The sequence below is a fragment of the Phenylobacterium sp. genome (assembly GCF_041919955.1).
Taxonomy (GTDB): domain Bacteria; phylum Pseudomonadota; class Alphaproteobacteria; order Caulobacterales; family Caulobacteraceae; genus Phenylobacterium.
The window spans coordinates 1-54,022 of sequence record NZ_JAYRSU010000010.1; the positions used below are offsets into that span (position 1 = coordinate 1).

55 protein-coding genes and 2 pseudogenes (1 of these 57 cut by a window edge) are annotated in these 54,022 nt (G+C 69.1%); 30 read left to right on the forward strand and 27 right to left on the reverse strand.

Annotated features, from left to right (window positions below; translation table 11 throughout):
- The 8 genes from infB to pnp form a co-directional block, all read left to right on the forward strand.
- Nucleotides 1–2,593 (forward strand): translation initiation factor IF-2 (infB, locus tag ACE3T2_RS10175; protein WP_374657017.1); only part of this gene is annotated, 2,593 nt, incomplete at its 5' end.
- A 74-nt stretch (nt 2,594–2,667) separates the two neighbouring features.
- Nucleotides 2,668–3,210 (forward strand): lipocalin family protein, encoded by a 543-nt coding sequence (locus ACE3T2_RS10180; protein WP_374657018.1) that lies wholly within the window; start codon nt 2,668–2,670, stop codon nt 3,208–3,210.
- Nucleotides 3,207–3,719: a DUF2939 domain-containing protein gene (locus tag ACE3T2_RS10185; RefSeq protein WP_374657019.1), complete on the forward strand. Its 513-nt coding sequence runs from the start codon at nt 3,207–3,209 to the stop codon at nt 3,717–3,719. Before ACE3T2_RS10180 ends, ACE3T2_RS10185 begins: the two co-directional genes overlap by 4 nt.
- Before the next feature lie 38 nt (nt 3,720–3,757).
- On the forward strand, nt 3,758–4,555 hold the full coding sequence (locus ACE3T2_RS10190; protein ID WP_374657020.1) for a dienelactone hydrolase family protein: 798 nt from the start codon (nt 3,758–3,760) through the stop codon (nt 4,553–4,555).
- 103 nt (nt 4,556–4,658) lie between these two features.
- Nucleotides 4,659–5,096, forward strand: coding sequence for a 30S ribosome-binding factor RbfA (gene rbfA, locus ACE3T2_RS10195; RefSeq protein WP_374657021.1), 438 nt, complete (start codon nt 4,659–4,661; stop codon nt 5,094–5,096).
- Nucleotides 5,096–6,040 (forward strand): tRNA pseudouridine(55) synthase TruB, encoded by a 945-nt coding sequence (gene truB, locus ACE3T2_RS10200; protein ID WP_374657022.1) that lies wholly within the window; start codon nt 5,096–5,098, stop codon nt 6,038–6,040. The genes rbfA and truB overlap by 1 nt, the downstream gene beginning before the upstream one ends.
- A 3-nt stretch (nt 6,041–6,043) precedes the next feature.
- Nucleotides 6,044–6,313: a 30S ribosomal protein S15 gene (gene rpsO, locus ACE3T2_RS10205; protein ID WP_374657023.1), complete on the forward strand. Its 270-nt coding sequence runs from the start codon at nt 6,044–6,046 to the stop codon at nt 6,311–6,313.
- Between the two features lie 244 nt (nt 6,314–6,557).
- On the forward strand, nt 6,558–8,699 hold the full coding sequence (gene pnp / locus ACE3T2_RS10210) for a polyribonucleotide nucleotidyltransferase (RefSeq protein WP_374657024.1): 2,142 nt from the start codon (nt 6,558–6,560) through the stop codon (nt 8,697–8,699).
- Here the strand turns inward: pnp and ACE3T2_RS10215 are convergent.
- Complete coding sequence (locus tag ACE3T2_RS10215; RefSeq protein ID WP_374657025.1) at nt 8,696–9,061, reverse strand: low affinity iron permease family protein; 366 nt, start codon at nt 9,059–9,061, stop codon at nt 8,696–8,698. The genes pnp and ACE3T2_RS10215 overlap by 4 nt on opposite strands.
- 64 nt (nt 9,062–9,125) lie before the next feature.
- Between ACE3T2_RS10215 and ACE3T2_RS10220 the strand changes: the two genes are divergently transcribed.
- Entirely contained in the window at nt 9,126–9,761 is a 636-nt protein-coding gene (locus ACE3T2_RS10220) for an SOS response-associated peptidase family protein (RefSeq protein WP_374657026.1), read from the forward strand.
- Here ACE3T2_RS10220 and ACE3T2_RS10225 read toward each other — a convergent pair.
- Nucleotides 9,758–12,079 carry a PAS domain-containing protein gene (locus tag ACE3T2_RS10225; protein ID WP_374657027.1) on the reverse strand — a complete coding sequence of 774 codons (2,322 nt, stop codon included), beginning with the start codon at nt 12,077–12,079 and terminating at the stop codon, nt 9,758–9,760. The genes ACE3T2_RS10220 and ACE3T2_RS10225 overlap by 4 nt on opposite strands.
- Nucleotides 12,080–12,187: 108 nt before the next feature.
- The gene (locus ACE3T2_RS10230; protein ID WP_374535248.1) at nt 12,188–12,970 is read right to left on the reverse strand and encodes an SDR family NAD(P)-dependent oxidoreductase; all 783 of its coding nucleotides are present in this window, start codon (nt 12,968–12,970) and stop codon (nt 12,188–12,190) included.
- A gap of 55 nt (nt 12,971–13,025) precedes the next feature.
- Here ACE3T2_RS10230 and ACE3T2_RS10235 point away from each other — a divergent pair, with 55 nt between their 5' ends.
- The gene (locus ACE3T2_RS10235; protein ID WP_374657028.1) at nt 13,026–13,454 is read left to right on the forward strand and encodes a YkvA family protein; all 429 of its coding nucleotides are present in this window, start codon (nt 13,026–13,028) and stop codon (nt 13,452–13,454) included.
- Here ACE3T2_RS10235 and ACE3T2_RS10240 read toward each other — a convergent pair.
- From ACE3T2_RS10240 to ACE3T2_RS10255, 4 genes are all read right to left on the reverse strand, one after another.
- A complete protein-coding gene (locus ACE3T2_RS10240; protein ID WP_374657131.1) occupies nt 13,451–14,323 on the reverse strand; it encodes a DMT family transporter in 873 nt (290 codons plus the stop codon). The two genes, ACE3T2_RS10235 and ACE3T2_RS10240, sit on opposite strands and share 4 nt — an antisense overlap.
- 46 nt (nt 14,324–14,369) lie before the next feature.
- Nucleotides 14,370–15,113 carry a 2OG-Fe(II) oxygenase family protein gene (locus ACE3T2_RS10245; protein WP_374657029.1) on the reverse strand — a complete coding sequence of 248 codons (744 nt, stop codon included), beginning with the start codon at nt 15,111–15,113 and terminating at the stop codon, nt 14,370–14,372.
- The gene (locus ACE3T2_RS10250; protein WP_374657030.1) at nt 15,110–15,961 is read right to left on the reverse strand and encodes an SDR family NAD(P)-dependent oxidoreductase; all 852 of its coding nucleotides are present in this window, start codon (nt 15,959–15,961) and stop codon (nt 15,110–15,112) included. Before ACE3T2_RS10250 ends, ACE3T2_RS10245 begins: the two co-directional genes overlap by 4 nt.
- Nucleotides 15,962–16,130: 169 nt before the next feature.
- Nucleotides 16,131–17,132 carry an NADPH:quinone oxidoreductase family protein gene (locus ACE3T2_RS10255; RefSeq protein WP_374657031.1) on the reverse strand — a complete coding sequence of 334 codons (1,002 nt, stop codon included), beginning with the start codon at nt 17,130–17,132 and terminating at the stop codon, nt 16,131–16,133.
- 238 nt (nt 17,133–17,370) lie between these two features.
- On the opposite strand from ACE3T2_RS10255, the gene rlmN reads away from it, so the two are divergent.
- The 3 genes from rlmN to ACE3T2_RS10270 all read left to right on the forward strand — a co-directional run bounded on the left by rlmN (nt 17,371) and on the right by ACE3T2_RS10270 (nt 19,983).
- The gene (rlmN, locus tag ACE3T2_RS10260; protein WP_374657032.1) at nt 17,371–18,540 is read left to right on the forward strand and encodes a 23S rRNA (adenine(2503)-C(2))-methyltransferase RlmN; all 1,170 of its coding nucleotides are present in this window, start codon (nt 17,371–17,373) and stop codon (nt 18,538–18,540) included.
- A 167-nt stretch (nt 18,541–18,707) separates the two neighbouring features.
- A complete protein-coding gene (locus ACE3T2_RS10265) occupies nt 18,708–19,136 on the forward strand; it encodes a DUF350 domain-containing protein (RefSeq protein ID WP_374657033.1) in 429 nt (142 codons plus the stop codon).
- 13 nt (nt 19,137–19,149) lie between these two features.
- Entirely contained in the window at nt 19,150–19,983 is an 834-nt protein-coding gene (locus ACE3T2_RS10270) for a serine protease (protein ID WP_374657034.1), read from the forward strand.
- Between the two features lie 60 nt (nt 19,984–20,043).
- Here the strand turns inward: ACE3T2_RS10270 and ACE3T2_RS10275 are convergent, their stop codons facing one another.
- Complete coding sequence (locus ACE3T2_RS10275; protein WP_374657035.1) at nt 20,044–20,409, reverse strand: LuxR C-terminal-related transcriptional regulator; 366 nt, start codon at nt 20,407–20,409, stop codon at nt 20,044–20,046.
- A 108-nt stretch (nt 20,410–20,517) separates the two neighbouring features.
- Here ACE3T2_RS10275 and ACE3T2_RS10280 point away from each other — a divergent pair, with 108 nt between their 5' ends.
- From ACE3T2_RS10280 to ACE3T2_RS10290, 3 genes are all read left to right on the forward strand, one after another.
- A complete protein-coding gene (locus ACE3T2_RS10280; RefSeq protein ID WP_374657036.1) occupies nt 20,518–21,627 on the forward strand; it encodes a sensor histidine kinase in 1,110 nt (369 codons plus the stop codon).
- The gene (locus ACE3T2_RS10285; protein ID WP_374657037.1) at nt 21,624–22,400 is read left to right on the forward strand and encodes a LytR/AlgR family response regulator transcription factor; all 777 of its coding nucleotides are present in this window, start codon (nt 21,624–21,626) and stop codon (nt 22,398–22,400) included. The genes ACE3T2_RS10280 and ACE3T2_RS10285 overlap by 4 nt, the downstream gene beginning before the upstream one ends.
- Nucleotides 22,401–22,532: 132 nt before the next feature.
- Complete coding sequence (locus ACE3T2_RS10290) at nt 22,533–23,159, forward strand: PEPxxWA-CTERM sorting domain-containing protein (protein WP_374657038.1); 627 nt, start codon at nt 22,533–22,535, stop codon at nt 23,157–23,159.
- Nucleotides 23,160–23,237: 78 nt separating this feature from the next.
- On the opposite strand, the gene ACE3T2_RS10295 is transcribed toward ACE3T2_RS10290, so the two are convergent.
- From ACE3T2_RS10295 to ACE3T2_RS10305, 3 genes are read right to left on the reverse strand one after another with little or no spacing between them, the layout of a single operon-like run.
- Nucleotides 23,238–24,947, reverse strand: coding sequence for an MFS transporter (locus ACE3T2_RS10295; RefSeq protein ID WP_374657039.1), 1,710 nt, complete (start codon nt 24,945–24,947; stop codon nt 23,238–23,240).
- Between the two features lie 34 nt (nt 24,948–24,981).
- Nucleotides 24,982–26,481, reverse strand: a complete 1,500-nt coding sequence (locus tag ACE3T2_RS10300; protein WP_374657040.1) for a response regulator — start codon at nt 26,479–26,481, stop codon at nt 24,982–24,984.
- 48 nt (nt 26,482–26,529) lie between these two features.
- A complete protein-coding gene (locus ACE3T2_RS10305; protein ID WP_374657041.1) occupies nt 26,530–26,910 on the reverse strand; it encodes a helix-turn-helix domain-containing protein in 381 nt (126 codons plus the stop codon).
- A gap of 102 nt (nt 26,911–27,012) precedes the next feature.
- Here ACE3T2_RS10305 and ACE3T2_RS10310 point away from each other — a divergent pair.
- The 4 genes and pseudogenes from ACE3T2_RS10310 to ACE3T2_RS10325 all read left to right on the forward strand — a co-directional run.
- Nucleotides 27,013–27,201, forward strand: a pseudogene (locus ACE3T2_RS10310) (response regulator transcription factor); the annotation flags it as partial.
- A gap of 124 nt (nt 27,202–27,325) precedes the next feature.
- Nucleotides 27,326–27,703, forward strand: a complete 378-nt coding sequence (locus ACE3T2_RS10315) for a hypothetical protein (RefSeq protein WP_374657042.1) — start codon at nt 27,326–27,328, stop codon at nt 27,701–27,703.
- 196 nt (nt 27,704–27,899) lie between these two features.
- On the forward strand, nt 27,900–28,244 hold the full coding sequence (locus tag ACE3T2_RS10320; RefSeq protein ID WP_374657043.1) for a hypothetical protein: 345 nt from the start codon (nt 27,900–27,902) through the stop codon (nt 28,242–28,244).
- Between the two features lie 73 nt (nt 28,245–28,317).
- Nucleotides 28,318–28,776 (forward strand): hypothetical protein, encoded by a 459-nt coding sequence (locus ACE3T2_RS10325; RefSeq protein ID WP_374657044.1) that lies wholly within the window; start codon nt 28,318–28,320, stop codon nt 28,774–28,776.
- On the opposite strand, the gene ACE3T2_RS10330 is transcribed toward ACE3T2_RS10325, so the two are convergent.
- On the reverse strand, nt 28,743–29,516 hold the full coding sequence (locus tag ACE3T2_RS10330) for an ATP-binding protein (RefSeq protein ID WP_374657045.1): 774 nt from the start codon (nt 29,514–29,516) through the stop codon (nt 28,743–28,745). The genes ACE3T2_RS10325 and ACE3T2_RS10330 overlap by 34 nt on opposite strands.
- On the opposite strand from ACE3T2_RS10330, the pseudogene ACE3T2_RS10335 reads away from it, so the two are divergent.
- Nucleotides 29,486–29,944 (forward strand): annotated as a pseudogene (locus ACE3T2_RS10335) (Tn7 transposase TnsA N-terminal domain-containing protein); the annotation flags it as partial. The gene ACE3T2_RS10330 and the pseudogene ACE3T2_RS10335 overlap by 31 nt on opposite strands.
- A gap of 36 nt (nt 29,945–29,980) precedes the next feature.
- On the opposite strand, the gene ACE3T2_RS10340 reads toward ACE3T2_RS10335, so the two are convergent.
- Complete coding sequence (locus tag ACE3T2_RS10340) at nt 29,981–30,361, reverse strand: multiubiquitin domain-containing protein (protein WP_374657046.1); 381 nt, start codon at nt 30,359–30,361, stop codon at nt 29,981–29,983.
- Nucleotides 30,362–30,503: 142 nt separating this feature from the next.
- Between ACE3T2_RS10340 and ACE3T2_RS10345 the strand changes: the two genes are divergently transcribed.
- Together ACE3T2_RS10345 and ACE3T2_RS10350 are read left to right on the forward strand one after the other, a co-directional pair.
- Nucleotides 30,504–30,890: an antitoxin Xre/MbcA/ParS toxin-binding domain-containing protein gene (locus ACE3T2_RS10345; RefSeq protein ID WP_267232126.1), complete on the forward strand. Its 387-nt coding sequence runs from the start codon at nt 30,504–30,506 to the stop codon at nt 30,888–30,890.
- Nucleotides 30,841–31,593, forward strand: a complete 753-nt coding sequence (locus ACE3T2_RS10350; protein ID WP_374657047.1) for an RES family NAD+ phosphorylase — start codon at nt 30,841–30,843, stop codon at nt 31,591–31,593. Before ACE3T2_RS10345 ends, ACE3T2_RS10350 begins: the two co-directional genes overlap by 50 nt.
- Before the next feature lie 382 nt (nt 31,594–31,975).
- Here ACE3T2_RS10350 and ACE3T2_RS10355 read toward each other — a convergent pair whose 3' ends face one another.
- The 5 genes from ACE3T2_RS10355 to ACE3T2_RS10375 form a co-directional block, all read right to left on the reverse strand.
- Nucleotides 31,976–34,444: a heavy metal translocating P-type ATPase gene (locus tag ACE3T2_RS10355; protein ID WP_374657048.1), complete on the reverse strand. Its 2,469-nt coding sequence runs from the start codon at nt 34,442–34,444 to the stop codon at nt 31,976–31,978.
- 101 nt (nt 34,445–34,545) lie between these two features.
- Nucleotides 34,546–37,767, reverse strand: a complete 3,222-nt coding sequence (locus tag ACE3T2_RS10360; protein ID WP_374657049.1) for an efflux RND transporter permease subunit — start codon at nt 37,765–37,767, stop codon at nt 34,546–34,548.
- Between the two features lie 8 nt (nt 37,768–37,775).
- The gene (locus tag ACE3T2_RS10365) at nt 37,776–38,951 is read right to left on the reverse strand and encodes an efflux RND transporter periplasmic adaptor subunit (protein ID WP_374657050.1); all 1,176 of its coding nucleotides are present in this window, start codon (nt 38,949–38,951) and stop codon (nt 37,776–37,778) included.
- Nucleotides 38,948–40,204, reverse strand: coding sequence for a TolC family protein (locus ACE3T2_RS10370; RefSeq protein ID WP_374657051.1), 1,257 nt, complete (start codon nt 40,202–40,204; stop codon nt 38,948–38,950). Before ACE3T2_RS10370 ends, ACE3T2_RS10365 begins: the two co-directional genes overlap by 4 nt.
- A gap of 48 nt (nt 40,205–40,252) precedes the next feature.
- Nucleotides 40,253–40,618, reverse strand: coding sequence for a hypothetical protein (locus ACE3T2_RS10375; protein ID WP_267232120.1), 366 nt, complete (start codon nt 40,616–40,618; stop codon nt 40,253–40,255).
- 361 nt (nt 40,619–40,979) lie between these two features.
- On the opposite strand from ACE3T2_RS10375, the gene ACE3T2_RS10380 reads away from it, so the two are divergent.
- Together ACE3T2_RS10380 and ACE3T2_RS10385 are read left to right on the forward strand one after the other, a co-directional pair.
- Nucleotides 40,980–41,426 carry a helix-turn-helix domain-containing protein gene (locus tag ACE3T2_RS10380; RefSeq protein WP_267232119.1) on the forward strand — a complete coding sequence of 149 codons (447 nt, stop codon included), beginning with the start codon at nt 40,980–40,982 and terminating at the stop codon, nt 41,424–41,426.
- A gap of 155 nt (nt 41,427–41,581) precedes the next feature.
- The gene (locus tag ACE3T2_RS10385) at nt 41,582–41,887 is read left to right on the forward strand and encodes a hypothetical protein (RefSeq protein WP_374657052.1); all 306 of its coding nucleotides are present in this window, start codon (nt 41,582–41,584) and stop codon (nt 41,885–41,887) included.
- 10 nt (nt 41,888–41,897) lie between these two features.
- Here ACE3T2_RS10385 and ACE3T2_RS10390 read toward each other — a convergent pair whose 3' ends face one another.
- From ACE3T2_RS10390 to rdgB, 7 genes are all read right to left on the reverse strand, one after another.
- Nucleotides 41,898–43,943 (reverse strand): heavy metal translocating P-type ATPase, encoded by a 2,046-nt coding sequence (locus ACE3T2_RS10390; RefSeq protein ID WP_374657053.1) that lies wholly within the window; start codon nt 43,941–43,943, stop codon nt 41,898–41,900.
- Between the two features lie 133 nt (nt 43,944–44,076).
- Nucleotides 44,077–45,024 carry a glutathione synthase gene (gene gshB, locus ACE3T2_RS10395; protein WP_374657054.1) on the reverse strand — a complete coding sequence of 316 codons (948 nt, stop codon included), beginning with the start codon at nt 45,022–45,024 and terminating at the stop codon, nt 44,077–44,079.
- Between the two features lie 73 nt (nt 45,025–45,097).
- Nucleotides 45,098–45,913 carry a transglutaminase family protein gene (locus ACE3T2_RS10400; RefSeq protein WP_374657055.1) on the reverse strand — a complete coding sequence of 272 codons (816 nt, stop codon included), beginning with the start codon at nt 45,911–45,913 and terminating at the stop codon, nt 45,098–45,100.
- A 13-nt stretch (nt 45,914–45,926) separates the two neighbouring features.
- On the reverse strand, nt 45,927–46,301 hold the full coding sequence (locus tag ACE3T2_RS10405; RefSeq protein WP_374657056.1) for a YraN family protein: 375 nt from the start codon (nt 46,299–46,301) through the stop codon (nt 45,927–45,929).
- Nucleotides 46,298–47,164: a 16S rRNA (cytidine(1402)-2'-O)-methyltransferase gene (gene rsmI / locus ACE3T2_RS10410; protein ID WP_374657057.1), complete on the reverse strand. Its 867-nt coding sequence runs from the start codon at nt 47,162–47,164 to the stop codon at nt 46,298–46,300. The genes ACE3T2_RS10405 and rsmI overlap by 4 nt, the downstream gene beginning before the upstream one ends.
- A gap of 24 nt (nt 47,165–47,188) precedes the next feature.
- Nucleotides 47,189–48,343 carry a radical SAM family heme chaperone HemW gene (gene hemW, locus ACE3T2_RS10415; protein ID WP_374657058.1) on the reverse strand — a complete coding sequence of 385 codons (1,155 nt, stop codon included), beginning with the start codon at nt 48,341–48,343 and terminating at the stop codon, nt 47,189–47,191.
- The gene (gene rdgB / locus ACE3T2_RS10420) at nt 48,340–48,939 is read right to left on the reverse strand and encodes an RdgB/HAM1 family non-canonical purine NTP pyrophosphatase (protein WP_374657059.1); all 600 of its coding nucleotides are present in this window, start codon (nt 48,937–48,939) and stop codon (nt 48,340–48,342) included. Before rdgB ends, hemW begins: the two co-directional genes overlap by 4 nt.
- Before the next feature lie 324 nt (nt 48,940–49,263).
- Between rdgB and ACE3T2_RS10425 the strand changes: the two genes are divergently transcribed.
- Both ACE3T2_RS10425 and ACE3T2_RS10430 read left to right on the forward strand, forming a co-directional pair.
- Nucleotides 49,264–49,794: a DUF2975 domain-containing protein gene (locus tag ACE3T2_RS10425; RefSeq protein ID WP_374657132.1), complete on the forward strand. Its 531-nt coding sequence runs from the start codon at nt 49,264–49,266 to the stop codon at nt 49,792–49,794.
- Nucleotides 49,795–49,796: 2 nt separating this feature from the next.
- Entirely contained in the window at nt 49,797–50,033 is a 237-nt protein-coding gene (locus ACE3T2_RS10430) for a helix-turn-helix domain-containing protein (protein ID WP_374657060.1), read from the forward strand.
- A 390-nt stretch (nt 50,034–50,423) separates the two neighbouring features.
- Here ACE3T2_RS10430 and ACE3T2_RS10435 read toward each other — a convergent pair whose 3' ends face one another.
- Nucleotides 50,424–50,933 carry a GNAT family N-acetyltransferase gene (locus ACE3T2_RS10435; RefSeq protein ID WP_374657061.1) on the reverse strand — a complete coding sequence of 170 codons (510 nt, stop codon included), beginning with the start codon at nt 50,931–50,933 and terminating at the stop codon, nt 50,424–50,426.
- A gap of 7 nt (nt 50,934–50,940) precedes the next feature.
- Nucleotides 50,941–51,657: a ribonuclease PH gene (gene rph / locus ACE3T2_RS10440; RefSeq protein WP_374657062.1), complete on the reverse strand. Its 717-nt coding sequence runs from the start codon at nt 51,655–51,657 to the stop codon at nt 50,941–50,943.
- A gap of 103 nt (nt 51,658–51,760) precedes the next feature.
- Here rph and hrcA point away from each other — a divergent pair, with 103 nt between their 5' ends.
- The 3 genes in view from hrcA to ACE3T2_RS10455 are tightly spaced (at most 49 nt apart) and all read left to right on the forward strand, a layout consistent with a single transcriptional unit that may run on beyond the window.
- Entirely contained in the window at nt 51,761–52,828 is a 1,068-nt protein-coding gene (gene hrcA, locus ACE3T2_RS10445) for a heat-inducible transcriptional repressor HrcA (RefSeq protein ID WP_374657063.1), read from the forward strand.
- 14 nt (nt 52,829–52,842) lie between these two features.
- Nucleotides 52,843–53,448 carry a nucleotide exchange factor GrpE gene (gene grpE, locus ACE3T2_RS10450; RefSeq protein WP_374657064.1) on the forward strand — a complete coding sequence of 202 codons (606 nt, stop codon included), beginning with the start codon at nt 52,843–52,845 and terminating at the stop codon, nt 53,446–53,448.
- A 49-nt stretch (nt 53,449–53,497) separates the two neighbouring features.
- Nucleotides 53,498–54,022: the 5' portion of a YoaK family protein gene (locus ACE3T2_RS10455; RefSeq protein WP_374657133.1), read on the forward strand. It continues 99 nt past the right edge of the window; only the first 525 of its 624 coding nucleotides appear in the window; its start codon is at nt 53,498–53,500; the stop codon falls past the right edge of the window.

Consider the following 54,022-nt stretch of genomic DNA (forward strand, 5'->3'; position numbering starts at 1 on the left):
CGCCGCGCCGACGCCCGCCCCGACCCCGGCGGCTCCGCCCCCCGCGCCTGCGCCGACCCCGGCCGCGCCGCGCGCCGAGACCGTGCGTTACGAAGCCCCGCGTCATGAGGCTCCGCGCCACGAGGGCCCGCGTCATGAGGGGCCGCGTCACGACCGCGCGCCGACCGCGCCGGGCCAGACCCGCACCTACGAGCCCTCGCGTGAGCGTCGCGACGACCGCCCGACCACCACCACCTATCGTCCGGACCGCGCCGAGCGCCCGGCCGGCGGCCGCTACGAAAACGTGAACTTCGGTCAGCGCGCCCCGCGCGCCGACGGCCCGCGTCCGCCCCGCGACGATCGCGGCCCGCGTCCGGATCGTCCGCAAGGCGACCGCCCGCAGGGCCAGCGTCCGCAAGGCGGCGACCGTCAGCGTCCCAGCGGCGAACCGGTCCGCTATTCGGCGCTCGCGCCGCGTCCGGCTCCTGGCCGTCCAGGCGACCGTCCCGGCGGCCCGCGCCCGCCGCGCGGCGCTGCGCCCAACGCGCCGCCCGCGACGCCCGAGATCCAGCGCGCCACTCGCCAGGCCCCGCGGCCCGGCGGCGAGAACCGCCGTCCGGACGAGGAAGACGATATCCGCCGCAAGAGCAATGCGGCGAGCAACGCCCCGAACAAGGCGATCAGCCGTGTGAAGGGCGCCGCCCAGCGCCGCGAAGGCCGCCTGACCATTCAGGCGGTGGCCGGTGACGACGAGGGCGCCGTCGAACGGATGCGTTCGCTGGCCTCGGTCCGCCGGGCGCGCGAGCGTGAGCGCGAAAAGCGCAAGGGCGGGGCCCAGGAACAGGCCCGCGCCGCCCGCGAAGTCGTCATTCCCGACGTCATCACCGTGGCGGAACTCGCCAACCGGATGGCCACCCGCGGCGTCGAGATCATCAAGTTCCTGATGCGTCAGGGCGTGATGCTGAAGATCAACGACGTCATCGACAACGACACCGCCGAACTGGTGGCCACGGAATTCGGCCACACCGTGAAGCGCGTCTCGGAGGCCGACGTCGAAGAAGGCTTCATCGGCGAGGAAGACACCGACGAGAACCTGGTCCCGCGTCCGCCGGTCGTGGCGGTCATGGGCCACGTCGACCACGGCAAGACCTCGCTGCTCGACGCGCTGCGCTCGGCCGATGTGGCCGGGGGCGAGCACGGCGGCATCACCCAGCACATCGGCGCCTATCAGGTGCGTCTGGCCAGCGGCCAGGCGGTGACCTTCCTCGACACTCCGGGCCACGCAGCGTTCTCGGCGATGCGCGCCCGCGGCGCCGATGTGACGGACATCGTGGTCCTGGTGGTGGCGGCCGACGACGGCGTCATGCCGCAGACCATCGAGGCCATCCAGCACGCCAAGGCGGCCGGGGCTCCGATCATCGTGGCCATCAACAAGATCGACAAGCCGGACGCCAATCCGCAGCGCGTGATCAACGAGCTGCTGCAGCACGAGATCGTCGTCGAAAGCCTGGGCGGCGACACCCAGGCGATCGAAGTCTCGGCGCTCAAGAAGGAAGGCCTCGAGAACCTGATCGAAGGCATCCTGCTGCAAGCCGAAGTGATGGACCTGCGGGCCAACCCGGACCGCACCGCGGACGGCACGGTCATCGAGGCCAAGCTCGACCGCGGTCGCGGCGCGGTCTCGACCGTGCTGGTCAAGCGCGGCACCCTCAAGCGCGGCGACATCGTCGTGGCCGGGGCCAATTTCGGCCGCGTCCGCGCCCTGCTCAACGAGCGCGACGAACAGCTCGACTCCGCCGGGCCGTCCGTTCCGGTCGAGATCCTCGGGCTGGACGGCACCCCGACCCCTGGCGAAGCCTTCGCCGTGGTCGAGAACGAGGCCCGCGCCCGCGAGCTGACCGAGTACCGGACCCGCCTGAAGCGTGAAAAGGCCGGCTCGCCGGTCGCCGCAGGCGTGACCATGGCCGACTTCATGGCCAAGCTTCAGGACAAGAAGATTTCGGAGCTGCCGGTCATCATCAAGGCGGACGTGCAGGGTTCGGCGGAAGCGATCGTCGGGTCGCTGGACAAGCTGGCCACCGACGAGGTCCGCGCGCGGATCATCCTGTCGGGCGCCGGCGCGATCAGCGAAAGCGACGTCATGCTGGCCAAGGGCTCTGGCGCGCCGATCATCGGCTTCAACGTCCGCGCCTCCAAGCAGGCCCAGACCCTGGCCGAGCGCGAAGGCGTCGAGATTCGCTACTACGCGATCATCTACGACCTGATCGATGACATCAAAGGCGTGCTCTCCGGCATGCTGGCGCCGGAACAACGCGAAACCTTCCTGGGCAACGCGCGCGTCCTGCAGGTGTTCGACATCACCAAGGTCGGCCGGGTGGCCGGTTGCCGGGTCACCGAGGGCGTGGTGCGCCGCGGCGCCCGCGTGCGGATCATCCGCGACGACATCGTCGTCCTCGAACTCGGTACGCTCAAGACGCTCAAGCGCTTCAAGGACGAGGTGGTGGAAGTCACCTCCGGCATGGAGTGCGGGATGTTCTTCGAGGGCTTCCAGGACATCAAGGAAGGCGACGTCATCGAGTGCTTCAACCTCGAAGAGGTCAAGCGCAGCCTTTAAGGCGCCGCGATCCTGTAAGATCGTTCCAGGGCCCCGGGAGACCGGGGCCCTTCTTCGTTCCGGGAGCCTTGCCGATGCGCGTCCTTCCGATCGTCGCCGCCTGCCTCGTCATCGCCGCCTGCGCCGGCGGGCCGGTCGGCAACGACGACGTGCCCGAGCCCGCCAAGGCGGTGGACCTGCAGCGCTACAAGGGGCTCTGGTACGAATATGCGCGCTACGAGAACGGCTTCGAGAAGGACTGCGAGGCGGTGACGGCGGAGTATGCGCTCCGCCCGGACGGCAAGGTCGGCGTTCTCAACAGCTGTCGGCAGTCGTCGGTTCGCGGGCCGCTGAAGTCCTCCAACGGCGTCGCCGTCCCGGCCGGCGACAGGCTGGGCGCGAAGTTCAAGGTCAGCTTCTTCGGCCCCGCAATCCTGACCAACTACTGGGTGCTCGATAGGGCGGACGACTACAGCTGGGCGATCGTCGGCGAAGGCTCGGGGCGCTTCCTGTGGTTGCTCACCCGCCAGCCGCGGCCGCCGGAGGCCGAGCGCCTGCACATCCTCGCCCGGGTCGAACAGCTGGGCTACGACACCGACCTGCTTCGCTACACCCAACATCCAGGAACCGGCCCATGAAGAGACTGATCCCCTTGGCGGCCGCGGTCCTGGCCTTGACCGGCTGCGCCACCGCCCAGCGGTACGATGCGGCCAACGACGTCCACGCCCTGCTGGTCTCGATCCGCGATGACGACCAGGCGGCGTTCGAAGCTCACATCGACCGGCCTGCGCTCAAGCGCCAGATCGAGGCGAGGATGATGGGCGAGGCGCGCAAGGCCGGGGCGAACGACGGCCTGGCCGCGCTGGGCGCGATACTGGCGCCGGCCCTGGCCGACGTCGCCGGCGACGCCTTGCTGCGGCCGCGCGTATTCCGCTCGGTCGCCGCCTATTACGGCTACGACGCCGCCACGCCGCTGCCCAACGCCCTGGTCATCGGCAGCCAGCTCAAGGCGGTTTCGGACGGCCAGGTTTGCGCCACCCGCAAGAAGGACGGCCCCTGCCTGCTGACCTTCACCCAGGACGCAGGGACCTGGCGGCTCTCGGGCTTCGAGGGCGATCTTTCGATGCTGCGCACCAAGTCCCGATAGGCGTAAGCTCCCGCCAAACGCTGTTACGGGAGGGAGCGATGGGGTACGAAGCGGCTCTGGCCGACTACGAGAAGTTCGCGTTCGACGACGGCCGCTGGACGCGCAACGTCTACAAGCGCGGCTCGGGGCCCGCGGTCATCGTCATCCACGAGATGCCGGGCCTGCACCCGCTGGTGATCCGCTTCGCCGACCGGATCGCGCAGGCCGGCATGACCGCCTATTGCCCGCACCTGTTCGGGGAGCCGGGCCGCCCGGCCGACCATCCGCTGGGAGCGCTGACCATGCTGGGCGGCATCTGCATCCGGCGCGAGTTCAACGTTTGGGCCGCCGACAGGTCGAGCCCCATCGTCGATTGGCTGAAGGCCCTCTCGCGCAAGGCGCACGAGGAGTGCGGCGGCAAGGGCGTCGGCGCAGTGGGCATGTGTTTCACCGGCGGCTTCGCCCTGTCGATGATGACCGAACCCTCGGTCGTGGCCCCTGTGCTGTCCCAGCCGTCCCTGCCGCTCGGCGCCAGCAAGCCCGAGCGCGCGGCCGGCATCGGCGCCTCCAAGGCCGAGATCGCCTGCGCCCGCAAGCGGTTCGACGAGGAGCAGCTGTCGATGATCGGCCTTCGGTTCTTCGGCGATCCCTTTGTGCCCGACGCGCGCTTCGACACCTACCGTCGCGAGTTCGGCGACAAGTTCGAGGCCATCGAGATCGACCCCAAGCACGCCCGGCCCGGCGGGCTCAAGCACCCGCACTCGGTGCTGACGGTGAACCTGGCCGAGGACGGGCCCACGAAAGACGCCGAACAGCGGGTCCTGGCCTTCTTCCGGGAGCGAACCGGGGCGGGCTGAGCGCGCTTGCCGGTGGACTTCCGCCGGATCACGCTCTAGAAGCCCGCCCTTCCCCTGAGCCGCCGCGTCCGACCCGCGCGCCAGGTCGTATGAGGCAAGTTCAATGAAACGCACGACGTCCAAGGGCCACGCCGCCGCGGCCGGCCCGACCCAACGCCAGCTTCGCGCCGGCGAACTGATGCGCCACGCACTGGTGGAGATCCTCCGCGAGGAGGATTTCGACGACCCCGACCTCGCCGGCGTCTCGGTGACGGTGACCGAGGTGCGGATGAGTCCCGACCTGAAGCACGCGGTCTGCTTCGTCGAACCGCTCGGCGGCGAGCATGCGCCCGAAGTGGTCAAGGGATTGAACCGGCACGCGAAATTCCTCCGCGGCCGGCTGGGCCGGGCGATCGACATGAAGTTCACGCCGGACCTGAAGTTCCTGCACGACGAGAGCTTCGACGAGGCCGAGCGGATCGGCCGCCTGTTCGACGATCCAAAGGTGCGCCAGGACCTGACCCCGCAGCCGCCTTCCGACTCCTGGAAGGACGAGGACTGATGGCGCGCCGCAAGAAGGGCGAGGCGGTTTCGGGCTGGATCAATCTCGACAAGCCCTACGACTTCGGGTCCACCCAGGCGGTCGGCAAGGTCCGTTGGATCTTCAACGCCCAGAAGGCCGGCCACGCCGGCACGCTCGACCCGCTCGCCACCGGCGTCCTGCCGATCGCGCTGGGCGAGGCGACCAAGACCGTGTCGTTCCTGATGGACGCCGATAAGGCCTACCGCTTCACCATCGAGTGGGGCCGCACCACGGCCAGTTTCGACCGCGAGGGCGCCACGACCGCGACTTCCGACGTGCGCCCGACGCGCGAACAGGTCGAGGCCGTGCTGCCGGACTTCGTCGGCGACATTCAGCAGGTGCCGCCGGCCTTTTCGGCCATCAAGGTGGATGGCGAGCGCGCCTACGACCTGGCCCGCGCCGGCGAAACGGTGGAGCTGAAACCCCGCGAGGTTTCGATCTACGCCGCCCGGGTGGTCGACGCGCCCGACCCCGATCACATCGAGATCGAGGTGGAGTGCGGAAAGGGCACCTATGTACGCGCCATCGTGCGCGACATCGCCGAAAAGCTGGGGGCTTGCGCGCATGTCAGCGCCCTGCGGCGGACCCGCGTCGGGCCGTTCGGCGAGGATTCGGCGATAACGCTGGAATTGTTGGAAGATTTGGGCCATAAGGCCCGCTGCTTGGAGGCATTGCTTCCGGTCGAGACCGCCCTGGACGACATCCCGGAGTTGGCCGTGACCGCCGAAGACGCTTTCAAGCTGAAGCAGGGACGGCCGATCGTTCTCGTTCCCCGACAGGTCGAAGCGCTGAAGGCCCGGCTAACCCCCGGGGCCAGAACCGTTTCAGCCATGGCGGACGGGGTGATGGTGGCGCTCTGCGAGATGCGCGCGGGCAAGCTCGAGCCCTCGCGGGTCTTTCACTTGGAAAAGAGCGGAGACTAACCGATGTCGATTACTCTCGAGCGCAAAGCTGAGCTCATCAAGACCCACGGCCGTTCGGCCGGTGACACCGGAAGCGCCGAAGTGCAGGTGGCGATCTACTCTGAGCGGATCGCGAACCTGACCGAGCACTTCAAGACCCACAAGAAAGACAACCACTCGCGTCGCGGCCTGCTGAAGCTGGTCTCCGCGCGTCGTTCGTTGCTCGATCACCTGAAGAAGTCCGATGAGGGCCGCTACCAGGCTCTGATCGAAAAGCTGGGCCTGCGCCGCTAGGACCGAGAGGTCAGCCCCCGGGAAACCGGGGGCTTTGCGTATCAGGCTGTCGTTATAGCGTCGCTCGTTCCGTAACAGGCCGGAACGGCAAAGCGGCGATCCGGACGGCCCTTGTGGGGCGTCCGCTACACGCCGAGGGTTCCACAGAAATCCTCACCCGCCTGTTTGTCTGGAGAGGATTTCGGAAGTCCGACGCCCTGTCCGCCCCCGTTGGGAATACGCCCGCGGGATAGAAAGAAGCAAAATGTTCGATATCAAACGCAAGACCATCGAGTGGGGCGGCAAGACGCTGACCCTCGAAACCGGCCGCATGGCCCGCCAGGCCGACGGTTCGGTCCTGGCCACTTACGGCGAGACCATGGTGCTGGCCACCGCCGTCTACGCCAAGAGCGCCAAGCCGGGTCAGGACTTCTTCCCCCTGACCGTCAACTATCAGGAAAAATTCTACGCCGCGGGCAAGATCCCCGGCTCCTTCCCCCGTCGCGAAGGCGCGCCGAGCCAGAAGGAAACCCTCACCTCGCGCCTGATCGACCGTCCGATCCGCCCGCTGTTCGTCAAGGGCTTCAAGAACGAAGTCCAGGTCGTCACCACCGTGCTGGCGCATGACCTCGAGAACGATCCGGACATCGTCGCCATGGTCGCCGCCTCGGCCGCCCTGGTGATCTCGGGCGCTCCGTTCATGGGCCCGATCGGCGCCGCGCGCGTCGGCTACATCAACGGCGAGTACGTCCTGAACCCGACGCTCGACGAGATGAAGGAATCGGCCATGGACCTGGTCGTCGCTTCGACCAGCGACGCGGTCATGATGGTCGAGTCCGAGATCCAGGAGCTCAGCGAAGACGAGGTCCTGAAGGGCGTCATGTTCGCCCACAACGGCATTCAGCCGGTGATCGACGCGATCATCGAGCTGGCCGAACACTCGGCCAAGGAACCCTTCGAGTTCACCCCGGACGACACCGACGCCATCAAGGCCGAAGTGAAGAAGCTGATCGGCAAGGACCTGGCCGCGGCCTACAAGATCGTCGCCAAGGGTCCGCGCCACGATGCGGTCTCGGCCGCCAAGGCCAAGGCGACCGAGAAGTTCGCCAAGTCCGATGAGAACCCGGCTGGCGTCGACGCTTCCAAGCTGGGCGGCGTGTTCAAGGAACTGGAAGCCGACGTCGTTCGTCGCAACATTCTGGACACCGGCATCCGCATCGACGGCCGCACCGTCGACAAGGTCCGCCAGATCGTTTCGGAAGTCGGCGTGCTGCCGCGCGCGCACGGTTCTGCCCTGTTCACCCGTGGCGAGACCCAGGCCCTGGTGGTCGCCACCCTGGGCACCGGCGACGACGAGCAGCTGATCGACGCGCTGGAAGGCAAGTACTACGAGAAGTTCATGCTGCACTATAACTTCCCGCCGTTCTCGGTCGGGGAGACGGGCCGCATGGGCGCTCCGGGCCGCCGCGAAGTCGGCCATGGCAAACTGGCCTGGCGCGCGATCCGCCCGATGCTGCCGAAGAACGAGGACTTCCCCTACACGATCCGCCTGGTCTCCGAGATCCTGGAGTCCAACGGCTCGTCGTCGATGGCCTCGGTCTGCGGCTCCTCGCTGGCCCTGATGGACGCCGGCGTCCCGCTGAAGAAGCCGGTCTCCGGCATCGCCATGGGTCTGATTCTGGAATCGGACGGCTTCGCGGTCCTGTCGGACATCCTGGGTGACGAAGATCACCTGGGCGACATGGACTTCAAGGTCGCCGGCACCGAAGACGGCATCACCTCGCTGCAGATGGACATCAAGATCGCCGGCATCACCGAAGCGATCATGAAGCAGGCGCTGGCTCAGGCGAAGGATGGCCGCAAGCACATCCTGGGCGAAATGGCCAAGGCGATGGAAGCCCCGCGCGCCGAGCTGGGCGAGTTCGCGCCGAAGATCGAGACCATGAAGATCGCGGTCGACAAGATCCGCGAAGTCATCGGCTCGGGCGGCAAGGTGATCCGCGAGATCGTCGAGAAGACCGGCGCGAAGGTCGACATCGCCGACGACGGCACCATCAAGATCGCCGCCGCCGAGCAGGCCAAGATCGATGCGGCCCGTGAGTGGATTAAGTCGATCGCCTCGGAACCGGAAATCGGCGCCATCTACACCGGCAAGGTCGTGAAGATCGTCGATTTCGGCGCCTTCGTGAACTTCTTCGGCGCCAAGGACGGCCTGGTTCACGTCTCGCAGATCTCCAACGAGCGCGTCGCCAAGGTTTCGGACGTGCTGCAGGAAGGTCAGGCCGTGAAGGTCAAGCTCCTGGGCTTCGACGATCGCGGCAAGACCCGCCTCTCGATGAAGGTCGTCGACCAGGAGACCGGCGAAGACCTGTCCAAGAAGGAAGAGGCGCCGGCCGAAGAGGCCTAAGCCCCTTCATCCTTGACGTTCTTGACGAGGGCGGTCGCGGCGACGCGGCCGCCCTTCGTTTTTCTGCGCACCGCCTCGATCTCTTCGGTGGGGCGCTCTTCGACTGCGGCCAGCTCGTTGCGCGCCCCCTCGGTCGCTACGATCAGCTCGTCCAGCTTGGCCTGCAGGGCGGCGGTGTCGCGTCGGGCGTTGCGCTCGATGACGACCGCCATGGCCAGGGTGATCAAGGTGGCGACCCCGTGCCAGTCGAGCGTCTCGCGCTCGAACACCGCCCAGGCCGCTACGAAGGCGACCATCGCCAACAGGGCTCCGGGATGGGAGAAGAGCCGGCCGGCGGCGTCGAGGGCGCGATGCAGCGTCATGGCCGTTAAACGGCCGGCGCCGGATGGGCGTTGCACCCGCCCGGCCGCGGGTTAGGCTCGGCCCATGTGCAATGAATTCCAGCGCAACAAGCAGCTCAAGGACGCGATCGAAGAGTTCGACCGCCGGGGTCTGGCGCTGTTCAAGTGGCGGGACGGCCTGGTGTCGAACATGGACGCCCAGCCCTCGGTCCGCATCCGCGACAGCGCCTTCGTGGTGCGGCTGGCCGGCGGGGCGCTGGAAGGGTCGATGACGACCTGGGCGTGGCCCGGCCCCCGCGGCGCGCCGGTGTTCAACTTCCGCTCGGAGGGGCGCGACTTCTCGCGCAGCGACCGCGTGCTGGTCCTGGCCGACGGCTTCTTTGAATACACGGCTCCCAAGTCGGCGGGTGTGAAGCTGAAGGACCGCCATCTGTTCACCATGGCGGGCGAGACCTGGTTCTGGATCGCCGGGATCGTCAAGGAGGGCTGCTTCTCGCTGCTGACCACGGCGCCAGGGCCCGACATCGCGCCCTATCACGACCGCCAGATCGTCACGTTTGCGCCGGAGGCCGGTCTGGACTGGCTGACCCTGTCACGGCCCGAGGCCGATCTCCTGCGGCCCGCCCCTGCCGGCCGCCTCGTCGCCCGCACCTTGCGACGCGACGGGATCGAGGCGGGATCGACGCTTCCGCTCTGGGGCGGCGTCGGCGGCGAGCCCTAGACCGCCGTTTCCCGGCTTCGCTCCAGCGCCTCGCGGACGGCCAGGCCCAGCTGTTCGGCGCGGAACGGCTTGCGCAGCAGCGGCCAGGCCAGATCATCGGCCCCCTGTGACAGCCGCTCGCCGGCGTAGCCGGTGGTCAGCACGATCGGCAGGCGGGCGTCCCGCGCCTGGGCGGCGTGCGCCAGTTCGACCCCGCTCATGCCGCCCGGCATGACGATGTCCGAGATCAGCAGGTCGTAGCGCTCGCCCGCGCGCAGGCGGTCCAGCGCGCTCGGCCCGTCCGCCGCGCCCTCGACCTCGCAGCCGAAGTCGGTCAGCAGGCTCTCCGTGACGGCCCGCACCGCCGCGTCGTCCTCGACCAGCAGCACCCGCGCGCCCTTGCCCCAGGCGTGCGGCTCGCCTGGATGGGCCGGCGCTTCCACGGGCGCTTCCAGCGCAGCGGCCGGCAGGAACAGCCGCACCGTGGTGCCGAAGCCCACCGAGGACTCGATCGTCACCGCCCCGCCGACCTGTTTGACGAAGCCATAGACCTGGGCCAGGCCCAGGCCCGTGCCCTTGCCGATATCCTTGGTGGTGAAGAAGGGCTCGAACGCGTGCTCCAGGGTCGAGGCGCTCATGCCGGCGCCGTTGTCGGAGACGCTGACCACCACATAGGCGCCGGCGGCCGCCCCTGGGGTCTCGCCCTCGGTCAGCACCTGTCGCTCGACCGCGATCTCGATATCGCCGTGGCCCTGCGGCGCGGCGTCGGCGGCGTTGACCACCAGGTTCAGCAGCGCCGCCTCGAACTGGGCCGAGTCCAGGCGGCTCGCGCCCACCGGCTCTGGGCAGCGCACGGTCAGGCTGATGGCCTCGCCGACCGCGCGGCGCACCAGCGGCTCGACCTGCTCGATCAGGGCCTGAACGTCCACCGCCTCCAGCTTCAGCTCCTGGCGGCGGGAGAAGGCGAGCAACTGGCGGGTCAGGCGCTCGCCGCGCCGCCCGGCGCCCAGCGCCGCCTCGGCCAGCCGCACCACCCGCGCGGTGTCTTTCGGATTGGCCAGGATCATGTCCAGCCCGCCGATGACCACGGTCAGCAGGTTGTTGAAGTCGTGGGCGACCCCGCCGGTCAGCCGGCCCACTGTCTCCAGCCGGTGGGCCTGGGCCAGGGCGGCCTCGGCCTCAATGCGCCGCGCGATGCTGCGCTCCAACTCCTGGGTCCGCTCGGCGACCCGCGCTTCCAGGCTGGTTCGGGCCTCGACGATTTCGGTGATGTCGCTGCAGGTGCCGAACCAGCGGCGCACGCGCCCATTGCGGCCGTAGATCGCGGTCGCCCGCGCCTGCACCCAGCGCCAGGCGCCGTCGTTGCGCCGCAGCCGGTATTCGACGTGATAGGGCAGGCCGCCGCTCACCGCCTGGCGCCAGCTCTCGGCCGCGGCGTCCCGGTCTTCCGGATGCACCGCCGCCAGCCAGGCCTCGCCGAAATGCGTCTCGGGCGGCTCGCCGGTGAAGGCGATCCACTGCGGGCTAAGATAATCGACCGTCCCATCCGCCCGGGTCGACCAGATCAGCTGGGGCAGGCTGTCGACCAGCGCTCGGACGCGCGCTTCGCCGGCCCGCAGCGCGTTCGCCGACATCCGTTCCAGCGTCACGTCCCGAAAGGTCACCGCCAGCCCCTCGGGCACCGGAACCGCGCTGGAGCGGAAATAGCGCGGCTGGCCGTCGATCACGCGGCGCACTTCCACGTCGTCGGCCTCACCCCTGCGGAACACCTCGGCAAGGCGTGCGAACATCAGCTCGGCGTGCTCGGCCGGCAGTGACTGGTGGATGGTGTAGCCGGTCAGGCCGGGCGAACTGGCCGGGGCCATCTGCGCGGCCGCCGGGTTGGAATAGGCGCAGCGGAAGTCGACCAGCCGCCCGTTCCGGCGCACCGGCTCGAGGATGACGAAGCCGTCCAGGGCGTGCTCCTGGAAGATCTTGAACCGCGCCTCGGCCTGCGCGCCGCGCAGCACGGCGATGCGGATCGCCCGCCCGACCAGCACGGTGGCCGCGGCGGTGACGACGAAGACGGCGCTATAGATCTCCCAGGCCTGGGTCTGCCACAGGGCGGCGACCAGCGCGGCGCTGACCACGGTGGCCAGCATGCCGCCCCGCGCGCCTGTCAGCAGGCTGGCGAACAGCACCGCCGGATAGAAGGTCATGTAGTTGGGCGGGGGATCGACGAACTGCCCGACGACGACGCGAAGGCCCGCCGCCACGGCGACGGAGCCCAGCACGGCCGCTGCGGCGATGATCGGGCGCTCGATGGCGGTGACGAACCGCTGCGCCCACGATCCCATCATGGCGCGTCAGACCCCCCACGAAAACGGTGGGACTACGGAACGCCTAAAAGGTCGCGAGGTAAAGCGCGACGAGGGGGCCGCGGCCTGCGCGACCCCCGGGCTTGCGCTTTAGCGCGGCGCCATGCGGATTGCGCCGTCGAGGCGCACGTCTTCGCCGTTGAAGTAGCCGTTGGTGATCATCTGCAGCGCCAGCGACGCATAGTCCTCGGCGTTGCCGAGGCGCTTGGGGAACGGCACCGAGGCGGCCAGGGCTTCCTTCACCTGCGGCGGGGCGGCGTTCATCAGCGGGGTGTTGAAGATCCCCGGCAGGATGGTGTTCACGCGAATGCCGTCCCCGGCCAGATCGCGGGCGATCGGCAGGGTCATGCCGACCACGCCGCCCTTGGAGGCCGAATAGGCCGCCTGGCCCATCTGGCCGTCCTCAGCCGCGACCGAGGCGGTGTTGACGATGGCGCCGCGCTCGCCGTCTTCCAGCGGCGGAAGGTCCAGCATGCCCTTCGCCGACTTGGCGATGCAGCGGAAGGTGCCGACCAGGTTGATCTGGATGATCAGGTTGAAGGCGTCGAGCGGGAAGTGCTTGGCTTCGCCGGTCTGCTTGTCGCGGCTGGCGGTCTTGATGGCGTTGCCGGTGCCGGCGCAGTTGACCAGGATGCGCTCCTGGCCGTGGGCGGCGCGGGCCTTGGCGAAGGCCGCGTCCACTTCCTCTTCCGAGGTCACGTTGACCTTGCAGAAGACGCCGCCGACTTCCTTGGCCACGGCCTCGCCCTTGGCTTCGTTCATGTCGAAGATGGCGCACTTCACGCCTTGCGCGGCCAGGGCGCGGACCGTGGCCTCGCCGAGGCCGGAGGCGCCGCCGGTGACGACAGCGGCGATGGAGGAATCGAGTTTCATGGACGCTTGGCTCCCGTTCACGTCTAATGGGTCTTGTTGGTCAAGGCTTAGCCCGATGAGCGCGAACTCAAAAGCGTCACCCCGCGTCAACGCTGAGGCTTTCGATGCGAAGGCGCAGCTGGACCCCTCGCGGGCGATGGTTCCGGCGGTCGCCCGGGTGAACGAACGTCGCGTCGCGCGCGGCTTCTGGCCGAAGATTCGGCGCACCGCCGCGAAGATCCCGTTCGCCAGCGATGCGCTCTCGGTCTGGTTCTGCGCCAAGGATCCGGAGACGCCTGCCCAGGCCAAGGCGCTGATGATGGCGGGGCTGGCCTATTTCGTCTTGCCGGTCGACGCCATTCCCGACGTGCTGGCCGGAATCGGCTTCACCGACGATGCGGCGGTGTTCGCCGCCATGCTGGCGATTGTCGGCCGCCACCTGAAGCCCCGCCACAAGCAGGACGCCCGGCAGGTGCTGGACCGGATGGCGCGCGAAGAGGACTAGCCCGCGGCTTCGTCGCCGACCGTGGCCGTCTTGGCGGCCTTGGCGAGCTGGGCTTCGCGCCAGGTGATGAACAGGGTCGAGCCGACGACCACCCCGGCGCCGGCCACTGTCCAGCCGTTGGGGATCTCGTGGAACAGGGTCAGGCCGACGATCACCGTGAAGACCAGCCGGGTGTAGTCGATCGGCGCCATGGCGGCCGCGTCGCCGATGGCCATGCCCTTGATGTAGCAGCCCTGGGTCACGGTCCCCAGCACCCCCATGGCGCCCAGCAGCACCAGGTCGATGGGTTCAGGCCAGCGCCAGGCCAGGAAGGCGCCAGGCAGGGCCATGACCAGGCCCAGCGTCGCGGCCCAGACCAGCAGCACGGTGGGCGAGTGATCTTTGGTCATCACCTTCATGCCGGTGATGGTCAGGGCGAACAGGAAGGACGAGGCCAGCATGGCCAGGGCCGGCCAGCCGATGGCGAACTCGCCCCCGACCCCCGGCCGCAGCATGATCAGCACGCCGACGAAGCCGACCACCGCCGCGCCGATCCGCAGGGGGCCGACCGTCTCGCGCACCACCAGGGCGGCCAGCGGCACCAGCCACAGGGTGCGGGTGAAGGACAGGGCGTTGGCGTCGGCCAGCGGCATCTTCTGGAAGGCGTAGAACGACAGGATCATCCCCAGCGTGCCGGCCGCCGAGCGGAAGATCAGGATGCCCGGCCTCGTCGTCGCAAAGGCCGCGCCGCGGCGGCGGATGATGATCGGCAGGAGCACGATGAAGCCGGCCAGCTGGCGATAGAAGGTCTGCAGCGAGGCGGAATAATCGTCGCCCAGGAACTTGATCAGGGTGGTCATGGCCGTGAACGCCAGGGCCGAGGCGACCATCCACAGCGCACCTTCGACATTGTGGTCCAGGGGCGGTCGGGCGGGCTTAGGGTCTGCGTTCACGTATCCAGCCGGTGATCGAGAGGCGGGGGCCGGCGGCGAAGCTGGCGACCTGGGTCACCGCGTGCACCTGCGGCACGCGGAAGATGTTGAGGGCGTTGAAGGTCGGCGTATAGGCCTCGGCCACGTGGCCGTCCGCGTCATGGAACGCCAGCAGTCCGCCCCAGTCGGCGCGCCAGGCGGGCGTGAAGTTCATCACATACGCAAAGAGTCGGTTCTTGCCTTCCACATCGTCGTCGTGGGCGGTCAGGAAGTCGCCGGGGCGATAGCGCGTCGCCTGGGCGTCGACATAGGCGGCGCGGGAGTCGCCGGTCAGGGCGCGGATGAAGGCCAGGAACGGCGCACTGTTGAGCAGGTCGTAGACGGCTTCGATCGGGGCCAGCGGCCCGCCCTTGCGCTGGCCGCCCTCGACGACGTCCGACAGCCGCCAGGCGTCGAACTGGTACTGGAAGCCGCTCTTGCCGCCCTCGACGAGAGCCGTGTCGAGCGCCGCGCGCTTGTCGGCGGGCATGGCCGCGAGGACGTCGAGCGGGAAGTCGTAGCTCTTGCCGCCGACATGCATCGACTTGTGCCAGGGGACAGCGCCGGCCAGGGCCGCACCGACGAGTTGAGCGTCGGCAGCGGTGAGGACGCCAGGCAGGTGCAGGCGGCCGTGGCGGGCGAACGTCTCGGCCAGGCGCGCAGGCTCGAGGCCGGTCGCCAGGTAGAGCTCGCCCGCCGGCTGGCTCAAGGCTGGACCGGCGCCAGGTCGCCCAGGATGGTGGCGAACGGCGAGATCATGTTGGCGTCCCAAGAATGGCGCCCGCCGACGGTGATGCCGCCGTCGACCACGATGTGCGTGCCTGAGACGAAGGCCGCCGCGTCGGAAGCCAGGTACAGCGCCGCCTGGGCGATGTCCTCCGGCATGCCGGCCTTCGGCACCGGCTGGGCGCCCGCCGCGTTGTCGGCGACCCGCGCGGCCATCTGGTCGGCCATCTCGCGCGGCAGGCCGAACGAGGCGCCGAAGATCGAGGTGGCGATCAGGCCCGGGCAGATGGCGTTGACGCGGATTTTCTGCGGCGAGAGCTGGGCGGCGGCGACGCGGCTCATGTGGATCACGCCGGCCTTGGCGGTCGAATAGGCGATGGGTCCAAAGCCCGCTTGCAGGCCGGCGATCGAGGCGGTGTTGACGATCGAGCCGCCGCCGCGCTCCAGCATCAGCGGCACGGCGTGCTTCATGCCCAGCGCCGGGCCGCGCACCAGGATGTCGAATATCCAGCTCCAGCCGTCGGCGGTGATCTCGCCGATCGAGGTCATGCGGTCCGAAATGCCGGCGTTGTTGAACAGGATGTCCAGGCCGCCGAACTCGGTCTTGGCCTTTTGCAGCATCGCCTCGATCTCGGCTTCGCTGGTTACGTCGCAGTGGGCGTAGACGACCTTGCCGGGGAAGCGCTTCTCCAGCATCGCGCCCTTTTCGTCCTGGATGTCGGCGGCCACGACCTGCGCGCCCTCGGCGACGAACAGTTCGACCGTTCCCAGCCCGATCCCCGAAACCCCGCCGGTGATCACCGCCACCTTGCCGTCCAGACGCCCCGCCATGTTTCGCTCCCTGCGAGTTATATGATCAGCGATAACTAACGTTCGGCTCACGCGGCGTCGAGACGCGTTTCGACAAACACCAAAACCACACCGACGCCTAGTCCCGCGCGCAGCAAAACGCCCGGCGGCATAAGCGACCGGGCGTCTGTGTTCGTGTCTGGCTCGCCGATCAGTCGACGGTGACGACGACCTTGCCCATGGCCTTGCGGCTGCCCAGGTGGGCGATAGCGTCAGCGCCGCGCTCCAGCGGGAAGCGCTCGGAGACGTGCGGCTTCACCTTGCCCTGGGCGTAGAGCTCCAGCAGCTCGTCGATGCTCTTGGAGAAGGCCTCGGGATTGCGCGCGGCCCAGTTGCCCCAGAACACGCCGACGATCTGGCAGCCTTTCAGCAGCGCCAGGTTCAGCGGGATCTTCGGGATGTCGCCGGCCGCGAAGCCGACCACCAGGTAGCGGCCTTCCCAGGCGATCGAGCGCAGCGCCGGCTCGGCGTAGTCGCCGCCGATGGCGTCGTAGATCACGTCGAAACCATGCTCGCCGCCGGCCTCCTTGAACAGCGCCGCCAGGGCCTTCTGGCCATCGCGGTCGAACGGGCCGCGGCCATAGACCACGCCGGCGTCGGCGCCGTGCTTGATGGCTAGGTCGACCTTCTCCTGGCTGGAGCAGGCGGCCACGACCCGCGCGCCCATCGCCTTGCCCAGCTCGACGGCCGCCAGGCCGACGCCGCCGGCCGCGCCCAGCACCAGCAGGGTCTCGCCGGCCTTGAGGTCGGCGCGGTCCTTCAGCGAGTGCCAGCTGGTGCCGTAGGTGAGGATGAAGGCCGCGGCGATGTCATGCGGCATCGACTCCGGGATGTGCCAGAGGCGGTTGGCCGGCAGCAGCACCTCCTCGGCCATGCCGCCCGAGCCGGTGTTGGCCAGGATGCGGTCGCCGACCTTCACATTGGTCACGCCTTCGCCCACGGCCTTGACCACGCCCGACAGCTCGCCGCCCGGCGAGAACGGGCGCGGCGGCTTGGCCTGGTACTTGTCCTCGATCATCAGCACGTCGGGGAAGTTCACCCCCACCGCCTTGACCGCGACCACCGCGTGGCCGGGCTTGGCCTCCGGCGCGGGAATGTCCTCGACCACCAGGGTTTCCGGCCCGCCGACAACCTTGCTGAGCACCGCCTTCATGTCGCTCTCCCGCGTCTGTAATGGATTTGGCGCGGACGCTAACGCAGGGGAGGGGCCGGCGAAAGGGGCGTTTCGAACATTTGTTTGATCGGTTCAGTCCCACGCCGGGGTCCATTTGCGTCCTTCTACCGCAAGGGGAGAAGGAACAGCACGGTCCGCTGTAAAGGCCGCACCCCGTCCATTTTGAATAAACGCCGCTCTGCCCTATATTCGTGGGCTTCCAGACAGCGAGCATCCCTTGGGCGTCACCCTTGATCTTTCGCGCGGCCCGGCCGCGCCAGCCGTCGTGAAGCCGAACCTTTCGGGCCTCACCCGCAAAGGCCTGGCCGGGGCCCTCGTGGCCGCCGAGGTCGTGCGCCCGGACAAGGCCAAGATGCGCGCCAGCCAGCTCTGGCGCTGGATCCACCACTATGGCGTCACCGACTTCGCGGCCATGACCGACGTCGCCAAGGAAACCCGCGCGGCGTTGGCCGAGGCTTTCAGCCTCGACCGCCCCGAGGTGGTCGAGCGGCAGGTCTCCAAGGATGGCACCCGCAAGTGGCTGATTCGCATGGCCCCGGGCATCGAGGTCGAGACCGTCTACATCCCCGACGTCGGCCGCTCGGGGGCGCTCTGCGTCTCCAGCCAGGTCGGCTGCACGCTGAACTGCACCTTCTGCCATACCGGCACCCAGGCGCTGGTGCGCAACCTGACCGCCGCCGAGATCGTCGCCCAGGTGCAGGTGGCCCGCGACGATCTGGCCGAATGGCCCTCGCCCAAGGAAGACCGCCGGCTCTCGAACATCGTCTTCATGGGCATGGGCGAGCCGCTCTACAATCTCGACAACGTCGCTGACGCCATCGACATCATCGCCGACGGCGAGGGCATCGCCATTTCGCGCCGGCGCATCACCGTCTCGACCTCCGGCGTCGTGCCCGAGCTCAAGGCCCTGGGCGAGCGCACCCAGGCCATGCTGGCCATCTCGCTGCACGCCACCAACGATGATCTGCGCGACGTGCTGGTGCCGCTGAACAAGAAGTACGACATCGCCACGCTGATGGAGGGGATCAGGAATTATCCCGGCCTCTCCAATACCCGCCGCGTGACGTTCGAGTACGTGATGCTCAAGGACGTCAACGACAGCCCGGCCGAGGCCAAGGCCCTGGTCAAGCTGCTCAAGGGCATCCCGGCCAAGATCAACCTGATCCCGTTCAATCCCTGGCCTGGCACGAACTACGGCTGCTCGGACTGGGGCGCCATCGAGAGCTTCGCGGCGATCCTCAATCGCGCCGGCTACGCCTCGCCGATCCGCACCCCCCGCGGCCGCGACATCCTCGCCGCCTGCGGTCAGCTGAAGAGCGAGAGCGAGAAGCTGCGGGCCAGCGCCCGGCGCAAGCAGGCGGCCGAAACCGGCGAGGCCATTGCCTAGGCCGCCGCCGCCCGGCTAACCATTCGGCCCAGAGCCCTTAGCTTTGGGTGGTGACACCCAAAGCGTGAAAAGGGCTCTAGTCTAAAAGTCGGGAGCGTGACGGCCGCCGAAAGCGGCTTCCACTTTCGGCTATCACGCTCCAGTACTTTTTCACCGACGGGACGCCCATGCCGCCAGAGCTGCAGTCGCCGGAGATCCAGGCCTTCGCCAACGGCTTCCCGATCGCCCTCATGCATATCGGCGTGACGGTGGCGATCCTGTTCGCCGGGGTGCTGATCTACATCCTGCTGACGCCGCATCGCGAGATCGCCCTGATCCGCGAGGGCAACTCCGCTGCGGCGCTGTCGCTGGGCGGGGTTCTGGTGGGCCTGGCCATCCCGCTCTCGGCCTCGCTGGCCGGCTCGACCTCGGCGCTGGAGATCGGCATGTGGGGCGCGGCCTGCGTGGCTCTCCAGCTATTGGTCTTCCGGCTGGTCGATCTGCTCTTGCGCGGCCTGCCGCAGCGGATCGCCGAGGGCGAGGTCGCGGCCGCCGCCCTGCTGGTCGGCGCCAAGCTCGCCACCGCCCTGATCATCGCCTCGGCCATGGCCGGCTGACGGCCGGGAGCCGATGCATTTCCCCAAGCTCCCCGACTGGCTGGTCTATGCGGCGGTGGTGCTGGCGCTGCTGATCGCCGCCGTGGGTCGGCAGGAGCGTGCCGACGCACCGCCCCCGCCGCCGCCGGTCGCGGGCGGCGAGGGCCTGCCGCTCGGACCCGCCTCGCCCTTCGATCCCCAGGTAGTGGTCGACGTGCCGGGCAAGGCGGAGCCTGGCGTCGGCACCGCGTTTTCGGTTTCGGACAGCGGCGTGTGGGTGACGGCGCGCCACGTGGTGGACGGCTGCACCCAGACCGCCATCGTCGTGGCCGAGGGCCGCGGGGTCGAAGCCACCGTGCATATCGACCCGCGTGGCGAGGCGGCCGTGTTGGTCACCGAGGGCGGCGCCCCGCCGTTGCCGCTGGGCCTCGACCAGACCTTGCGTCGCGGCGACCGCGCCTTCCATCCGGGCTTCCCCCAGGGCGAGCCGGGGGAGGCGACCTCGCGCCTGCTGGGCCGCGAGAACCTGGAGGTGCGCGGCCGCGGCGCGCGCACCGAGTCCGTCTTGGTCTGGGCCGAAACCGGCCGTACGGACGGGCTTAAGGGCACGCTGGCCGGGCTGTCGGGTTCGCCGGTGCTTGACCGCGCCGGCCGGGTGATCGGGGTGACGGTCGCCGAAAGCCCGCGCCGCGGTCGCATCTACACCGCCGCGCCCGAGACCGTGCTCGGCGCGCTCGCCGCCACTCACCAGCGGGCCGATAAGTTCGCGGTCGGCGAGCCGATCACCACCGACAACTACGGTCGCGTCGCCGACACCCTGCGCCGCGACCTGCGCGTCGCGCAGGTGATCTGCATGAAGACGTCCTAGGCCCTCCCTCGTCGGCCCGTACCGGTACACCGCGGAAGATGACAGCTATGGCGCAGGCGGCTATCGGCTCGGAGAGGCGGGCGTATGCGTCCTGGCCAGCGCAGCCTTGGCGGCCTGGCGCGTAGGCACGTCCAGGGCGCGGAGGATCTGCGAGATGTGGTTCCGGACGGTGAAGTGCGAAATCGCCAGCCGGCGGGCGATCTCCTTGTTCGACATGTCGCCGAGCAGCAGCGGCAGGATCGCCGCCTGGCGCTCGGTCAGCCGCGGCGGGGGCGGCGGCTCGCAGTCGTCCGGCAGGCGCATCCGGCGCAGCGCGCCCGGGGGCAGGATTTTGCGCAGCTTGGCCAGCGTGGCCGCATCGTCGGGATCGAGGACGGCGACGAGCGCCACGCTGGCGTCGGTGCGGACGGGGGAGGCGAGCGACATGATACGGAAACCTAGCGCCTGGCCGGGTCGGCCTTCATCCTGCGATCCTCCCGGCCGTTGCGAGGCGGCGATGAACCGCAGAGGTTTTCGACGAATGGCGATGACGCGATGACGAGCGTTCCGGCGCCGGGTCTTTCCTGGATGGACGAGGCGAGGCCCGCGGATCGGACGTTCCGGCGTCCGACCCTCGTCGCGACCCTGCGGCTGAGCGCGATCTTCTGGCCGGTGATGTTCGCCGGAGACTGCGTCCTCGCCGTGTTGATGCACGCCGATCTCCTCGAAATGATCGGGTCCAAGCTGGCCCTCTACGGGCTGTCGGCCATGATCACGCTCGGCATGTCGCTGCTGCTGTTTCGTGCGCGGAGGCTGTCGTTCATCCAGAAGGCGGCGGCCTGCACCGGCTTGGCGGTCGTCGGCGCGCCGCTGTTTGCGCTGATCGACCTCGCCATGGGCGTCATCTGCCTCTATCCGAAACCGTTCCCCTTCGACCCCGTGAATTTCGGCTACGCGCTGATCTACGGCGGCGCGATCTTCCTGGCGTGGTCGAGCCTGTTCGTGGCGATGCTCTACAGTTTCGAGGTGGTCGACCGCGAGCGGCGCCTGGCGGCCGCGCGCGAAGAGGCTCTGGCCGCGCAGATGCGGGCGTTGCGCTACCAGGTGAACCCGCACTTCCTGTTCAACACGCTCAACTCCATCGGCGCCCTGATCGAGGAGGGAGCCGGCGTGAGGGCCGAGCGGATGGTGCTGTCGCTGTCCACCTTCCTGCGCGCCAGCCTGGCCCTGGACCCGATGCAGGACGTGCCCCTCGCGCAGGAATTGGCGCTGCAGGCGGAGTATCTGGATATCGAGCGCGAACGCTTCAGTGACCGGATGTCGGTGAAGATCGACGTGCCCGAGGCGGTGCGCGATGCGCTGGTGCCCAGCCTGATCCTGCAGCCGCTCGTCGAGAATGCGGTGAAGCACGGGGTGGGCGCGACGGCCGGTCCGGTGGAGATCGTGCTCCGGGCCCGGCGCAAGGCCGAGCGGCTCAGCATTTCGATTGAGAATGACATATGGGCCCATGACGGACGGCCGGCTCGGCCCGGGGCGGGCATCGGTCAACGCAATGTCGCCGAACGGGTGCGTGCGCGCTTCCAGGGGGAGGGGCGGTTCGACGCCGGGCGCATTACGCCGACCCGCTATTGCGCGTCGCTGGAGTTGCCCTTGAGGTTCGCATGAGCGGCCTGTCGGTGCTGGTGGTCGACGACGAACCCCTGGCGCGGCGGCGCATCCTGCGGCTGCTGGCCAAGGAGGAAGGGCTGGGCCGGATCGAGGTTGCGGGCGACCTGGCGGAAGCTTGCCGGGCGGCCGACGTGCTGCGCCCCGACATCGTGCTGCTGGACATCCAGATTCCGGGCGGCGACGGCTTCCAGCTGCTCGATCAGATCGCGCAGACGCCCGCCGCGGTGGTGTTTGTGACCGCCTTCGATCACCACGCCTTGCGGGCGTTCGAGGCCAATGCGGCCGACTATGTGACCAAGCCCATCGAGCCTGGACGCTTCCGGGCGGCGATGGCGCGGGCGCGGCGGCTGGCCGGCCTTCAGGCGCGCGACGAGCGGATCGCCGAGCTTCAGGAGACGGTGACGGCGCTGCGCGGCGCGCTGGGCGAGCAGTCGCGCGCGCCGGTGGATTTCTGGGTCAGGGCGCGCGGCGAGCACCTTCGGGTCGGCGCGGGCGACATCGTGCGGTTTCAGGCGGAGCGCGACTATGTCCGGATCCACGTGGCCGGCGCGAACTACCTCTATCGGGAGAGCCTCGCCTCGCTGGAGCGGCGTTTGGACGCCGAAGCCTTCGTGCGGATCCACCGTGGGGCGATCGTGCGCCGCGGGGCGATCGTGAAGGTGCGGCCAGGGCCCTTCGCGGCGCTGGTGGCGGTGCTGTCGGACGGGAGCGAAGTCAGGGTCGGCCGCACCTACGAGTCCCAGATGCGCGCCCTTGTGGGGCGGACCTGAGCCCGCCGCCGGCGGTGTACCGGTACGCCGCCGCGGCTCGGTGAAGCTTAGCGGGCCGTTAGAATGAAGCCATCTGTCGTAACTGGCGGTCGCCTGCATCCGAGGAGCGGCGCCGCCGAACCGGAGGGGTTCATGTCCAAGTTGCTTACCGGCCTTTCGCTGTCCCTGGCCGTCGGGGCCTTCGCCTTTGGGGCCGGCGCGCCTGCGTCCGCCGCCGTCCTGCTCTCGGAGCCGGGGGTTTCTCAGTTCCGGCCCTCGCCGGGCTCATACAGCTATTTCTTCGACGCCACGGAGGAAGGCGCCGGCACGATCAGCTTCGGTCTCGTGGGACGCGGCACGATCGACGGCCAAGGCGCCGTCTGCGGGGCCAATCTCTGCGACGACACCTTCACCCTGATCCTGAACGGCAATGACCTGTTTCAGGGTCGCTTTCGCATGGGGGGCGAAGGCGTCGATCTGGTGCTTTTCGCACCGAACGGCGCTGCGGTGTCCGCGACCTCGGGCGCGCTCGGCGAAGGGGGGACCGCCTCGCTCTCCCTGCCCGCGATCTTCCGCCAAGGCCAGAACTCCCTGACCTTCGTCTATACCGGGATCGACCAGGGGATGGATGACGAAGCGTGGGCCATTTCCAATCTGCTGGTGCGCGACAACATGGCGGTGGTGCCCGAGCCTGCGACCTGGGCGATGATGATCACCGGGTTCGGCCTGGCGGGCGCGGCGCTGCGCCGTCGATCGGCCCGGCTCGGTCAGTTGGCCTGACCCCGGGTCGAAACGGGCCGACCCGGCGGTGAGGGAGACGCCGCTGCGCGCGCTCCCTCCGTCGGCGTCAGCGCCTCTTCAGATTTCTTTCGGCTGGGGATTCAGCCGCGCCACGGCGAAGGCCAGGGCGATACCGATCAGGCCGATCAGCGCCGAATAGATGAAGAAGGTCACATAGCCGGCGCCCAGGGCCGCGGCGCTGACCCCCGACTTCTCGACCGCGCTGGCGAACGTCTCCGCCGGCAGGTTCGCGAACAGCGGCTTGAAGGCGGCGAAGGCGCCGCCGGCGTCGGCCGCCGCGGCCGCGCCCTCGACGATCCTCCCGGACTGCGAGGCGATCAGCTTGCCCAGCAGGGCGTAGAGCGAGGAGAAGAGCGCGTACTGCGTCGCCGTGAAGCCCTGGCCGGTCAGGCTGGACATGTAGGCGATCAGGCAGGTGCCGGAAAATCCGGACGCCACGTTGTCGACCCCGATGGCGACGCTGAGCGCCCAGAGCTGCGGCCCCTGCGTCGCCAGCCAGGCGAAGACCAGGTTCGAGGTCGGCCCGGCGAAGGCGCCCGCCACCATCGACTTCATCAAGCCGAAGCGGGCGATGCAAAAGCCGCCCAGGCCGACGCCCAGCACCGACATCACCGCGCCAAGCACCTTGCGCACCTCGGCGATCTCGAGCTTGGAGAAGCCCATGTCGAGATAGAACGGGTTCATGATGTTGAGCACGAAGTCGCTCAGCCGATAGACGCAGATCAGCGCCAGGATCAGCCCCGCCGCCTGGCCGTAGCGGGCGAAGAAATTGGCCAGCGGCGCGCCGAGCGCGACGCTCAGATAGCGACCCGGCCGGGTCTGCAGGCCCGGCGCAGGGCGGGCGGCGAAATAGATCACCAGCGCGCCCAGCACCACGCCGCCGACCTGGGCCGCCGCGCCCCAGGGCTTGGCCTCCCACAGCGCCTTGACCTGTTCGCCCGCGCCGCCCAGTCCCAGCGCCGACAGCCCGCTCGACAGCAGGGTCGCGTTGCCCGCCAGGCCCGAGCCGAGCACGAGCGCGCCCAACACGAAAAGCGCCAGGCGCACGATCCACTCGACCAGGTCGCGGCCCGGGGCGGCGGGAATGTCGCCGGTGTCGATGGCGCGGATCTCGTGCTGGGCCTCGCGCGGCGCGCCCAGTACGCCCAAGACGCCGATCAGCATCAGCACCGCCATGATGGCGTAGGAGGTGTTCCAGCCGGCGTATTCCGACAGGGCCAGCGGCAGCACCCCGGCCACGATCATGGCGATGCGGTAGCCCCACTGATAGGCCGCGGCCATCGCGCCCTGCTTCTCCGTCACCGCCGCCTCGATCCGCCAGGCGTCGATGACGATGTCCTGGGTGGCCGAGACGAAGCCGACGAACACCGCGAACAGGGCCATCAGCCCGAGCCCCCGCGCCGGATCGCCCCCGGCGATGGCCCACAGCCCGACGACGATCAGCGCCTGGCAGACCAGCATCCACGAGCGCCGATGGCCCAGCCATTTGGTCAGCAGGGGAATCTTGGCGCGGTCGACCAGCGGCGCCCACAGGAACTTCAGCGAATAGGCCAGGGTCGCCAGGCCGAAGAACGCGATCACCTCCAGCGACAGGCCCGCATCCCGCAGCCACGCCGACAGCGTGTCGAAGATCAGCAGGTTCGGCAGGCCCGAGGCGAAGCCCAGAGCGAGCATGACCAGCGAGCGGCGCTCCAGATAGACCGCCAGGGCGGCCAGCGTTCCAGGCTTCTTGGCGGCCGGCTCGGAAGCCTGGCTCTCGGTGGTCATCGTGGCGGTCCCCTCGCGGGGATCGCCCCCGGCGTCAGCCGACCTTGGCGCGCTCCGTCATTTCCGTCCAGTCGGGGGCGCCGGTCCAGCGGGCCAGCGCCGCGCGCAGGGCGTCGGGCGTCAGCGGCTTGACCAGGAAGTCGTCCATGCCGGCCGCCAGACAGGCGTGGCGGTCCTCCTCGAAGGCGTTCGCGGTCAGGGCGACCACCGGGGTCTTCACGCCCAGCGCCCGTACGCGGCGCGTCGCCTCCAGGCCCGAGATCCCCGGCATGCGCATGTCCATCAGGATCAGGTCGTACTCGCCGACGGCCAGGGCGGCCAGGGCCTCCTCGCCGCCGCCGGCCTGGTCGACGCCGCAGCCCTCGCGGGTGAGCAGGGTGCGGGCCAGCAGGGCGTTGATCGGATTGTCCTCGACCAGCAGCACGCGCCGCCCTGGGGCGGCGGCCGGGGCGATGCGGTCGTCCACGGCGGCGGCCTGGTCGGCCTTGCGCCGCGCGGCCAGCACCCGGTCGGCGACCGAAGAGCGGCGCAGCGGCTTGATCAGGTAGCCTGCATAGCCAGCGGCGCGATGGGCCTCGATCTGGCCGCGCTCCTCCGGCGTCAGCAGCACGATTGCGGTGCGTCCCGCCGGCGCGGCGTCGCCCGCCAGCGCGCGGTCGACCAGGATCACGTCGGCGCTCCTGCTGGCGGCCAGCGCGTCGGCCAGGGTCGGCGCCGTCACCGCCTTGCCGCCCGCCGCCTCGACCTGGCGGCGCGCGGCCTCGGCCGTGACCGGGCTGGCGCTGGCGATCGCGACGGTGCGGCGGGCCAGCAACCGCTCGGCCTCGCCGGTCGCGCGCTCGAACCGGGCCTCGAACCAGAACGCCGCTCCGCCCAGGGCGGCGGTCTCGACGCCGACGGCGCCGTCCATGGCGCTCGCCAGCTTGCGGGCGATGGCCAGGCCCAGGCCCGCTCCGCCCAACTGTACGTCGCGCAGCGGATCGGCCTGTTCGAAGGCGTCGAAGATCTTCTCGCGCGCCTGCTCGCTGACGCCGGGCCCCGAATCCTCGACGGTGAAGCGCAGGCCCGCAGGCGTCTCGGCGGCGGTGACCAGCACCCCGCCTTCGGCGGTGAACTTGATGGCGTTGCCCGCGAAGTTCAGCAGGATCTGCCGCAACCGGCCCTCGTCGGCCACCATGGCGCCGATCCCGGCCGGAGCCGCCCAAGCGATCTCCAGCCCCTTTTCGTGCGCCCGGGGCGAGAGCAGTTCGCAGACCGAGCGCAGCAGGCTCTCGACCTCGAACCGGGTCGGGTGCAGCTCGATCTTGTCCGCGCCCAGCCGCGCGAAGTCCAGCACGTCGTTGACCAGGCCCAGCAGGTGTTCGCCGGATTCGCGCAGCGCCGAGACATAGGCGCGCTGCTCGTCCGTCAGGCGGGTGCCCTCCAGCAGCCGGGCCATGCCCAGCACCCCGTTCAGGGGCGTACGGAACTCGTGGCTCAGCGAGGCGAGCTGTTCGGCGCTGACGCGGGCGTCACGGATAGGGCGATCGTTCATCGCCCTATGGTTTATGCCCCTACCGCTTAACGGGCGGTCAAACCGGGCTCAGCCGCCGGCCATTTCCTGGGCAAGGGTGACCAGGGCGGCGCGGGCCGAGGCGCGCGGGATCGCTGCGAAGGCCTCCAGCAGGTCGACCGCGCCGGTCAGGGCCAGGGCGCGCACCACCTCGTCGGCGGCTTCGGACAGCCCGCCCTCCTCGCCGACCAGCCAGCCGACGCTGGTGTCGAGCGCGGCGGCGATGGAGACCAGCATCGAGCCCGACACGCGGTTGGCTCCCCGCTCGTACTTCTGGATCTGCTGGAAGGACACGCCGACGCGTTCCGACAAGATTCCCTGGCTGATGCCAAGGGATTTGCGGCGCAGGCGCATGCGCGCACCGATGGCGATATCGACGGGATCAGGTCCCAGGGCGTCATCGAGGGGCATCAATTCCTCCCCGCTCTTCACGAACTTCTTTCGCGGGCGTTAACCCAGCGACACCATAACAAGTAGACGGCCGCCAACGCGAGTCGCTAACTTGTTCAAGTTATGCGCGCGCCACCGGACACAGTCGCGGACTCGATCGGGCTTCTGACCCCGCGGGAACGCGATTGCCTGCGGCTGGTCGACCGCCACCTGTCCTCCAAGCAGATCGCCCGCGAGCTGGGCATGTCGAAGGCCTCGGTCGACACCTATTGCGACCGCGCCCGGCGAAAGCTCGGCGTTTCAGACCGTTACGCCGCCGCGCGGGCCCTGGCCGACTCCGAAACCCTTGTCCCGATCGGATCGGGACACGACGCGATCAGGACAGACGACGCCCCCGTCTCATGGGCTGATGGAGCCCAGCAAGGAGACGAGGCCGATGGGCGACTGGTTGAGAGAACTGACGGACGCCAAGGTGGTGGCGCTGCACCCGGAGCGGCAGCCCGACGGGCGCCGGGCCGCGGTGGGCCAGGCGATGCGGGTGCGCAACGAAGTGGCGGCGTTCGAGCGCCGCTGGCCGACCCCGCAGCAGGGCGAGGCGGTCCCGGCCTTTACCTGGACCCAGCTGGAGCGCCAGCTCGCGGACCTGGCGGATTCGCCGGTGAAGTCGGCCATGGCCAAGGATTTGGTTTCGGCCTTGCGCAAGATGTCCCAGTTCAAGCCGCCGGAAATGGTCCTGCGGGAAATCCTCTGTATGAGCTGGGCCTTGCTGGACGAGGGCTTCCAGCCGGAACTGGACTCGCCGGCCAGCCCCTAGGGCCGCTGGCGCGTCTGGGGCTGACGGGCCTGATCGCGATCGTGGCCGCCCTGGCTTTCGGGGCGCTGCTCGCCGGGCTCCACGCGCTCCAGAGCCTAATTTAATCCTGATTGCGAACGGGGCCTTAGCCCTACCTCCCAAACACTTCTCAAGCACAGAAGGCGCCGGCGCCTGGCCGCGCGCCAGGAGACCCCTCATGCTCAAGCAACGTCGTATGATCGCCGATCAAGTCGCGGCGAGTTTGTTCGAGGCCGAGGCCGCCATCGACGCCGCCCTGGCGAAGACGGCCGGCCTGGCCGGCGTGATGCCCGGCCTGCGCGCCGATGCCGGCCTGTCGGCCCTGGTCGGCCAGGGCGCGGTTGAGCGGGCCAGCGAGGCGATCGCCCTGCTCGCTCAGGCGCGCCGCGCCATCTGCGAGACGCATAAGGAGCTCGACGTCGCCAAGACCCAGATCGGCCTGGGCGCGGTGATGTACGGCGGCGCCGAAAAGCCGCCCCAGGCTGCGCTCGTCGGCCGTTCGCTGCGCGCGATCGCCAGCTAAGTCATCGTCGAAGTTGCATCCTGCGGCGCAAGCCGCAGTATCGGGGCCCTCGACCCTTGAGGGCCCCGTTTTCGTGCTCCGCTCCGCTCCCGAACAGATCTGGGCCGTCGCCATGCTCATCGTTTCGACCTACGCCTGGTGGCGGGGCGGGCGGGTCGAGCGAGCGGTGGCGGTCGCCAACGTGATCGCCTGGGTGGCGACGATCGCGGTCCAGAACCGCACCAACTGGGTCGATCCCCAATGGGGGATGTTCACGGTCGACGTGCTGTTCCTGGGGGTGCTGCTGGTCCTGGTGGTGCGCACGGATCGCTTTTGGATCATGCCGGCCGCCGCCTTCCAGCTCCTGGGCGTCGTCACCCATGCCGCGATCATCGCCGACGACGGCGTGCGCGCCCGCGCCTACATCACCGCGCTGATCCTCTGGAGCTATCTGGTGCTGATCACCCTGGCCGTGGGCGCGCACCTGCACTGGCGCGCGATGATGCGCCGCCGCGCGGGCTATGCAGGAACGGCCAGTCCGGCGCGGCGATAGGCCAGGGCCTCGGCGACGTGCACCCGCCGCACCGGCCCGCCGCCCTCCAGGTCGGCGATGGTGCGCGCCAGCCGCAGCGCCCGCGTCCAGCCACGCGCGGTCAGGCCGCCGGCCTCGGCCGCCTTGGCCAGCAGGGCGCGGGCGGCCGGATCCAGCTGCGCGATCTTCTCCAGGAAATCGCCTTCGGCCCGGGCGTTGAGGCCCGGCCCGTCCTCGCCGGCGCGCTGCGCCTGCAACGCCCGCGCGGCCGCGACCCGTGCGGCGGCCTGCGCCGTTCCCTCGGCCGGCGGCGGCAGGGCCAGGTCGGCGGCCGTGACCGGCGGCACGTCCACCTGCAGGTCGATGCGATCCATGAACGGCCCCGAGACCTTCATCTGATAGTCGGTCTGGCAGCGCGGCGCGCGCCCGCAGGCCCCGCGCCCGGCCCCGCCCAGGCCGCACTTGCAAGGGTTCTGGGCGGCCACCAGCTGGAAGCGCGCCGGATAGCGCACATGGGCGTTGGCGCGGGCCACCACCACCTCGCCGTTTTCCAGCGGCTGGCGCAGCGAATCCAGGGCCTGCGCCGAAAATTCCGGCAGTTCGTCCAGGAACAGGACGCCGTTGTGAGCCAGGGAGACCTCGCCCGGCTTCACACGCAGGCCGCCTGTGAACCCCACCAAGATAATGGCCCTGCGAGTGCTCCAGCCCCAACGAAAAGTGCCCAAAGTAGATGTCTCTAGGTACGAAGTTCGCGTCCCCACTTAGCAAGTGGAACAAGTGGGCGTCTCTGGTTTCCGATGTCTCGGCCGAATGGCTTGAAACACCACCTCCGCCGCGAGCAGTCAGCGCCACGCGAGGGGCAATAGCGGTCCCGCCCGGCGGACCGCACGTCGCCTTCGAGTCGTCCATCGAGCGGGATTTCCTGGCGTTCTGCCGGACGGATCACCGCGTACGTCGTGTCATGGCCCAGCAGCTTGTGCTGCACTTCTACGATGTGAGGCGAGGTGTTCGCCGCCGCTACACCCCGGACTTCGTGATCGAGATGGGGGAGGATGCTGGGGTCGGTTGGCGAAGCGCCGTGGTCGAGGTCAAGCGGCGCACCGACCTGATGCGGGCCCGAGCACAGCTCCAGGCTCCGCTCGCAGCAGCGCGCCTTTGGGCCGAGCAGCGTCAGGGGATCATCTTCACGGTCGTCACCGACAGAGCGATGGCAAGCGGCCACTGGCTAGCCAATGCACGGCTTCTGTCGGGGCAAATCGACAGGCCCTACGACGCGCAGTTCGAGGAGGAGTGTGCGTCGTTCATACGCCAGCGGGGCGAGTTTCGGATCGGCGCCCCACTCGAAAGCGCGCTCGTCTAGGGTGAACGTGAAGATGCGGTCGCTCTCGAAGGCGCGAAATATCTCAACTTTCCCGGCCTTCAGGTCGAGCTTGTCGTCCAGGCCAACCGACGTCGATCCGCGGTCACGAACGTGGATCAGAACGAAGCTGCTCGCAGGATTGAGGCCCGCGGCGGCCCGGACGTCGCGCCCGCTCGGGTCGTCGTCGTCGATTTCATAGCGGACGCCGTTGACGTCCAGTTCAATGGTTTTCGGCTTACCAGCCATTTCAGTCTCCGTTGCGATGCGACCTCGATTTGCCGAGGCGTCCGAACTGGACTAGAATCGCCCTGGAGTCCGGATATAGACCGTCTATCATTGGACTAATTGACGGTTCAAGTCCCATTTTGGACCAAACGGAGGATGGAGCATGCCAGCCACGCAGCCTGTCGCCCCCGCGGGCGACGGGCGTTCAACGATTCCCGCAGCAATGGAGACATTCACGGCAATCGCCGAGGCCTGGAGTATAGGAACAGATGACCAGATAAAGCTTCTCGGCTCTCCCGGAAGATCAACCTTCTTCAAGTGGAAAAAGGATGGAGGTTCCCTCCCGAGAGATGCGGTGGAGCGAGTGTCTCACCTAGTTAGCATATACAAAGCGCTTCAGATTCTTATTCCAAACGAAGAAAGTGCCGATACGTGGATTAAAAGGCCAAGTAAGTACTTTGGTGAACGATCCGCGCTAGACGTTATGCTTGGAGGGGACGTTGTCGATATCTACCGAGTCAGACAGTACCTCGACGCCCAGCGAGGATGATCTGCCGATCGTGGAGGTCGATCAGGAGTATTACGTTCTGATCCCTTCGCGCTTTCCGCCGATCGAGTTGTACGAGCGGATCGCCAACGATCCTGAGCACGATGCCGCGTTCAAAGAGGTTGAGGCGCTCACCAACCCCAGGCTGCGGGAGAAGGCTCGGCTGGTCGGCGGCTCTGGTCCCGGCGAGACAGAGCCCGCGCATCTGCAGAATTGGAACCACGCGCCGTTCACGTATCCGAACCCGGACGGCACGCGGTTCTTTGGGCCGGCGACGGCCGCCCTTGAGCTGTTCGATGAACTGCAGACCGCCTTGGCGGTCTCGGTCCGCAAACGCGAAGCGTTTTTGAGCAGCACCAACGAAGTGCCGATGGGCCTGGACATGCGCGTCCTCGTTCGGCGCGTGACGGGGCGTTTTGCCGACTGTCGCGGCAGGGGCGTCGAGCCCGACCGTGAAGTTCGCTGGAGGGCCGGCCGGGCGCTTCTTGAGAAGCAGGCGGATGGTCTTCTGTTTCGACCTGAAGAGCGTCCCAGCGCCACGGGGATCTCGATTCTAAGGGGCCAGGCGCTTGGGCGGGCGATCCAGGGCGATCACTTCCGGTTCGCTTGGGATGGAGAAAGGGTGAAGTCTCTGTATGCCTTCCGGGATGGTGTCGTGGTCCTCCCAGAAAGCTTGGGGGTGGCCAAGGCAGCGTTTGCCGCTTAGTCGGCGCCGGAACCTAAATACCGGCTCAGCCTCATCGCGAAGGCCAGAGTTGCGGCCGACGTCCGGCCTACCCCCAAAGGCGTCGCTCCCCGCATCAAGGTCCAAGGCGGGTATCTCGGCCCAAGCGGAGGCGTGCCTGTGCCGTCAAGGGGCTAGAGTGCCCTCAAGCAGGGGCCCGTTGCTCCGCACCGTCCGCTTTCCAAACCTTAGCGATCGACCCCATTGAGCTCTTAGCCGAAGTTTGGAATGTCTGCTTTGGGTGCTGGCCCGAGCCTGGCTCGAAGGTGTGCGCCGGCGGCCTCAACGGGGGATAGGCCGCCGGCGCCTCCACTGCCTGCTGGCCGGGGCGTGGCCAGCAGGAGGGAGTTTCTAAGACGCCGCGCTAGGCGCTGCGATCGCGGTAGCCGAGCAGCCGCAGGGCGTTGAAGACGACCACGAGGGTAGAGCCCTCGTGCATCGCAACCGCGGGCCCGATGCCGAGCCCGAGGATCGTCGCGGGTACAAGAATCGCGACGACCCCCAGGCTGATGAAGACGTTCTGACGAATGACCGACCGCGTTCGACGGCTGAGGCCGACGGCGAACGGCAGATGGCGCAGATCGTCGGCCATCAGGGCCACGTCGGCGGTCTCCAGCGCGACGTCCGATCCGGCGGCGCCCATGGCGATCCCGACGGTCGCGTTGGCCATGGCCGGGGCATCGTTCACGCCGTCGCCGACCATCGCCACCTTGTCTTGGGCGCGCAGCTTGCGGATGGCCTCGACTTTGTCCTCGGGCATGAGGTCGCCCCACGCTTCGTCGAGGCCGACGTCCTTAGCGATCGCCTCGGCGACTTTGCTGTGGTCGCCGGAGATCATCAGCATCCGGGTGATGCCGAGCTTCCGAAGGGCGGCCAGAGCCTCGCGCGCGGCCTCGCGGGGAGTGTCCATCAGTCCGATGACGCCGAGGTCGCGCTCGCCCTTGCGCACCGCCATCGTCGTTCGGCCCTGATCCCGCAGGCCCGCGATCGCCTTGGCCGCCTCAGCGCCCAGCGCAGGCACGCCGTCGGCGCCGAACATTTCCGCCTTGCCGATCCACACCGTTTCGCCGTCGAGCTCTGCGACGACGCCGCGTCCGATGAGGTTCTTCAAGTCGCTGGCGGCGCCGATCGCATTGCCTGAAGGGCCAAGGCGCTCACGTCCGTCCCGGGCGATCGCCTCGGCGAGCGGGTGATCGCTCAGCATCTCGACCGCCACCGCAACGCGCAGCAGCTCGTTCTCAGCGACGCCGGGCGTGGTGAGGACATCCGTAATACGGGGGCGCCCTTCGGTGAGCGTGCCCGTCTTGTCGAAGGCGATGGAGCGTAGCGAGCCGAGATCCTCCAGCGGCGCGCCGCCTTTCACCAGCACGCCGCCTTTGGCCGCCCGGGCGACGCCCGAGAGCACGGCGCTCGGCGTGGCGATCGCCAGCGCGCACGGACTGGCGGCGACCAGGACCGCCATCGCCCGGTAGAAGCTGGCCGAGAACGGCTCGTCGATGACCACCCAGGCGAACAGCAGCACGAACGCCAGGATCAGGACCGCCGGCACGAAGATGCGCTCGAACTTGTCGGTGAAGCGCTGGGTCGGGGACTTGCGGGTTTCGGCTTCGCTGACCAGGCGCACGACCTTGGCCAGGGCTGAGTCGGTCGACAGCCGCGTCACCTCCACCTCAATGGCCCCGGCCCCGTTGATGGTGCCGGCGAAGACCCGCGAGGCGGCGTCGACGCTGTCGGGCTTGGCGCGGGCGCGAGCACGATCGTCCACCGTACGCTTGTCGACCGGGATGCTCTCGCCCGTCACTGGGGCCTGGTTGACGCTGGAAGCGCCCTTCACCACGAAGCCGTCGGCCGGAAGGCGCTCGTTGGGTCGGACGATCACGACGTCGCCGACCACGAGGTCTTCGACCGCCAGTTCCTTCGTTTCGCCATCGCGCCGGACCGTCGCGGTGCGCGGCGCGAGTTCGGCCAGCGCCTCGATGGCGCGCTTGGCGCGGCCCATGGCGTAGTGCTCCAAGGCGTGGCCCAGGCTGAACAGGAAGAGAAGCAGCGCGCCTTCCGCCCAGGCGCCCAGGGCTGCCGCGCCGGCGGCCGCCACGAGCATCAGGGTGTCGATCTCAAAGCGCTTGAGGCGCAGGTTGTCGAACGCTTCGCGAACCGTGAAGAAGCCGCCGAAGCCGTAAGCGCCGACATAGAGTGCGGTCGGCAGCCAGGACGGTGCGGCCGGAACCAACTTCTCGATCAGGAAGCCCGCGGCCAGCAGTCCCCCGCACAGCAGCGAGAAGATCAGCTCGCTGTTCGCGCCGAGCGGTCCGCCGTGCGCGTGGTCGTGCCCTTCTCCCTCCTTGTGAACGTGACCTGGTTGGCCGTGTTCAGCGTGAGGTTCCAGCGGCTTGCCCAAGGGTGACACGCCAAGTCCGGCCAGGACCTTGAGGACGTCTTGTTGCGAAACCACGGTGCGGTCGAACTCGACCCGGACCAGGCCCGCGCCGGTGGCGTCAGCCTCCAGCACGCCTGGGGTGGCGGCCAGGCGTTCGGTGACTGTGCGGGCGCGCCGCTCGTGCTGAATGCCGCGGACCTGCCAGACCGCATGGCCAAAGCGTTCGGTGATCGCCGCGCCGGCTGCGGTCACAAGCTCGCGCAAGCGGGAGAGCGAAATCACGTCGGGGTCGTAGTGGACACAAAGGTGCGCGCCCTCGGCCTTTTCCACAACATGGGCCTTGGTCACGCCGGGCCGACCGCCGATCTCATCGGTGAGCCGCTTGACGCAGGCGTCAGAGCCGTCATGGACCTCCGGCAGGACCAGCGGGATGTCGAGTTGCAGCGTCTTGATCATGCCGAACCTCCTGATGAAGCCCGCAACGCGCGGACCTCGATACGGGTTGGACGAAGCAGGCGACGGCTTGCCGCCGCCTGCCGCGCTACGCTGGGATCGAACTAGTCCTCGATCCCCTCACTCTTGCGATGCCGAACCGCCTGGGCGGCGAAAGTCGGCAACACCAACAGGGTCAGGGCCGTCGCGGTCAGCAGGCCGCCGATGACCACGGTCGCCAGCGGCTTCTGAACCTCGGCCCCCGCCCCGCTGGCGATCGCCATTGGAATGAAGCCGACGATCGCGACCAGGGCTGTGGTGAGCACCGCCCGCAGTCGGCTCGACGCGCCCTCAATGGCTGCGCGATGGGCGCTGAGCCCCTCCTGCAGCCGCTCGCGGATCGCCTGCATGAGCACCAGACCGTTCAGGGTCGCCACGCCGGAGACGGCGATGAAGCCGACGGCAGCGGAGACCGAGAACGGCATGCCGCGCAACAGGAGCGCGAGCGCCCCGCCCACCAACGCCAAGGGGACGCAGGCGAAGACCAGCGCGGCCTCCGCGAACGATCCCAGCGCCATGAACAGCAGGATGCCGATCAGGACGAAGACGATGGGGATCACGACCGAGAGTCGCTGCTCGGCGCGCTTCAGGTTCTCGAACTGGCCGCCCCAATCCAAGTAGACGGCGGTCGGGAGCTTGACCTGCGCGACCGCGCCTTGGGCGTCGGCGACGAAGCCGCCGAGGTCACGTCCGCGGACATTCGCCTGGACCACCATCCGCCGGCTGCCGTTCTGCCGGCTGATCTGGTTTGGCCCCTCGGCGGTTTCGATCCGCGCCACAGAGGACAGCGGGACGACGTTACCCGTGGCCGAGACGACCGGGAGAGCGGCCAGCGCCGCCGGATCGTTACGCGCTTCATCGGGTAGGCGCACAACGACATCGAAGCGGCGGTCGCCTTCGAAGATGCGCCCGGCCTCGGCGCCGCCGACGCCGGCCTGGATCGCCTCGCTGACGTCGGCTGCGGAGAGCCCGTAGCTAGCGGCGGCGAAGCGGTCGACGCTGACGGTCAGGGTCGGCAGGCCAGAGGCCTGTTCGACGCGGACGTCCGCAGCCCCCGGGGTCTTGCGCAGGGCGGCGGCCACCTCGTCGGCGGTCTTCTGCAGGACGGCGAAGTCGTCGCCGTAGACCATCACCGCCAGATCGGTCCGGACCCCGGAGATCAGTTCGTTGAACCGCAGCTCGATCGGCTGGCTGAACTCGAAGTTGTTGCCGATCTGCTCGCCGGCCTTGGCTTCGATCCGCGCAATCAGCTCCTCCTTGGGAAGCCGCGGATTGGGCCAGTCTTTGCGGTCCTTCAAGATGATGACGCTGTCGGAAATGTTCGGCGGCATCGGATCGACCGCCGCTTCCGCGGTCCCGGTTCGTGAGAACATGGTCTCGACTTCAGGCTGAGCCTTGATCGCCTTCTCCAGCGCCATCTGCATGGCGACGGATTGCTCCAGCGAGGCGGACGGCACGCGCAGCGCCTGCATGGCGATGTCGCCCTCGTCCAGGGTCGGGATGAACTCCCGGCCGAGCGTCGCGAACGAGATCCCGCCGATCACCAAGGCCCCGAGCGCAGCAGCGACCACCAACTTGGGGCGACCGACTGCAGCTTCGATGGCCGGACCGATGTAGCGGCGCGCGAAGCGGATGATGCGGGTCTCGTGCTCTTCGACCTCGCCATCCGGGCCGACGTGGACGCTTTTGGGATCGCGCACCAGCAGCGCCGCCATGGCCGGAACGAAGGTGAACGAGAAGATGAACGCACCCACCAGGGCCAGCATCACCGTGGCGCCCATCGGATGGAAGGTCTTGCCCTCCACCCCTTCGAGCGTCAGCAGCGGTGCGAACACCAAGAGGATGATCAGCTGGCCGAAGGCCGCCGGCTTGACCATCTGCCGGGCCGAGAGCACCGCGACTTCCAGGCGCTCGTGCCGGGTCAGGATACGGCCCAGCTCTGCGCGCCGACGGGTCAGCATCAGCAAGGTGTTCTCGATCACCACCACGCCGCCGTCGACCAGGAGACCGAAGTCGAGCGCGCCGAGGCTCATCAGGTTCCCGCTGATCCCGAAGCGGTTCATGCCGATGACCGCGAACAGGAACGAGAGCGGGATCATCAAGGCGGTGATCGTCGCCGCGCGGATATTCCCGAGCAGCAGGAAGAGGATCACGATCACGAACAGCGCGCCCTCGGTCAGATTGCGGGCGACCGTCTTGATCGTCGAGTTCACCAGTTCGCTGCGATCGAGCACCGGGATCGCGACCACATTCGGCGGAAGCGAGTCATCAACGACCGACAGGCGTTCTGCCGCCGCCTGTGCGACGGTGCGGCTATTGCCGCCGGCGATCATCAGAGCCGTGCCGAGGACCGCTTCGTGGCCGTCACGGCTGGCGGCGCCGAGCCGCGGCGCCTGGCCGATCTCCACGTTCGCGACGTCTGCGACCCGGACCACCAGCCCATCGCGGTTGACCACGGGGGCTTGAGCCAAATCCTGGACGGAACCCGCGAGCGCATCGGCGCGCACGACCAGGGATTCCCCTGCTCGCTGGATGAAGCCGGCTCCGGCCTGAGTGTTGGCGCGTTCCAGCGCGGTCACCAGGTCGTTCAGGCTGAGCTTGTAGGCCGAGAGTTTGGCCGCGTCGGGCCGAACGGCGTACTCCTTCACGTAGCCGCCGACCGTATCGACGCCGGCCAGGCCGGGGGTCGAGCGCATCTGCGGAGCGATGATCCAATCTTGCACCGTCCGCAGGTAGGTGGCGCGCTGCTGGGGCGTGGTGAGACGATCCCCCTCCGGCGTCAGATAGGACCCGTCGGGCTGCCAACCTGGCTCGCCCGGCTTGGCCGTCTTCTTGGCGTTGAACGGCTCGTAGTCGACCGTCCACATCAGGACTTCGCCAAGACCGGTCGTCACCGGCGCCAGGGTCGGCTCGACCCCTTCCGGCAGACCTTCCTGGGCGGCCCGCATCCGTTCGGCCACCTGCTGGCGAGCGAAGTAGATGTCGGTCTGGTCGGTGAAGATCGCGGTGATCTGGCTAAAGCCGTTGCGCGAGAGTGAGCGCGTGCTGGTCAGACCAGGAATGCCCGCCAGCGCGGTCTCAAGCGGATAGGTGACCTGCCGCTCAATCTGCTCGGGCGCCAGCGCCGGAGCGACCGTCGTGATCTGGACCTGGCGGTTGGTGATGTCGGGAACCGCGTCGATCGGCAGACGGGTCAGTTCGAGCAGCCCCCAGCCGCAGACGACTGCGACCGCAAGGACCACAAACCAGCGGAAGCGGACGGACGCCTCAATGATTGCTTTGAACATCTCGCCCCCTAGTGCCCGTGCTCGGCCTGGCCCTTGGCGAGCTCGGCTTTGAGGAGGAAGGCGTTCGCCGCGGCGATGCGCTCATCGCCGGTCAACCCGCGAAGGATCTCGGTGCGCCCGCCCGCCTGACGGCCGACGAGCACAGGGGTCGCTCGGAAGCCGTTGCGGACTGCGACGAAGACGACGGAACCGCCCTCGACCGTCTGCACGGCCTCGCTGGGTACGGTCATGCCGCCGGCGTCTTCACCCGCGACGACCGAACCCGACACCGCTGTACCAGCCGGCGGCAACAGATCGCCGGTGGCGCGGGCCCGAATGATGGTGGCGCCACGCTCCGCGCCAGCCCCCGCCGCGACGCCGAGGATCACCGCCTCGAACTCGCCGGTCGGGCCACGCACATGCATGCGAGCGTTGGGCTTGACCGCCGCCGCCAGGGTCGGCGGCGCGTTGAAGACCAGTTCCACCCGGGACGGGTTGGTGACGTCAGCCACGATGGTCCCAGGGGCGACGAAGCCGCCTGGTCCCACGGCGACTGCGGTCACGACGCCGGCGATCGGACTGGTGACGCTGAGACGCCCGGAGGCGTTGGGCGAGCCTGCCGCCGCGGCTTTGGCGCGCGCCGCGCGGGCTGCTGCTTCAGCGCCGACCGCCTGCGCCCTCGAGGCTTCGACCTCCTGGCGCGCAACGACGCCCTGGTCCCCCAGGCGCTGGTCGCGCTGATAGGACTTGCGAGCCGCATCGGCCGCCGCAGCGGCGGCTTCCACGTCGGCGCTGAAGCTGGCCGCTTCACCGCTAACCAGAACCGCCAATGGCTGGCCGGCGCTGACCGACTGCCCCGGCGCCACCAGGACCCGCTCGACGCGACCGCCGACCGTGGCGCCGACACTGGCGCGAGCATCGACCATCGGCTCGACGCGCCCCGCCAACTGCACCTCGCCGCCGCCGCCGCGGGCGACATTGGCGAGCTTGATTCCGGAGGCGGTGATTTGCGCCTGGGTCAGCTCGACGACGTCTCCGCCCGCTGCCTCGCCGCCTTCTTCCGCGTGTTCGGCCTCGGCGGCGTGGCCCGGAGCCTCGGCCCCGGCGCCCCTATTTTGCAGCGTCGACAGGCCATAGCCGCCCGCCGCCGCCAGCAGCACCGCCGCCGCAACCGCCCCGTAGAGGCGGACCTTGCTCGAATTCATGGTTGGACTCCCGGGGCGGCAAAGCCGCCAAGCCGCGCCTGGGCGGCGCGTGCGCCAGCGCGCTCGACGGCGGCGGCGATGGATTGAGAACGCGCCTCGGCCAAAGCCCTGCGCGCATTGACGAGTTCAACGAGCGGCAACTTGCCGGCCTCGTAGCCGATACGGGCCAGGCGGTAGGCTTCCTGCGCAGCTTCCTCGCCCTGGTTTGCAGCCGAGAGCCGGGCTTCGGAAGCTGCGACACGGGCCGTGCTGGACCTGATCGCCCCCTGCGCCTCGAGCAGGGCTGCGTTGGCTCGCGCCTCAGCGGCCGAGAGGTCAGCCCGCGCTGCAGCGACGGCGCCTTGATTGCGGTTGAACAGCGGTAGAGGCACTGAGAGGCCGGCGACCAGCGCGGTGGCGTCGTCTCCGTTGAACTGCCGCACGCCGACGGACACGTCGACATCGGGAATGGCCTTGCGGCGCTCGAGAACCAGCAGGCGCTCGGCGGCGGCCTTCTCGGCCTGAGCCGCGACGACGCCGAGCGTGGCGGCCGCTTCAGAGCTGCTGGCAACCACGCTTCCGGCGTCAAGCAAGCTGACGTCGATCGAGTCGATCGGCTCCGACGATCCGGAAAGGCTAGTCAGGTTGGCCAGCGCCGTTTCCTGCGCCGCACGCGCTTCCGCCAGCGACGCCCGCGCCGCTTCGACAGCGGCCTGGGCTTGGATCCGTCGCAGGTCTGCTTCGCGGCCGGCCTCGACGAGCGCGGTCGAGATCCGGGCGTCTTCTTCGGTGAGGCCGAGGACGTCGCTCGCGAGCTTGAAGCGTCGTTGAGCCGCCTCGGCCTCCGCGTAGGCCATGGCCAGGTCGAACGCGAAATCGACCCGGGTTCGGCCGGCGCGCGCCTGGGCGGCGGTGACCTCGGCGCGCCCGGCGGCGACACGGGCCCCGCGCTTGCCGCCAAGTTCAAGCGTCTGCTGCAGCGAGTAGGTCGCTTCAGCTTGGCTCGTGCCCTCGAAGGGGCCCGACCCGGAGAAGTTCTCGAGATCGACCGTCAGGGCGGGGTTTGGGATGACGGCGGCCTGACGCGCCAAGCCTTCGGCGCGGGCGACCCCGGCTTGGGCTTCGGCCAAGCGCGGCGCGGCGCTTTGCGCGCGGGCCAAGAGATCGGGATAAGAGGGGGCTGGCGCAGCCGAAACCGGTTGCGCGAAAACGCCCAGGGCGGAGAGCCCAAGGGTGGCCGCAACAAGCGGCCGCCTAAATTCTGAGGGGAGCATTGACCTTCTCGCAAATGACGACAGGGCGCGCGCAAGGCGCGGCGGTCGTCAGGCGCGAGGGGGCCGGTCCAGGCCGAACTGTCGGTCGCTGGCCGAAACACGGCCAAGCGTCAGCTCGTGATGGTCAGGCAGGGCGTCCAGCATCGCTAGCTCGCCGATCGGCGCGGAGAGGTATGGCGCGCCATGATGGCAATGACCGTGGATGCAGATGTCCGGATCGGCGTGGCCGTCCTGGTCCTGGCCAGCGGCGTCCAAGTGGGAGGCCTTGCCATCCAGTGAGACTTCGGCGACAGCGACGGGCGCCTCGTCGCGACAGATCAACTTGTCGAGGCTGGGCGCCAGGGCCAGCACGGCGATCAGCAGAGCGGCGAGGACCGCTCCGAAGCTGCGCCATGATGCAAAAAGCCCCGACATGCGCGACCCTATAGCCAGACTCTCGTGTCAGGGGAACGCGTTACAAAGTTACGCGCGTGCCCGGTCTTGCGACCGGCGTGTCCCGACAGATTGCTGGTCGTGGGCGACGTCATGGGCTTGGTCTACATCCTCCAGACCCTGGAGGATCAAGCCCTATTTTCCAGCAGATCGCGGCCCGTGGCGGGTGCAGGTCGTCGATGACAAAGCCATGGGAATGGACCGCCTGCATGCTTGGTGAGCCATCACATGTGGGTGGCCCGCGTCCCACTTGGGCGCCAGCGGGAATACGCGCGACGCTGTCGCAGCTCTAGCCGCTGGAGGTGTAGCTCACTATCTTCTCCGAAGATCGCGAGAGGCTTCCATGTCCCAACTGTCCATCGGCGCGCTGGCCAAGGCCACGGACGTCAAGGTAACCACCATCCGTTTCTACGAGCAGATTGGCCTGCTTCCCGAGCCGCTTCGCGCGCCGAACGACCGGCGGGTCTATGATGAGCGGACCCTGAAGCGGCTGGCCTTCATCAAGCACGCCCGACAGCTTGGTTTCGCGGTCGACGCCATTCGTACGCTGTTGCAGCTCGCCGACGACCCTGACCAACCCTGCGACCAGGCCAACGCCCTGGCGGCCGAGCAACTGGCCGCGGTCGAGAGCAAGATCGCCCGCCTTGAGGCGCTACGCGGCGAGCTCAAGCGGGTCGTGTCGGCCGCCTGCCACGGGCACGTCTCCGATTGCCGGGTGATCGAGGTGCTCAGCAACCACGAGCTTTGCGAAGGCGATCACGCCGAACCTGAAGCCGCCACGGTCGCGTGAGCGGTCCCTGCCCTCACAGTCATCCTGAGCCCCAAGACGCGGCGCACGTCCAACACGCGCTTGATGCCGCGCGCGCACGGTGCGAAGCGGCGGGCGAGAACTGGACGGAGCCTCGGCGCCGGACCTACGCGCTGCTGGTCAGCGCGGGGAAGCCGGTGAAGGCCTATGACCTGATCCAGCAGTTCGGCGCGGGCGTGCGCGCAACAAAGCCGCCGACGGTCTACCGAAGCCTGGATCTGCTGATGGGGATCGGCCTGGTGAGGAAGGTCGTCACTCTGGGCGCCTACGTGGCGTGCCCGAAGGCGACAGACTGCGCCGCCGGGCTACTGGTCTGCAGCTGCTGCCATGCGGTGGAGCACCTGCCAGATGCTCGCCCCGCCGCCATCGCGGGCGCACCTCAAGACTGCCTCATCGAACAGGTGGTTCTGGAGGCCAGCGGCCTCTGCCCGCTCTGTCGCTGAGACCCCGACGTCAGACAGGGCGCCAGCGCAGCAGCCGGATCGCGTTCAGGGTGACCAGGACCGTGGCGCCGGTGTCGGCCAGGATGGCCGGCCAGAGGCCCGTCACGCCAATGACCGTCGTCACCAGGAAGACGACCTTCAGGCCCAGCGCGACAGTGATGTTCTGATAGATGTTGCGCATGGTCGCTTTCGAAAGCGCGATCATGTCAGCGACGTCCGACACCCGGCCGTGCAACGCCGCTGCGTCCGCCGTCTCCAGGGCAACGTCCGTGCCGCCGCCCATGGCGATGCCGATGTCGGCGGCGGCGAGCGCCGGCGCATCGTTGATCCCATCCCCGACTTTGGCGACCGTCAGCCCCTCGGCCTGAAGCGCGCGCACGATGGCGAGCTTGTCTTGCGGCATCAGTTCAGCGCGCACCTCGACGCCGAGGCGGTCGCCGACCGCTGCAGCTGTTCGCGCATTGTCGCCGGTCAGCATCACAGTGCGGACACCCCTCGCGGTCAGGGCGCTCAGTCCCTTGCGAGCGTCAGGACGCGGCTCATCGCGCAGCGCGACGAGGCCGACAGCCTGACCGTTCACCACCAACACCGAAACCGTCTTTCCTTCGGCGTTGAGGGCCTCGATCCTGGCGGCTTTGGCCGGGTTGATCGGCGCGCGCTCCACTGCGGCTTTCGGCGATCCGAAGAAGGTGGTTTCGCCAGCGACGTTCCCCGAGATCCCCTCGCCGGCGAGGGCCTTCGCCATAAAAGCCGGAGGGATCGAAACCCCCTGCGCCTTCGCCTTGTCGAGGATGGCCACCGCCAGCGGATGGGTCGAGCCGCGCTCCAAAGCCGCGGTCATGGCCAGGACGACGTCTTCGCTGCGCTCGAACGCCACGATGTCGGTGACGATCGGCCGGCCCTGGGTCAGCGTTCCGGTCTTGTCGAAGGCAACGGCCGTCACGTGGCGCAAGCCCTCGAGGACCGCGCCGCCTTTCAGCAACAGGCCACGTCGAGCGCCGGCAGAAAGGCTCGCGGCGATGGCCGCTGGCGTCGAAATGACCAGAGCGCAGGGACAGCCGATCAGCAGCACGGCCAGGCCGCGATAAATCCAAGTCTGCCAGGGCGCGCCGACCGCCAATGGCGGAACCACGGCGACGAGCACCGCAAAGAGCACGACGAACGGCGTGTAGACTCGCGAGAAGCGGTCGATGAAGCGCTCGGTCGGCGCCTTGCTCTCCTGGGCCTCCTCCACGAGGCGCACGACCCGGGCGATGGTGTTGTCGGCCGCTGCGGCCGTGACCCGGATGCGAAGGACGCCGGTCGTGTTGATGGTTCCGGCAAACACCGTATCGCCCGCGACCTTGGCCTTGGGCACGCTCTCGCCAGTGACCGGCGCCTCGTCGATGTCGCCCGCGCCTTCGATGATCTCGCCGTCGGCGGCGATCCGCTCGCCGGGCCGCACCAGGATGATCTCGCCGACTTGCAGGACTTCGGCTTGGACGGTGCGGATCTCTCCGGCCTCTTCGACCAGCGCGGTCTTGGGTACGAGGTTCGCCAGGTCCGAGATGCTTCGTCTGGCTCGGCTGACCACCGCCACCAGCGACGGGGCGGCCAGGATGCGCACGTCCCCGGCCCAGGCCGCCTCCGCACCGCTGGCTTCGGGGCAGATGAGCCCCAGGCCCATGCCGCCGGCCGCCACCGCGGCGGGCAGGGCGCCCGCGACCCCGACGATGCGGCCGTCCAGCGACAGCTCGCCCATCGCCGCCCATTCGGCCAGGGCGTCCGGCGGCAGCACCCCCATCGAGGCCATCACCGCCAGGGCGATGGGCAGGTCGTAGTGGCTGCCCTCCTTGGGCAGGTCGGCGGGGGCCAGGTTGGCGATGATCCGCCGGCTGGGCATGGCCAGGCCAAGCCCTGCGAAGGCGGCGCGCACGCGCTCTCGGCTCTCGGCCACCGCCTTGTCGCCCAGGCCGACCAGCATGAAGCGGACCTCGCCGGAGGCGAGCTGCACCTCCACGTCCACGCGCCGGGCCTCCACGCCCTGGAAGGCCACGGTCACGACGCGCGACGCCATATCCAACCCCCGGAAACTGCTCGACTTATCCACAAGCCCAGCATGTCCGGCGGGCCGGATCAAGAACAAAAATAGAACCTATTGAGAAAGTGAGACGATTCCGCGACTTGTGCGTGTCTCTTGGAGTCGCAACCTAAGCCTTGGCCCGATCGGCCTCAATAGCGTCCCAGAGAATCGCCGTCGCATTGACGCCGGTGAAGCGTTCGAGCGCCCGCGCCCCGGTCGGAGACGTGACGTTGATTTCGGTCAGGTAGTCGCCGATCACGTCTATGCCTACGAACATAAGGCCACGCTTCTTCAGCTCCGGGCCGATGATGGCGCACAGTTCCTTGTCGCGCGCCGTCAGCTCCACCGCCTCGGCGCGGCCGCCGACCGCCAGGTTGGACCGGATCTGCCCGGCGTTCGGGACGCGGTTGATCGCCCCGACGGGCTCGCCGTCGACCAGCAGGATGCGCTTGTCGCCCTTGCTGACCGCAGGGATGAACTTCTGGGCGATGACCGGCTCGCGGCCGATCATGCGGTGGAGGTCCAGCAGGGCGTCGAGGTTCGGGTCGTCGGCCAGCAGCCGCGCCACCCCCGATCCGCCGCCGCCGTAGAGCGGCTTCAGCACGATGTCGCCATGCCGGGCGCGGAAATCATAGATCGCCTCCACGTCCGAGGTGATCAGGGTCGGCGGCTGCACGCCGGGGAAGCCGGTCACGAACAGCTTCTCGGGCGCGTTGCGCACCTCGGTCGGATTGTTCACCACCAGGGTCTTGGGATGGACCACGTCCAGGAAGTGGGTGGAGGTGATGTAGGCCATGTCGAACGGCGGATCCTGGCGCAGCAGCACCACGTCGAACTCCGACAGATCCTTCAGCGCCCAGTCGCCGAAGCGGGCGTGCTCGCCCTTGACGTCCTGCACGGTGACGGGCCGCCCGCGGGCCAGCACCCGACCCTCTTCCAGCACCAGCCGGTCGGGAGTGTAGACGAACAGCGAATGACCGCGCGCCTGGGCGGTCAGCATCATCAGGAAGGTCGTATCGCCTTCGATCTTGATGGCCTCGAGCGGGTCCATCTGGACGGCGACCTTCAGGTGCATGACGACTTCCTTATACAGCCAAGGCGTCTCAGATAGGCCGCGCGAGGCGCGAGCGCCAGCGTCGAGCGGGCCGCTAGTTCAGCCGCAGCCTAACCCGCTCGCGCTGGGCGCGGGCGGCCAGGGCCGCGCCGCCGTCCAGGGTCGTGGCCTTGGCCAGGGCTTCCAGCGCCCCGGCCAGGGCGCCTTGGCCCTCGCGCGCGGCGGCGACGTCCAGCCATGGGCGGTGGTCGAGCGGGTCCAGCAGGGCGCGGCGCAGCGCGGCCCGCTCGGCCCGGCCATAATCCTTGGCCGCCGCGGCGCGGGCGAAGACGTTGTTCTGCAGCCGGATCAGCACGGCGCGGTCGGTGGCTGGCGCCATCAGCTGGTCCAGGCGGTCGGCGACATTCGGCGTCAGGCCCGCATGCAGCGCCCGCCGGGTCAGCTCCGAAGGCAGCACCACCCGGCCTTCGCTGAACGGGTCGAGCGCCAGCGGCCCCTCGCGGGTTTCGATGCGCAGCAGGAAGTGGCCCGGGAAGTCGACGCCCTGCACCGTCAGGCCGCAGCGCTGGGCCACATGCAGGTAGAAGACGCCCAGCGCCACCGGCAGGCCGCGCCGCCGTTGAGCGACGGCCACCACGCAGGCGTTGTCCGGGTGCTCGTAGGTGAAGAGGTCGCCGGTCAGGCCGAGATCCCCGGCCAGGGTCTCGGCGAGGGCCTCCTCGGGGCTCTCCTTGGCCAGGCGCTCGGACAGCCGCTCGACGCCGGCGCTGGCCAGCTCCCAGGCGGCCTGACCGTCGCGCGTGGGGTCCTCGTGCACCGCGCACGCGATGGCCGCCTCCAGCAGGGGGAAGGCCGAGTCGCCAGCCTGCCCGGCCTCGCGCAGCACCTTTTCGGCTTCGGTCTGGGTCATGGCCTCAAGCGATTCAGCCGCCTTTCCAGGCGTCGGGACTGTGCATCGGCCAGCGTCCTGGCGCGAGCGCGATCAGATCGAGCCGAACCGCGAGATTTTGCAAGCTTGGCCGACGTGCGGCGATTGCACGCCCCGCCCGACGCAACCGCTCGCGTTGCGTCTGGGTCACAGCCTCGAGGGCGGCCTCCAGGCTGGCGCGATGCTTGACCTCGACCACCGCCAGCACCCCGCCGCGCTGGGCCAGCAGGTCGATCTCGCCCTGGGGGGTGCGCAGGCGGAACCCCAGGATCCAGTAGCCTTTCAGCATCAGCCAGGCCGCCGCCCACACCTCGGCGCGCCGCCCGGCGAGCCGCGCGGCCGCCCCGGTGAGGCTGCGGCCTCCGCTCACCGCGCCTTCAACTCCATGGCGCGGCGATAGAGATCGCGGCGCGGCAGGCCCAGGGCCTTGGCCACCTCGGCGGCGGCGTCGGCCGGCTTCAGGCGGGTCAGGGCGTCGGTCAGGGCGGCGTCGGCGTCCGCGGCGGTCGCCGCCTCCTCGCGGCCCGGCCCCACCAGCACGACCAACTCGCCCTTCGGAAAGTCCATCCTGGGATCGGCCGCCAGCACGTCCAGCGGGCCGCGCGTCACGGTTTCGTAGAGCTTGGTCAGTTCGCGCGCCACGGCCGCTTCGCGCGGGCCGAACACCGCGGCCATGTCGGCCAGGCTCGAGGCCAGCCGCGACCCGCCCTCGAAGAACACCAGGGTGGCGCGGATCCCGGCCAGTTCCTCGAAAGCGGCCCGCCGCGCCGCGCTCTTGGGCGGCGGGAAACCGGCGAACAGGAAGCGGTCGGTGGGCAGGCCTGCGACCGACAGCCCGGCCAGCAGGGCGCTGGCTCCGGGGATCGGATGCACCGCCGAGCCCTGGGCGATCGCCTCGCGCACCAGCCGGAAGCCAGGATCGGAGACCAGCGGCGTGCCGGCGTCGGAGATCTGGGCCACGCGCCCGCCCTCGGCCAGCAGGGCCAGCGCCCGCGGCCCGCTGCGCTCGGCCGAGTGCTCATCATAGCGCTCCACCTTCTTGGAAAGTCCGTAGGCGGAGAGCAGCTTGGCCGCGACCCGGGTGTCCTCGGCCAGCACCAGGTCGGCGGCGGACAGCACGTCCAGCGCCCGCAGGGTGATGTCGCGCAGGTTGCCGATCGGCGTGGCGACGACATAGAGCCCCGGCTCCAGCGGAGCGTCGGAAAGGGCCGGCGGGGGAGGGTGTCGCGACATGGGCAAGGCTTCGCCGGTAATCGCTCAGGCTGCAAGCCTCGTCGTCACATGGTCCAGCAGCAGCCGCCCGGCGCGGGTGGCGCGCAGGCGCTGCGGGTCCGCGACCAGCAGTCCCGCAGCGGTCAGCTCCACGACCTCCGGGTGCTGCGGCGACAGGCCGAGGGCTGCGACCTCGTCATAGCCGACGCCGGCGTCGATGCGCATGCCCACCAGCACCCGCTCCTGCGCCGCCTCGCGGGGCGTGAGGGTCTCGCGCGTCGCGATACCGGTCCCGGCGGCCTCGACCCCGGCGATGTAGTCGGCGGGCCTGGCATGGGCGACAGTCGCGGTCCGCGCGCCCGCCACGGTCAGCCGGCCGTGCGCCCCCGGGCCGGCGCCCACATAGTCCGCGCCGGTCCAATAGACGAGGTTGTGGCGCGAGCGCGCGGCCGCGCCCCGGGCGTGGTTGGAGACCTCGTAGGCGTCGAAGCCGGCGGCCTCCAGCACCGCCTGGGTGGTCTCGAACAGCTCGGCGCCCAGGTCCTCGCCGGGCGGGACGATGCGCCCACGGCGTACGGCCCGATCGAACGCCGTTCCCGCCTCGATGGTGAGCTGATAGGGCGAAACGTGCTCGGCCCCCAGGTCGACGGCCTTGGAGAGCTCCTCGCGCCAGGCCTGGACGGTCTGGCCGGGCAGGGCGTAGATCATGTCGACCGAAAGCCGCGGGAAACTGCGTGCGGCCTGGACCGCCGCCCGCCGCGCGGCGGCCGCGTCGTGGTTGCGGCCGAGCAAGGTCAGGCTCGCGTCCTCCAGGGCCTGCAGGCCCAGCGACAGGCGGCCGACTCCCGCCGCGGCGAAGGCGTCGAAGCGCTCGGTCTCCGCGTCGGTGGGGTTGGCCTCCAGCGTCACCTCGACCTCGCCCGCCGGCCGCCACAGCGATTTGGCGAGCGCGATCAGCTCGCCGGCCCAGTCCGGGTCCATCAGCGACGGCGTGCCCCCGCCGAAGAAGATCGAAGCCAGTTCCCGCCCGCCGGTCAGGGCGGCCTGCGCCTTCAGGTCGGCGGCGATGGCGGCGGCCAGGGCCGCCTGTTCCTCGCGCCGCCCGCGGTCGCGATAGACGTTGAAGTCGCAATAGGGGCAGATCTTCGCGCAGTAGGGCCAGTGGATATAGACCCCGAGCGGCGCGAGGGGCGGCGTCAAAGCAAGGCGGCCTTCAGCTTGGCGAAGGCCCGCGCCCGGTGGCTGATCTGGTCCTTCGCGTCGGGGTCCATCTCGCCGAAGGTGATGTCGTGGCCGTCCGCGACGAAGATCGGGTCGTATCCGTGGCCGCGCTCGCCCCGGCCCGGAAACACCAGGGCGCCATCGACCCTGCCCTCGACCACCACCGCCGGCCCGTCCGGCCAGGCGACGGCGAGCGCGCAGGTGAACCAGGCGGAGTAGTCCTCGGCGCCGGCCTCTTCCAGCCGCTGGCGGACCTTGTCCATCGCGCCCTTGAAATCCTTTTCCGGTCCGCCCCAGCGGGCCGAATAGATGCCGGGCGCGCCGTCCAGCGCGCTCACCGACAGGCCGGAATCGTCAGCCAGGGCGATCAGGCCGCTGGCCTTGGCCGCGGCGCGGGCCTTGAGCAGGGCGTTGCCCTCGAACGTGGCCTCGGTCTCCTCGGGTTCGCCCAGGCCCAGCTCCCCGGCCGTGACCAGTTCGAAGCGGTTGTCGAGGATCGCGGCCAGTTCGCGCGCCTTGCCGGGATTGTGGGTGGCGACCACCAGCTTGGCGCCGGGTTCGAGCTTCAGAGCCATGGAAAACCTGCCGTTGAACGAGGGCGGCGGACCATAGATCGGCCGACCTCATGTTGCATTGCAAAAGTTTAATATCGTTTTTCGATGTTTCGTTTGATCGAAAAGCGATGCGGGGCTATTGAATAGCCAAGCTGACGCGCCATCTATGGTGCGCTGCAACATAAGAACAAAGGAATGTCTCCATGTTTGTGTCCATGATGAACGGTCTCGACCGCACCCTGATGATCGCTGCGGTCCTGATGGCCGCCCTGCCGATCGCCGCCTTGGTGACGGGCGGGGCTTTCGCCTAAACTCCGTAGGCTGCGGAGGAACGGAGGGATGGCGATGCGCGCCTTGGGGCCGGGCTCGGTGTCGAGCTTCCTGAAGATCATCCTCGATGTGGTCTTCATCGCCCTGTGGATCGGCCTCGGCGCCGTGACGCTGATGATGCTCGCGGCCATCCTCTTTTCCTTCAATCCGCAGCTGATCGACGACATCACCATCCGCACCGGCAGCAACGAGATCCAGGCTGGAGGCCCGGTGCTGCTGGGCGGACTGGCCGCCGCGGGCCTCTATCTCGCCGGCGTCCTGGTGATCGTCGAGCGCTTGCGGCGGATCTTCTCGACCCTCACCGCCGGCGATCCCTTCCACCCCGAGAATGTCCGCCGCCTGCGGGTGATCGGCCTGGTGCTGGCCGGCCTCGAGATCGGCCGCTACGTCGTCTACACCGTCGGCGTCTGGGCGCTGCCTGGCGCCGAGATAAAGCAGCCGGAATTCAGCCCGACCGCCTGGTTCTCGGTGCTGGTGGTCTTTGTCCTGGCCGAGGTGTTCCGCGAAGGCGCCCGCCTGCGCCGCGAAGCGGAGCTGACAATCTAGCCATGCCGATCCGCGTGAACCTCGACCGGGTGCTTCTCCAGCGGCGGATGTCGCTGACCGAACTGGCCGACCGCGTCGGCGTCACCATCGCCAACCTGTCGATCCTCAAGACCGGCAAGGCACGGGCGGTGCGCTTCTCGACCCTGGCCGCCCTGTGCCGCGAGCTTGAGTGCCAGCCGGGGGACCTGCTGATCTACGAACCGGGCCCGGACGACGGGCTCGACGAGGATATGGACTGACGGGAACGAAGTTTGCGCATTTTGCGCAGCATTCCGGTCATTGTTTGCCGAATAACCTGCGACAAATAGGCATTTATCGGCATTGATCGGCCTGAATGGCGATAATTTTCGCCCTTAGGACTTGCGGTCCGTCCCTCACCGGCCTATATGCGCTGCAACATTTTGTGCGGCGCAACATAGGAGATGGACATGGCTCGCGCCTTCGAACGCTTCATCGACTGGCTGGTCGGGCCCTTCGCCCGCGAGCTGGCCCGCATGCCGGCGTCGTCGTTCCGCTATCTGCTGAACGGCTTCTGACCTTCAACGCCCCCGATCCTCCCCCCACCCCCAGGGGGCGCTGATCCTGAGCGCCGCTCCGGCCCCACCGGAGCGGCGCTTTTGATTCCGGGGTCAGTCGAGACGGCGGTAGAAGTAGGTGGTGTCGCAGGGCGTCCCGTCGGGATCGAGCGCATAGCCTGGGATCACCCCGACCCGCGTCCAGCCGCAGCGTTCGTAGAGCCGCTCGGCTTCGGCGCTGGCCGTATCCAGCACCAGCAGGGTCTTGCCGGCCGCCCGCGCCGCGTCCTCCGCCGCGCGCATCAGCGCCTCGCCCAGGCCGCGGCGCCGCGCGCGCCGGTGCACCAGCATCTTGGAGACGTCGCCGCGGTGCGGCTGGTTCGGCGGCTGGTCCAGCACCACCTGCACCGTCCCCACCACGCCGCCCTCGTCTTCGGCGACGATCAACAGCCGCTCGCCGGCGCCCACGCTCTGCGCGATCCCGTCCCAGAAGCGGCCGGCGCTCGCCCGGTCCAGCGGCGCCATGAAGCTGACCGAGGCGCCGCCCTCGACGCAGTCGATCAGCACGTCGACCAGCGCCTCGCGCCGGGCCTGCGCCTCGTCCTGCGACAGGATGCGGATCATCGGCGGCTCAGCCCCCGACCGTGGCCCGCTGCAGCGCGCACAGCTCGCCGATGCCCTTGCGGGCCAGGGCGAACAGCGCCTCGAACTCGTCCTGGGTGAAGCCCCGCTTCTCGCCGGTCGCCTGGATCTCGACGATGTCGCCCTTGCCGGTCAGCACGAAGTTGGCGTCGGCCTCGGCGTTGGAGTCTTCCTCGTACTCCAGGTCCAGCACCGGCGTGCCGTTGAACACCCCGCACGAGATCGCCGCCACCTGGTCGACGATCGGGTCGGTGGTGATCACCCCTTCGTCCAGCAGGTACTGCGTGGCCAGCCGCAGCGCCACCCAGGCGCCGGTGATGGCCGCAGTGCGGGTGCCGCCGTCGGCCTGGATCACGTCGCAGTCGATGGAGATCTGACGCTCGCCCAGGGCGACGGGATCGACCACCGCGCGCATCGAGCGGCCGATCAGCCGCTGGATCTCCTGGGTGCGGCCCGACTGCTTGCCTTCCGAGGCCTCGCGCCGGCCGCGGGTGTGGGTCGCGCGCGGCAGCATACCGTACTCGGCTGTCACCCAGCCCACGCCGCGACCGCGCATGAAGCCCGGCACGCGCTCCTCGACGCTGGCGGTGACCAGCACCTTGGTGTGACCGAAGCTGACCAGGCAGGATCCCTCGGCATAGCGGTTGACGCCGGTCTCCAGGACGACGGGGCGAAGCATGTCGGGCGTGCGGTCGGAGGGGCGCATGGGAGTCCTTTGAGGGCCGGGGGGTCTGGCGTCTTGCGTCGGGCGGCTTATCCTAGATGAGAGAGGTTCCGTCCATGGCCCTGACCGAGCACCGCCGCCCGTCGTGACCAGCCCGCTGCTTTCCCCCGGGCCGTCGCTCGCCGAACTCGACGAGCGCGCCCGCGAAATTTTCCGCCGGGTGGTCGAAGGCTACCTGGAGACCGGCGAGCCCGTCGGCTCGCGCACGCTCTCCAAGGGCGGGGTGCACCTGTCGCCGGCCTCGATACGCAACACCATGCAGGACCTGACCCAGCTCGGCCTGCTGGGCGCGCCGCACGTCAGCGCCGGCCGGGTGCCGACCCATGCGGGCCTGCGCCTGTTCGTCGACGGGCTGATGGAGGTCGGCGACGTCGCCGAGGACGACCGTAAGGCGATCGAGGCGCGGCTGTCGGCCAAAGGCCGCAACTTCGAGGAGGCCCTGAACGAGGCCTCGGCGATCCTCTCCGGTCTGGCCGGCGGCGCGGGCATCGTCGTCACCCCGGTGCGCGACGCGGGCGTCAAGCACGTGGAGTTCGTGGCGCTGTCCGCCGACCAGGCCCTGGCGGTCATGGTCTTCGAGGATGGGGTGGTCGAGAACCGCATCATGCGCCTGGCCGCCGGCGTCACGCCCTCCTCGCTGCAGGAGGCGTCGAACTTCATGAACGCTCGCCTGCGGGGCCATACCCTGTCCGAGGCCGGCGCCGAGATCCGCAGCGAGCTGGACGCGGCCCGCCGCCAGCTGAACCAGGCCGCCGCGCGCCTGGTCGAGGACGGCATGGCCGCCTGGAGCGGCGGCGAGGGGGGCGATCGCGCCCTGATCGTCCGCGGCCGCGCCAACCTGCTGGCCGACCGCGACACCCTCGACGATCTCGAGCGCGTGCGCATGCTGTTCGACGATCTCGAACAAAAGGAGCAGCTTATCGGTTTGCTGGATGACGTGCGCGAGGCCCAGGGCGTACGCATCTTCATCGGCGCGGAGACGCGACTCTTTTCCCTTTCGGGTTCCGCCGTGATCGCCGCGCCCTATATGACGGGCCGACAAAAGGTGCTGGGCGCGATCGGCGTGATCGGTCCGGCCCGCCTAAACTATGCCCGGGTCATCCCGCTGGTGGACTATACCGCCCGGGTCCTGTCCCAGGTGACGAACGCGTAGAGGAAGTGAACAACATGTCCGACGATCAAACGCCGGCCGAAGACTTCAACGACATCGCCGATGCGGCGGCCGAAGAGATCATCGCCCTGAAGGCCGAGATCCAGGCGCTGAAGGACCAGGTCCTGCGCGTCGCCGCCGACGCCGAGAACACCAAGCGCCGCGCCGAGCGCGAGGCCAACGATGCGCGCGCCTACGCCATCCAGAAGTTCGGCCGCGACCTGCTGGCCGTCGCCGACACCCTCGACCGCGCCCTGGCCGCGCCGGTCGACGACCCGGCGGTGAAGAATTTCGTGGTCGGCATGGAAATGACCCAGAAGTCGCTGATCAGCGCCTTCGAGAACAACGGCCTGAAGAAGATCGACCCGCCGAAGGGCGAGAAATTCGATCCTCACCAGCACCAGGCGATGATGGAGCAGCCCTCGACCGAGGTCGGCGCCGGGGCCGTCATCCAGGTGCTGCAACCGGGCTACGAACTGCTGGGCCGCCTGATCCGCCCGGCCATGGTCGTGGTCGCCGCCAAGGGCTCGACCGGCGAGCCGGCGATTGAGCCGCACCCTGCCGCCAACCCCTACGCTCCGCACGACGAGGACGCCGGCGGTTCGGTCGACACCAAGGCCTGACCATGAGCCGGGGGGCTGACCGCTGAGACGCTACGACCGACGCATCCGGCTGGCGGCCTACGGCCTGTCGTCCGTGGCCGGTTTCGTCGACGCGGTCGGCTTCCTGATGACCGGGGGCTTCTTCGTCTCCTTCATGAGCGGCAATTCCACCCGGCTCGCGGTTGGCCTCGCCGAGGGCGCGCCCTACGCCGCCGTGGCCCTGGCTTTGATCGGCGCCTTCGTCGCGGGCGTCGTCCTGGGCTCGCTGGTCGGACGCCGCGCGGGCCCGCGCCGCGCCCCGGCCGTGTTGATTCTGGTCGCCTCGGTCCTGGCCCTGGCCGCCGTGCTCGCTGGCGGGCCCTTCGCCTTCGCCGGCCTGCTGCTGCTGGCCTTCGCGATGGGGGCCGAGAACACCGTCTTCGCGCAGGACGGCGAGGTCCGCGTCGGCCTCACCTACATGACCGGCGCCCTGGTCAAGCTGGGCAAGGGCATCACCACCGCCCTGACCGGCGGCGACCGCCTGGCCTGGGCGCCCTATCTGCTTCTCTGGCTCGGGCTGGTGCTGGGCGCGGCCTTCGGCGCCCTGGCCTTCACC

What these genes read in the sequence shown, in the direction of transcription:
- ACE3T2_RS10180 (WP_374657018.1), top strand. Translation starts at nt 2,668, where the DNA reads ATGCGCGTCCTTCCGATCGTCGCCGCCTGCCTCGTCATCGCCGCCTGC.
- ACE3T2_RS10185 (WP_374657019.1), top strand. Translation starts at nt 3,207, where the DNA reads ATGAAGAGACTGATCCCCTTGGCGGCCGCGGTCCTGGCCTTGACCGGC.
- ACE3T2_RS10190 (WP_374657020.1), top strand. Translation starts at nt 3,758, where the DNA reads ATGGGGTACGAAGCGGCTCTGGCCGACTACGAGAAGTTCGCGTTCGAC.
- rbfA (WP_374657021.1), top strand. Translation starts at nt 4,659, where the DNA reads ATGAAACGCACGACGTCCAAGGGCCACGCCGCCGCGGCCGGCCCGACC.
- truB (WP_374657022.1), top strand. Translation starts at nt 5,096, where the DNA reads ATGGCGCGCCGCAAGAAGGGCGAGGCGGTTTCGGGCTGGATCAATCTC.
- rpsO (WP_374657023.1), top strand. Translation starts at nt 6,044, where the DNA reads ATGTCGATTACTCTCGAGCGCAAAGCTGAGCTCATCAAGACCCACGGC.
- pnp (WP_374657024.1), top strand. Translation starts at nt 6,558, where the DNA reads ATGTTCGATATCAAACGCAAGACCATCGAGTGGGGCGGCAAGACGCTG.
- ACE3T2_RS10215 (WP_374657025.1), bottom strand. Translation starts at nt 9,061, where the DNA reads ATGACGCTGCATCGCGCCCTCGACGCCGCCGGCCGGCTCTTCTCCCAT.
- ACE3T2_RS10220 (WP_374657026.1), top strand. Translation starts at nt 9,126, where the DNA reads ATGTGCAATGAATTCCAGCGCAACAAGCAGCTCAAGGACGCGATCGAA.
- ACE3T2_RS10225 (WP_374657027.1), bottom strand. Translation starts at nt 12,079, where the DNA reads ATGATGGGATCGTGGGCGCAGCGGTTCGTCACCGCCATCGAGCGCCCG.
- ACE3T2_RS10230 (WP_374535248.1), bottom strand. Translation starts at nt 12,970, where the DNA reads ATGAAACTCGATTCCTCCATCGCCGCTGTCGTCACCGGCGGCGCCTCC.
- ACE3T2_RS10235 (WP_374657028.1), top strand. Translation starts at nt 13,026, where the DNA reads ATGAGCGCGAACTCAAAAGCGTCACCCCGCGTCAACGCTGAGGCTTTC.
- ACE3T2_RS10240 (WP_374657131.1), bottom strand. Translation starts at nt 14,323, where the DNA reads ATGGTCGCCTCGGCCCTGGCGTTCACGGCCATGACCACCCTGATCAAG.
- ACE3T2_RS10250 (WP_374657030.1), bottom strand. Translation starts at nt 15,961, where the DNA reads ATGGCGGGGCGTCTGGACGGCAAGGTGGCGGTGATCACCGGCGGGGTT.
- ACE3T2_RS10255 (WP_374657031.1), bottom strand. Translation starts at nt 17,132, where the DNA reads ATGAAGGCGGTGCTCAGCAAGGTTGTCGGCGGGCCGGAAACCCTGGTG.
- ACE3T2_RS10265 (WP_374657033.1), top strand. Translation starts at nt 18,708, where the DNA reads ATGCCGCCAGAGCTGCAGTCGCCGGAGATCCAGGCCTTCGCCAACGGC.
- ACE3T2_RS10270 (WP_374657034.1), top strand. Translation starts at nt 19,150, where the DNA reads ATGCATTTCCCCAAGCTCCCCGACTGGCTGGTCTATGCGGCGGTGGTG.
- ACE3T2_RS10275 (WP_374657035.1), bottom strand. Translation starts at nt 20,409, where the DNA reads ATGTCGCTCGCCTCCCCCGTCCGCACCGACGCCAGCGTGGCGCTCGTC.
- ACE3T2_RS10280 (WP_374657036.1), top strand. Translation starts at nt 20,518, where the DNA reads ATGACGAGCGTTCCGGCGCCGGGTCTTTCCTGGATGGACGAGGCGAGG.
- ACE3T2_RS10285 (WP_374657037.1), top strand. Translation starts at nt 21,624, where the DNA reads ATGAGCGGCCTGTCGGTGCTGGTGGTCGACGACGAACCCCTGGCGCGG.
- ACE3T2_RS10290 (WP_374657038.1), top strand. Translation starts at nt 22,533, where the DNA reads ATGTCCAAGTTGCTTACCGGCCTTTCGCTGTCCCTGGCCGTCGGGGCC.
- ACE3T2_RS10295 (WP_374657039.1), bottom strand. Translation starts at nt 24,947, where the DNA reads ATGACCACCGAGAGCCAGGCTTCCGAGCCGGCCGCCAAGAAGCCTGGA.
- ACE3T2_RS10300 (WP_374657040.1), bottom strand. Translation starts at nt 26,481, where the DNA reads ATGAACGATCGCCCTATCCGTGACGCCCGCGTCAGCGCCGAACAGCTC.
- ACE3T2_RS10305 (WP_374657041.1), bottom strand. Translation starts at nt 26,910, where the DNA reads ATGCCCCTCGATGACGCCCTGGGACCTGATCCCGTCGATATCGCCATC.
- ACE3T2_RS10315 (WP_374657042.1), top strand. Translation starts at nt 27,326, where the DNA reads ATGGGCGACTGGTTGAGAGAACTGACGGACGCCAAGGTGGTGGCGCTG.
- ACE3T2_RS10320 (WP_374657043.1), top strand. Translation starts at nt 27,900, where the DNA reads ATGCTCAAGCAACGTCGTATGATCGCCGATCAAGTCGCGGCGAGTTTG.
- ACE3T2_RS10340 (WP_374657046.1), bottom strand. Translation starts at nt 30,361, where the DNA reads ATGGCTGGTAAGCCGAAAACCATTGAACTGGACGTCAACGGCGTCCGC.
- ACE3T2_RS10345 (WP_267232126.1), top strand. Translation starts at nt 30,504, where the DNA reads ATGCCAGCCACGCAGCCTGTCGCCCCCGCGGGCGACGGGCGTTCAACG.
- ACE3T2_RS10355 (WP_374657048.1), bottom strand. Translation starts at nt 34,444, where the DNA reads ATGATCAAGACGCTGCAACTCGACATCCCGCTGGTCCTGCCGGAGGTC.
- ACE3T2_RS10360 (WP_374657049.1), bottom strand. Translation starts at nt 37,767, where the DNA reads ATGTTCAAAGCAATCATTGAGGCGTCCGTCCGCTTCCGCTGGTTTGTG.
- ACE3T2_RS10365 (WP_374657050.1), bottom strand. Translation starts at nt 38,951, where the DNA reads ATGAATTCGAGCAAGGTCCGCCTCTACGGGGCGGTTGCGGCGGCGGTG.
- ACE3T2_RS10370 (WP_374657051.1), bottom strand. Translation starts at nt 40,204, where the DNA reads ATGCTCCCCTCAGAATTTAGGCGGCCGCTTGTTGCGGCCACCCTTGGG.
- ACE3T2_RS10375 (WP_267232120.1), bottom strand. Translation starts at nt 40,618, where the DNA reads ATGTCGGGGCTTTTTGCATCATGGCGCAGCTTCGGAGCGGTCCTCGCC.
- ACE3T2_RS10380 (WP_267232119.1), top strand. Translation starts at nt 40,980, where the DNA reads ATGTCCCAACTGTCCATCGGCGCGCTGGCCAAGGCCACGGACGTCAAG.
- ACE3T2_RS10390 (WP_374657053.1), bottom strand. Translation starts at nt 43,943, where the DNA reads ATGGCGTCGCGCGTCGTGACCGTGGCCTTCCAGGGCGTGGAGGCCCGG.
- gshB (WP_374657054.1), bottom strand. Translation starts at nt 45,024, where the DNA reads ATGCACCTGAAGGTCGCCGTCCAGATGGACCCGCTCGAGGCCATCAAG.
- ACE3T2_RS10400 (WP_374657055.1), bottom strand. Translation starts at nt 45,913, where the DNA reads ATGACCCAGACCGAAGCCGAAAAGGTGCTGCGCGAGGCCGGGCAGGCT.
- rsmI (WP_374657057.1), bottom strand. Translation starts at nt 47,164, where the DNA reads ATGTCGCGACACCCTCCCCCGCCGGCCCTTTCCGACGCTCCGCTGGAG.
- rdgB (WP_374657059.1), bottom strand. Translation starts at nt 48,939, where the DNA reads ATGGCTCTGAAGCTCGAACCCGGCGCCAAGCTGGTGGTCGCCACCCAC.
- ACE3T2_RS10425 (WP_374657132.1), top strand. Translation starts at nt 49,264, where the DNA reads ATGCGCGCCTTGGGGCCGGGCTCGGTGTCGAGCTTCCTGAAGATCATC.
- ACE3T2_RS10430 (WP_374657060.1), top strand. Translation starts at nt 49,797, where the DNA reads ATGCCGATCCGCGTGAACCTCGACCGGGTGCTTCTCCAGCGGCGGATG.
- ACE3T2_RS10435 (WP_374657061.1), bottom strand. Translation starts at nt 50,933, where the DNA reads ATGATCCGCATCCTGTCGCAGGACGAGGCGCAGGCCCGGCGCGAGGCG.
- rph (WP_374657062.1), bottom strand. Translation starts at nt 51,657, where the DNA reads ATGCGCCCCTCCGACCGCACGCCCGACATGCTTCGCCCCGTCGTCCTG.
- grpE (WP_374657064.1), top strand. Translation starts at nt 52,843, where the DNA reads ATGTCCGACGATCAAACGCCGGCCGAAGACTTCAACGACATCGCCGAT.